This is a genomic window from Massilia psychrophila (assembly GCF_002760665.1).
In the GTDB taxonomy this organism is placed as follows: Bacteria; Pseudomonadota; Gammaproteobacteria; order Burkholderiales; family Burkholderiaceae_D; genus JAFCUW01.
Map to the genome: position 1 here is coordinate 1 of NZ_PDOB01000006.1, position 57,330 is coordinate 57,330.

Below are 57,330 nucleotides of genomic sequence, written 5' to 3' on the forward strand. Positions count from 1 at the left end.
CGCAGCCGGCGCAAGTGGCGGCGGCGGGCCAGCCCGCCCCGAAGCTGGCCGCGGCCGCGCCGGCGCTGGCCAGCCAGCCAGCGCCGGCAGCGCAGTTGCCGCAGCCGCAAGCGGCGCAGCCTGCCCGTCCCAAACCCGAGCGCCAGGATACCGCGGCGGCGGTCCCGGCGGCGGCATCGCAATACAAGGTCAAGTCGGGCGACACGCTTGGCCGCATCGCCGCCCAGCTCAAGCCGGTTGACGTCTCGCTCGACATGATGCTGGTGGCTTTGTTCCGCACCAATCCGGATTCCTTCGTCGCCAACAACATGAATCGCCTAAAGTCGGGCCAGATCCTGTCGGTGCCGGACTCCGACGCCATCAAGGGCGGCAGCGACAGCGAAGCGCGCGGTGTCGTCGTCGCCCACGCCGCCGATTTCAACGATTACCGCAACAAGCTGGCCGGCCAGGTCGCCAACGCGGCGCCCGCCAAGGCCCAGGACACGGGCCAAAGCGCGGCCGGCAAGATCACGGCGAAGGTCGAGGAACGCGCGACCGCGGCAAACGAATCGAAGGACCAGCTCAAACTGTCGAAGGCTGGCGCCGCCGGCAAGAACGCCGCCCCTGTGGCGGAAGACACGATCGCCAAGGACCGCGCGCTGGCCGACGCCACCGAGCGCGTCAAGGAACTCGAACGCAACGTCAACGACCTCGAAAAGCTGATGCTCGTCAAGAGCCGTGCCGGCACCACGGCCAGTGCCGGCAAGCTCGCCGCCGTCGCCGATGTGACGACCGAAGTCAAGCCAGCCGCGCCGGCGGGTGAAACGCTGCCAGCGCCGTCGCCGCAGAAGGTCGCGCAGAAGCCGGCCCCGGCGCCAGTGGCACCGGTGGCACCAGTGGCGCCGACCCTGGTCGATACGCTGATGGACAACATCACCCTGATCGGCGCCGGCGCCGCCGTACTGCTGCTGGCGCTGTTCGGCCTGTCGCGCCGCAAGAAGCGGGGCGCCGCCGGGTCGACCGAGCCGTCGATCCTCGGCGCGCCGACCAACCAGGCCCATTCGCTGTTCGCCGAAACCGGCGGCCAGAGCGTCGACACCAGCAACAGCGTCTTCAATTCCAGTTTTGCGCCTTCGGCCAGCCAGCTCGACACCAACGAAGTCGACCCGGTCGCCGAGGCCGACGTGTATATCGCCTACGGCCGCGATGCACAGGCCGAGGAAATCCTCAAGGAAGCGCTGCGCTCCCATCCGGAACGCTATCCGGTGCGCCTGAAGCTGCTCGAAATCTACGCCGCCCGCAAGGACCAGCGCGCGTTTGAAACCCAGGCCGGCGAAATGTACGGCATGACCCGCGGCCAGGGCGCCGACTGGGCGCAGGCAGCGGCACTCGGCCTTGTCATCGATCCGCTCAATCCCCTGTATGCCAGCACCGCCGATGCACCGCCTTTGGCGCCGGCCGCCAGCACCGAAACGATCGCCGAGCAGGCCATCCTGAACCAGATGCATGACGAAGGCCTGGCGGCCGACGACCATCTGCTGATGGACCTGGACGGCAACCAGCTCGACGCGCTGGCGGAGGAGACGATCGTCGCCGCGCCCGCCATCGACCACGCGCAGGACGACCATACGCTCGACTTCGACCTCGGCGGCCTCGATTTCGAGCCGCTCGCCAGCACGCAGCCATCAGCAGCAGCGGCTGCGGCGGCAGCAGCCGATCCGCACGACCTGGCGTTCAACGTCGAGCCGATCGCCGCCGCCGCACCGGACGCACCCGCCGCCCAGGAACAGTCGTTCGACCTCGCCTTCGACCTGGCCTTCGATGCGCCGGCCACGCCGAATCCGGCCCCTGCGACCGCGCCGAAGTCGCTTGATGACATGCCCTTTGACTTGAATAGCAACGACCTGTCGTCCGATTTTCAGATGGCCGACCTGGTCCGCGAATTCGACCTGCCGAAGCTGCCCGAGCCCGCGGCTGCCCCGTTCGCCGCCCCGCTGGCCGACCTCGACGCCATGGACTTCGCTGCGCCGGCGCTGGCGACTGCCGCGCCGAGCAACGCCCAGGGGCCGCAATTCGACATGTCCGGCATCGACCTTGATTTGCCGGCCGAGTTTGCGGCAGGTTCGCCGCCAGCGATCGCCGGCGGCGCCCCAGCCGACCTTTCTTTCTCCCACATGGAGATGGAGACCAAGCTCGATTTGGCCATCGCCTACCAGGAGATCGGTGACAGGGAAGGCGCGCGCGAGCTGCTGGACGAAGTCATCAAGGGCGGCAGCATTGACCAGGTCGGCAAGGCGAACGACATGCGTTCGAAGCTGGTCTAAGGAAACACTACGCACTATCCCGCACTATCCCGCACTATCACGCAATCGGAATCACGCAATTGGAATTGACTTGAAACGGATCGCACTCGGCATCCAGTACGACGGCACGCCTTGGAACGGCTACCAGAAACAGCCTGATCGCAACACCGTGCAGGATCGCCTCGAAATCGCCTTGCAGCAGTTCGCGCGGGTCGACCTGGCCACCACCTGCGCCGGCCGCACCGACACCGGCGTGCACGCGCTCGAGCAGGTGGTCCACTTCGACACCGACCTCGAGCGCGGCATGCAGTCGTGGCTCCGCGGCGTCAACGCCTTCCTGCCCGAGTCGATCGCGGTACGCTGGGCTACCGAAACGCCGCTTGACCCCGAACACGAATTTCATGCCCGCTTTTCGGCCAAGGCGCGCACCTACCACTACGTTTTGTATAACAACCCGGTGCGCTCGCCCTTGCTGGTTGGCCGCGCCGGCTTCAGCTTCCGCCCGCTCGACGCTGACCTGATGCGCGAGGCCGCCCGCCACCTGGTCGGCGTGCACGATTTCTCGGCGTTTCGCTCGTCGCAGTGCCAGGCCAAGTCGCCGGTCAAACAGATGCATGAAGTGAGCGTCGAGCGGCACGGCGAGGTGCTGGTGTTCACCTTGCGCGCCAATGCCTTTCTGCACCACATGGTGCGCAACCTGATCGGCTCGCTGATTTATGTCGGCAACGGCCGTCACCCGCCTTCCTGGCTGGCCGACGTGCTCGAAGGACGCAACCGCAACGACGCCGCGCCCACCTTCATGCCGGACGGCCTGTACCTGGCAAAAATAGATTACGATCCGAAGTGGGGATTGCCGCAAGAGGCGCGCAGCCCCTTGCCCTGGTTTATGCCGGGCCGTTGAGTTTGTAAACCCGCTTTTAAACCCGTCCATCCCGTTCCCGTTCAGACCATGCCACGTACCCGTATCAAAATTTGCGGGATCACCCGCGATGAAGACGTTTGCAGCGCGGTGCGCCTCGGTGCCGACGCGCTCGGCTTCGTGTTCTATGCCGCCAGTCCCCGTTACGTCAGCGCCGCGCGCGCCGGCGCGCTAATGGCCGCCATGCCGCCGTTCGTCACGCCGGTAGCGTTGTTCGTCAACGCCAGCGTTGAGGAGGTGATCGAAGTTGCCCGGCTGGCCCCGTTTGCCCTGCTGCAGTTCCACGGCGACGAGACGCCCGTGCAATGCGCCGCCATCGCCGCAGCGGTCAACCGGCCCTTCATGCGCGTGTTTCGCGTCAAGCCCGACACGAGCGCGGCCGATTTGCTAAAATACGAACTTGAATACCGCGCCGCCAGTCCCTTGTTCTCGAGCTTGTTGCTCGACACCTTTGTGGACGCCTACGGTGGGGCAGGAAAGGTTTTCGATTGGTCTCTCATTCCAAAAGAACTCGCGCCTCGGGTCGTTTTAAGTGGTGGCTTGAGCGCAAGCAACGCGACTGACGCGGTTGCACGTGTTCGTCCCTTTGCCGTCGACATCAGCAGTGGCGTCGAGCAGCACAAGGGCATCAAGGACGCCCGCAAGATCGCCGATTTCGTCGAGGCGGTGCGGGCGGCAGACGCCACCTCGTGAAGCCAAACCTTAAGCGAAAATTCCCATGAAATCAGCACCTAGCCGCGCTCCCGGCGCGCCAATATTCAAGACCACAGATTACCAACTGCCCGACGCGCGCGGCCACTTCGGCCCGTACGGCGGCGCGTTCGTCGCTGAGACGCTCACCCACGCGCTGGCCGAACTGAACGACGCGTATGCGCGCTACAGCACCGACCCGGAATTCCTCGACGAGTTTCGCTATGAGTTGAAGCACTTCGTCGGCCGTCCGTCGCCGGTCTACCACGCCAGTCGCTGGTCGCGGGAAAACGGCGGCGCGCAGATCTACTTCAAGCGCGAAGACCTGAACCATACCGGCGCCCACAAGATCAACAACGTGATCGGCCAGGCGCTGCTGGCCAGGCGCATGGGCAAACCGCGCATCATCGCCGAAACCGGCGCCGGTCAGCATGGCGTCGCCACCGCCACCATCTGCGCCCGCTTCGGCCTCGAATGCGTGATCTACATGGGCAGCGAGGACATCAAGCGCCAGGCCCAGAACGTCTACCGCATGAAGCTGCTGGGGGCCACCGTGGTGCCGGTCGAATCGGGTTCGAAGACGCTCAAGGACGCGCTCAACGAAGCGATGCGCGACTGGGTCACCAACATCGAAGACACCTTTTATATCATCGGCACCGTGGCCGGCCCGCACCCGTACCCGATGATGGTGCGTGACTTCCAGTCCGTGATCGGCGAGGAATGCCTGGTGCAGATGCCCGAGATGACCGGGCGCCAGCCGGACTACGTCATGGCCTGCATCGGCGGCGGCTCCAATGCGATGGGCATTTTTTATCCGTACCTCGACGAGAAGGACGTCAAACTGATCGGCGTCGAGGCGGCCGGCGAAGGCATCGAATCGGGGCGCCACTCCGCTTCGCTGAGCGTCGGCATTCCCGGCGTGCTGCATGGCAACCGCACCTACCTGCTGCAGGATGCCAACGGCCAGATCACCGAGACCCATTCGGTCTCGGCCGGCCTCGATTATCCCGGCGTCGGGCCCGAGCACTCGTGGCTGAAAGATCTGGGGCGCGCGCAGTACGTGTCGATCACCGACGACGAGGCGCTGCAGGCCTTCCACGACTGCTGCCGCATCGAGGGCATCATCCCGGCCCTCGAATCGGCGCACGCGATCGCCTACGCTACCAAGCTGGCCGCCACGCTGCCGAAGGACCAGATCATCCTGGTCAATCTGTCCGGCCGCGGCGACAAGGACATGCATACCGTGGCCGAGCGGATGGGGCTCGATTTCAGCTGATTTTTTGAGCTGATCGCCTGTTCCCACACACTCCCACGAAAGTAAATATATGTCCCGAATCGACGCTGTTTTTTCCGCACTCAAGGCGCACCACAAGACCGGCCTGGTCACCTTCATCACGGCCGGCGACCCCGGTCCCGAGATGACGGTGCCGCTGATGCACGCGATGGTCGCCGGCGGCGCCGACGTCCTCGAACTGGGCGTGCCGTTTTCCGACCCGATGGCCGAAGGGCCGGTGATCCAGCGTGCCTGCGAGCGTGCGCTCAAGTTCAACATCGGCCTGCGCGACGTGCTAGGTTTCGTCCGCGAGTTCCGCATCACGAACCGCGACACGCCGGTAGTGCTGATGGGGTACGCCAACCCGATCGAGCGCATCGGCCCTGACGCCTTCATCGCCGCCGCAAAGGAAGCGGGGGCCGACGGCGCCATCGTCGTCGACTATCCGCCGGAGGAGTGCGAGCAGTTTGCCGCGGCGATGCGCACGGCCGGCCTCGACCTGATCTTTTTGCTGGCCCCCACCTCCACGCCTGAGCGCATCGCGCAGGTGGCGCGGGCTGGCTCGGGTTTCAGTTACTACGTCTCGCTCAAGGGCGTGACCGGCGCCGGCACCATCGACACGGCCGATGTCGCGCTGCGGGTGGCCGCCATCCGCGAGCACGTCAAGCTGCCGATCGGCGTCGGTTTCGGTATTCGCGACGGCGCCACGGCCAAGGCAGTCGCGCAGGTTGCCGATGCGGTGGTGATCGGCAGTCGCATCATCCAGGAGATCGAGAACACGCCGAAAGAGGGCGCGGTGGCGGCGGTGCAGGCGTTCGTGGCCGGCATCCGCAGCGCGCTCGACAGCAAATAAGCAGCGTAAGGCGCGAAAAATCCGCGCGGCAATCGCCCGCCGCAACAGTGCGGTCGGTGCTAAGCTGACGCCTAGTTGAATTATTCATAACACTGCCATAAATGCAATTCCGGCGGGGAATGTTCGACAAGGCGAGCTCTAGCGGCTAAACTACCGCCAACTAAAGAATCACTGCCGAATTGCCGCAGAAGGAGAATGTATGAGTTGGTTGGAAAAACTGCTGCCACCCCGGATTCAGCGCTCGGACGCCGCTTCGCGCAAGACTGTGCCGGAGGGCCTGTGGGTCAAGTGTCCCTCGTGCGAGGCGGTGCTGTACCGCACCGACCTTGAAACGAACCTGCACGTCTGCCCGAAATGCAGCCACCACATGCGCATCCGCGCGCGCCGGCGGCTCGACAGCCTGCTCGACGAAGGCGGCCGTTATGAAATCGGCCAGGAAACCTTGCCGGTCGATACGCTCAAGTTCAAGGACAGCAAGAAATACCCTGACCGCCTCAAGGCGGCGATGGAAGCGACGGGCGAAACCGATGCGCTCATCGTACTCGGCGGCGCCATCATGAGCTTGCCTGTCGTGGTCGCCTGTTTCGAATTCGAATTCATGGGCGGCTCGATGGGCTCGGTCGTCGGCGAGCGCTTCGTGCGCGGCGCCCAAGCCGCGCTCGAGCAGCGCGTCCCGTTCATCTGCATCACCGCCACTGGCGGTGCGCGCATGCAGGAAGGCTTGTTGTCGTTGATGCAAATGGCCAAAACCACCGCGATGCTGACCAAGCTGTCGGAAAAGAAGCTGCCGTTTATCAGCGTGCTGACCGACCCGACCATGGGCGGCGTGTCCGCCTCGTTCGCCTTCATGGGCGACGTCGTCATCGCCGAGCCGAAAGCACTGATCGGTTTCGCCGGCCCGCGCGTGATCGAAAACACGGTACGCGAAAAGCTTCCTGAAGGCTTCCAGCGCGCCGAGTTCCTCGTCACCAAGGGCGCCGTCGACATGATCGTCGACCGCCGCAAGATGCGTGAAGAAATCGCCCGCTTGCTGGCCCTGCTGCAAGGCCAGGCTGCCGAAGTCATCGCGTAAGCGCCGGAGTTCTTTTCAAAACCGTGCGCAAGCAAGTGTGCGCACGGTTGTCTACTTCAAATCGATCAAGTCGATCCCATGCAAACACTCCCCACCACCTTGCCCGACTGGCTGGCCCTGCTCGAGTCGCGCCACGCCGAAGTCCACATCAACATGGGCCTCGATCGTGTCCGTGCCGTCAAACAGGCAATGGGCCTGCGGTTCGGCTGCCCGGTCATCATGGTGGCCGGCACCAACGGCAAAGGCTCGACCTGCGCCATGCTCGAGTCAATCCTGCTGCGCGCGGGCTACAAGGTCGGCCTCTACATCAAGCCGCATTTCCTCGACTTTAATGAACGCGCAAGGATCAATGGCGAACTGGCGTCGGACGCGGCGCTGATTGACGCCTTCAACGCGGTCGAGGCAAGCCGCACCGACATCGACCTGACGTATTTCGAATTCACCACGCTGGCCATCATGCACTTGCTGGCCGGCGCCAAGCCCGATGTCGCGATCCTCGAAGTAGGACTCGGCGGGCGCCTCGATGCGGTCAACGTGATCGACGCCGATGTTTCCATCGTCACCAGCGTCGACATCGACCATACCGATTTCCTCGGCACCACGCGCGAAGCGATCGGCTTCGAAAAAGCCGGCATTTTCCGCACCGGCAAGCCGGCCATCTGCAGCGACCCGGTACCGCCCGCCTCGCTGGTGGCGCACGCCGAAGCGATTGGCGCCGACCTGTGGCTGCTGGGCCGCGACTTCAATTATTCCGGCGACAAGCAACAGTGGAATTACGGCGGGCGCAATCAGCGCCGCAATTCGCTGGCCTACCCGAGCCTGCGCGGCGCCAACCAGTTGCTCAACGCCGCCGCCGCGCTGGCCGCGCTCGAAGTGCTGCGCCTGGAACTGCCGGTCGGCGCCCAGGAAGTGCGCAGCGGCCTGGTCATGGTCGAATTGCCGGGGCGCTTCCAGGTACTGCCGGGCCGCCCGAGCGTCATTTTCGACGTCGCCCACAATCCGCACGCCGCTTCGGCGCTGGCCCAAAATCTCGGCAATATGGGCTTCCACCCGTATACTTATGCCGTGTTCGGCTCAATGCAGGACAAGGACGTCGACGGCGTGATCGCCGCGATGGCCGGACACATCGATCATTGGTGCCTGGCCGCACTGCCGTCGCCGCGCTCGGCCCATACCGCCCAACTGGCGCTAGCGGTCGAGCAGCACCGGCCGGCCGACGCCAGGGAAGGGGAGTGGTCGAGCAGCCAGTTTGCCGATCCGGCAAAAGCTTTTGCGAATGCGATGAGCCGGGCTGGGGAGAATGATAGAATCGTGGTCTTTGGCTCGTTCTACACCGTTGCAGGCGTGATGGCAGCCCGCAAATCTTCTTTACACTGAAAATATACCGCATGGGCTTGTTCTCGTTCCTCAATAAAAACAAGCAAGAAACCACTGGCGAAGACAGTGGCTATTTTTCCCGCGATGACGACTCGGCCGCCACCCAGGCCCGCTCCAAGCGCGCTTCCAGCGCCAATCAACCGGCGGCGCCACGCGGCAAGAAGGCCGGTGCCTCCGACGATCCGGTGCTGCCGGAAAAAAAGCGCGCGCGGCGCCGCCTGGTCGGCGCGATCGCGCTGGCGCTGGCGGTCGCGGTCGGCCTGCCGATGCTGCTCGACGCGGAACCTAAACCGCTGGCCAGCGATCTCTCGATCCAGATCCCGTCGCGCGACAAGGCGCCGCCGCTGCCGTTGCCGGCAGCTCCCGGCGCCGCGCTCTCGCCCCCGGTATTGCCCGCCGATTCGCTCGACCGGCGCGAGGAAATCGTCGAAGCACCCAAGCCGCAGCCGGCCGAGGTCAAGCCGGTGTCGCTCGATACCAAGGCCCAGGCCCAGGCCCGCGCTGTTGAGCCCAAACCGCCGGCTGTGAAGGCTGAGCCGAAAAGTGAGCCGAAGAGCGAACCCAGGCTCGCCAGGATAGAACCCAAGCCGGTTGCCAAGGTCGACGACAAGCCAGCGGACAAGATTGCCAAGGCGCCGCTGGAAAGCAGCCGCGCGCAGGACATCCTCGAAGGAAAATCTGCGGAGCCGGCAAGCGAGAAATTCATCGTGCAGGTTGCGGCCCTCGGTAGCGCCGAAAAAGTCGCCGAGTTGCAAGACAAGCTGAAGGCGGCCGGGATCCGCTCCTTCACCCACAAGGTGTCGACGCCCTCGGGCGAGCGCATCCAGGTCAAGCTCGGCCCGTTCAGCCGGAGTGAAGCGGACAAGATGCACGCCAGGCTCGAGAAGGTCGGACTGCCGGGCAGCATGGTCCGTTCCGATGGCAAATAGCCGGACCCGGGCGACGCCGGCGTGACCATTTTCGATTATTTGGTCTTGTTCGTGCTCGTGGCGTCAGTGGTGATCAGCACCCTGCGCGGCCTGGTCAAGGAAATTCTTTCCCTGCTCGGCTGGGTGGTTGCTTTCGTCGTCGCCAACGCCTACGGCGCGCAATTGGCGCCGATGTTGCCGGCGATGATACCCGGCGAGGCGGTGCGCCTGATGGTGGCCTTCGTGGCCTTGTTCCTCGGCGTGCGCATCCTGATGGGGCTGTTGACCATGGCGGTCGATGCGTTAATCCAGGCCGCCGGCCTGAGCCTGGCCGACCGCGGCCTCGGCGGCTTGTTCGGTCTGGCGCGAGGTATTGTAATTGTGTTGTTCGGCGTCATATTGTGCGGCATGACGTCGATCCCGCAACAAGATTTCTGGAAGAGCGCGCTGCTCTCGCCGATGGCGGAAACCGGCGCGCGCACCGTCAAACCTTTCCTGCCGGCTGCCCTTGCGCAGCATGTGCAATTTTGAACAATTTTTCAATTTCAGGCTGTCCCAGCTTTAGGAGCACACCATGTGTGGCATCGTCGGCGTCGTTTCGCATAATCCCGTCAATCAAGTCCTGTACGATGCATTGCTGCTGTTGCAGCACCGCGGCCAGGATGCGGCGGGCATTGCAACCAATCACAGCAGTATGTTTTCGATGCACAAAGCCAACGGCCTCGTGCGCGACGTGTTCCGCACTCGCAACATGCGTTCATTGCAAGGCAACTCCGGCATCGGCCATTGCCGCTATCCGACCGCCGGTTCATCCAGCGAAGAAGAAGCGCAGCCGTTCTACGTCAACGCGCCGTTCGGCATTACCCTGGCGCACAACGGCAACCTGACCAACCAGGGCGAGCTGAAGCAGGATCTGTTCAATAACGACCGTCGTCACATCAACACCGATTCCGATTCCGAAGTGTTGCTCAACGTGCTGGCCCACGAAATCCAGGAAGCCACCACCGGCTATTCGCTCGACCCCGACGCCATCTTCAAATCGGTGGCGATGGTGCACCGCCGGGTGCGCGGCGCCTACGCGGTGGTGGCACAAATTGCCGGCCATGGTCTGTTGGCGTTCCGCGATCCGTTCGGCATCCGGCCGCTGTGCATCGGCGTCAATGAAACGGCGCAGGGCAACGAATACCTGGTGGCGAGCGAATCGGTGGCCCTGGAGGGCATCGGCTTTCGTTTCCTGCGCGACATTGCACCTGGCGAAGCCGTGTTCATCGACAACGATGGCATGTTGCACGCACGCCAGTGCGCCGACAATCCTTCGCTCAATCCGTGCGCCTTCGAATACGTTTACCTGGCGCGGCCGGACTCGATCCTCGACGGCGCCTCGGTCTACGCGACGCGCCTGAAAATGGGCGAATACCTGGCCGAGAAAATCCGCGCCGAGTTTTCAAGCGGCGAAATCGATGTCGTCATGCCGATTCCCGATTCGTCGCGCCCGGCTGCCATCCAGTTGGCGCTCAAGCTCGGCATCGAATACCGCGAAGGCTTCATCAAGAACCGCTACATCGGCCGCACCTTCCTGATGCCGGGCCAGGCGATCCGCAGCAAGTCGGTGCGCCAGAAGCTCAATGCCATCAGCTCCGAATTCAAGGGCAAGAACGTGCTGCTGGTAGATGACTCGATCGTGCGCGGCACCACCAGCCGCGAGATCGTCCAGATGGCACGTGAAGCGGGCGCGCGCAACGTGTATTTCGCTTCGGCAGCGCCGCCGGTGCTGTTTCCGAACGTCTACGGCATCGACATGCCGACCCGCGGCGAGCTGATCGCCTACGGCCGCAGCAACGAGGAAATCTGCCGCGAGATCACTGCCGACCGGCTGGTGTACCAGGACGTCGACGCGCTCAAGCGGTCGATCATGGACGTCAATCCGGAACTGCGTAATTTCGAGGCATCCTGCTTTGACGGCGTCTACGTCACCGGCGACATCACCCAGGCCTATCTCGACCGGCTCGAATTCGCCCGCCATAATCCAAAGGAAGCGCCGCCGGAAGACGCTGCCCGTACCCAGCTCAACCTGACACTGGTGAACGCAGAATAAAAGGCGCCAACGTGAACGATAACGTGAACGACAAAAGAAGTTTCGGCTTTACCACCACCATCCTGCACAGCGACCGTCGCAAAGCCATCGAGCACGGGTCGCTGCACAAGCCGGTGCATACGTCGGTGGCGTTTGGCTACAGCGATGCGCGCCAGCTGGCGTCGGTGTTCCAGGGCAAGGAGCCGGGCTTTCGGTACGGCCGCCAGGGCAATCCGACCGTGGCCGCGCTGGAAGAGAAGCTCACGCGCATGGAAGACGGCGTCTCGACGATCTGCTTCGGCACCGGCATGGGCGCGATCGGCGCGATTTTCCAGGCCTTGCTGCGCTCCGGCGACCATGTGGTGTCGTCGGCTTTCCTGTTTGGAAACACCAACAGCCTGTGGCAGACGGTGGCCAGCCAAGGGGTCGGCGTGGCGTTTGTCGACGCCACCGACGTTGCCAACGTCGAAGCAGCCTTGACGGCCGACACCCGGCTGGTATTTGTCGAGACCATCGCCAATCCGCGCACCCAGGTCGCCGACCTGGCCCGCATTGGCGCGCTGTGCCGTGAGCGCGGCATCTTGTTCGTCGTCGACAACACGATGACCACGCCTTACCTGTTCCGCCCGAAAAACGTCGGCGCCGGGCTGGTTGTCAACGCGCTGACCAAGTCGATCGCCGGCCATGGCGTCGCCCTCGGCGGCAGCCTGACCGACAGCGGCGAATACGACTGGCAGAACTATCCGCATATCGCCGCCAGCTACCAGCGTAATCCGCCGGCCCAGTGGGGCATGGCGCAGATCCGCGCCAAGGGCTTGCGCGACTTCGGCGCCTCGCTCGGGCCGGAAGCGGCGCATCACATCGCGCTCGGCGCCGAAACGCTGGCGCTGCGCATGGAGCGCAGCTGCGGCAATGCGCTGGCACTGGCGCGCATGCTCGAAGCCGACCCGCGCGTGGCGGCGGTGCACTATCCGGGGCTGGCCTCGCATCCCCAGCACGCGCTGGCAGGCGAATTGTTCCGCTCGTTCGGTCCGCTGTTCAGCTTCGTGCTCGAGGACGGCATCGATTGCTTCGACTACCTGAACCGGCTGCAAATCGGTATTTCGGCCAGCAACCTGGGCGACACCCGCACCCTGGTCATCCCGGTCGCCCACACCATCTTCTTCGAGATGGGCGCACAGCGCCGTGCCAGCATGGGCATTGCCGAATCGCTGATCCGGGTTTCGGTCGGCATCGAAGATACCGACGATTTGCTGGCCGACTTCAGCGGCGCGCTGCAAGCCTGACACTTTACCAATGGAGGCCGAACCGATGAAAAAAGTCGTAATGTGCCTGTGCCTGACGTTGGCCGTGGCGGGACTTGCCAGCGCCGATGAGCTCGCCGACGCCAACGCCTTGTTGAAGAAAAAGGCCTATCCTCAGGCAATCCAGCTGTACACCAAACTGGCCAACGCCGGCAACGCCGAAGCCCAGTTTCAATTGGGCGAGATGTACTGGTACGGCGAGGCCGGTGCGATCGATGAAGCGAAGGCCGATGCGTGGTTTCGCAAGGCCGCGGCAAAAGGCAACAAGGGCGCCGCCGCCGCGCTCGAACTCGTGAAGCAGCGCACGCTGCGGCGCGCCGACATCGACTACTGGATCTCGACATACGACGGCGCCGACCTGGCGGCGGGCACATTCCGCTGCATCGCGCCGCGTATCCCCGCGCTCTCGAAGACGAATGACGAAATCGCCAGTGTCGGCAACAGCGTCAGCACCTGGCAGGCCTGCTACAACGGTTTCGTGGCGAACCTGAACGCCAACACGCCAATGACCAAACTGATACCGCCCGACATCGCCAAGCTGTTCAATCAGAAGGAGCTCGACGCCGCGACGGCCTACCTCGACGACGTGCAGCAGCGTATCTCGGCCGACGCCACGATCAACGCCCAGCTGGTGCTGGCCGACTTCGCCGCCTGGCGCAACGCGACCGAAACGTACGTGGCGCAGCACAACCAGGTCGTCAAGAGTTCGACTGCCGCAAACCGCAGCGAAGACCTTGGGGCGCGCAAGAACAACTACGCCGCGCCCACCAGGTGAACGCGGCCCAAGGTCTTAATGCCAGCTGCGCATCAGGCCGACGGCCAGGCCTTCGAGGGTGAACTCGTCGACCGCGGGGTCGACCCGAATCACCTTGAAGTCCGGATTTTCCGGGTGCAGCTCGACCAGCGAACCGATTTTCTTGTAGCGCTTGACGGTGACGTCGTCGCCGATCCGCGCCACCACGATCTGGCCGTTCTTGGCGCTGTCGACTTTTTTCACCGCCAGCAGGTCGCCGTCCATGATGCCGGCGTCGCGCATCGACTCGCCGCGCACTTTCAGCAGGTAGTCAGGGCGGGCCGAAAACATTGCCGGGTCGACGTTGTAGGTCGCCTCGACATGCTGCTGCGCGAGGATGGGTGAGCCGGCGGCGACGCGCCCGACCAGCGGCAGCGCCATCATGAGCGCGGGCGGCGGCAGCAGGCTCGACGCGGCGACCGGGCCGAGCAGGCGGATGCCGCGCGACGTGCCCGGCGAAATTTCAATCGCGCCTTTGCGGGCCAGCGCCTGCAAGTGTTCCTCGGCGGCGTTGGCCGATTTAAAGCCGAGTTCGTTGGCGATTTCGGCCCGGGTCGGCGGAAAGCCGGTGTTGTCGATGGCATCGCGGATCAGGTTGAGGATCTGTTCTTGCCGTGCGGTGAGCTTGATCATGGAGTTAGGCAAAGGCTGGTTGTATAAACAGACTGTATTTTTGTACAGTATTTCACCCAGCGCAAGTGAAATTCACGAAAAATCACCGGCTTGCCGAATTTATCGCCATTTATTTCATCAAGTTGGCCAATTACCGGGTTCGCGCGGCGCAAAGTGGCCCGATGCGCTGATCCAGGCCGCGCTGGCCGAACAGTCGGGGCTTGCCCAAGCTGCCCATTAGGCGTTATACTTGCCGGCTTTCCCTTCCCACACTCGTCTTGACGCCGAGGTGGGCTTTTGTTTTAAACGTCCCTAAGGAGTTATGCATGCGTCATTATGAAATCGTTTTTATCGTCCACCCGGACCAAAGCGAGCAAGTCCCGGCGATGATCGAACGTTACAAGGCCAGCGTTTCTGCGCGCGGCGGTAACATTCATCGCGTCGAAGACTGGGGCCGTCGTCAGATGGCTTACTCGATCCAGAAGCTGCCAAAAGCACACTACATCTGCATGAACATCGAATGCGACAACGATACCCTCGTGGAACTCGAAACCGCATTCAAATTCAATGATGCCGTGCTGCGTCACCTCACCGTTCGTATGAAGAAGGCTGAAATCACGCCGTCGCCGATGATGAAGTCGGTACAACGTGAAGACGCAGCAAAGAGCCACCGCTCGGAAGCGCACGCAGCAGCAGCACCGGCCGCAGCTCCGGCTGCCGCAGCTGCCTGATTGTTGGCAGGGAAGCGTAAGCTGGCGAAGTGACTCACAAAGGTGAATCAACTTCAGTTTGTAGCCCAAATTTCGGAGCGCGACGTATTGCGCTACACCCCGGCTGGCGTGCCGATCGTGTCCGCCACCCTGACGCATAGTTCGCATCAGGTGGAAGCCGGGGTCGACAGGTTGACCGAGTTTGAAATCACCGCGTTCGCCGCGGGCGAGATTTCAGGCCGGTTTTCCCGGGCCGAGTTGGGATCTGCGCACCAGTTCACAGGCTTTCTTGCCAAGAAGAGTCGCAACAGCAAAGCGCTGGTGTTTCACATCATTGATTTTAGTGCCGCCGCCTAAGCGGAGCACATTTTTAGATACAGGAGCCTCAAATGGCATTCGGTAAAAAGTTCGACAAGAACAAGCTCAAGCTCAAAGAAAAACGCAAACAACAGAACCCACTGTTCAAGCGCAAGAAATTCTGCCGCTTCACCGCGGCCCACGTTGAGCAGGTCGACTACAAAGACGTCGACACCCTGAAAGACTTCGTCCAGGAAAACGGCAAGATCATGCCGGCACGCCTGACCGGTACCAAGGCGCACTACCAGCGCCAGGTCGACACCGCCATCAAGCGCGCCCGCTACCTCGCGCTGCTGCCTTACACCGACCTGCACCACGCTTAAGCTGCAGAGACACTGGAGAAAAATATGCAAATCATCCTGTTAGAAAAAGTTGTTAACGTGGGCAACCTCGGCGACGTCGTCAAAGTCAAAGACGGTTACGCACGTAACTTCCTGATCCCGCAACGCATGGCTCGCCGCGCGACCACGTCGGCCATCGCCGAATTCGAAGTCAAGCGCGCCGAACTCGAAAAAGCAGCAGCGGCCAAGCTGTCCGCTTCGCAGACCCAGGGCGAAAAGCTGAGCGGCATGACCATTACGATCGCTCAAAAAGCCGGCGTCGATGGCCGTCTGTTCGGTTCCGTCACCAACTTCGACATCGCTGAAGCGTTGACGAAGCAAGGTTTCGCAGTCGAAAAATCGCAAGTGCGCATGCCTGTCGGCCCGCTCAAGACCACGGGCGACCACGCTGTTGCCGTTGCCTTGCACACCGACGTGGTGGCCGAGATCACCATCTCCGTCGTTGGCGAAACTGCCTAAGGTTCAAGCTTGTCGCGCGGGCCATGTGCCCGCGCGATGACGCGATCAAGCCGGGTTATAGTCGTCAGATACCTGGGCAAAAAGCCGGACATTGTCCGGCTTTTTTTACGTCCCTGCGACGCGGTTTTCTCTCTTATTGTTGGGGGTTGGTCAACCGAAACGGGTATAATTCGCGCCATGAACGCCCCCTCCGATCCGCAACTCGATGCCCTCCGTATTCCGCCCCATTCGATCGAAGCGGAACAGTCCGTCATTGGCGGCTTGCTGCGCGATAACGCCGCGTGGGACCGCATCGCCGACTTCATGCACGCCGACGATTTCTACCGCTACGACCACCGCATCATCTTCGAGCAGCTCGTCAAGCTGATCAACGCTGCCCGGCCCGCCGACGTCATCACCGTGTTCGAGGCGCTGACCAACATGGGCAAGGCCGAGGAAGTGGGCGGCCTGCAATACCTGAACGCGATGGCGCAGAACACGCCATCAGCGGCCAACATCCGCCGCTACGCCGAGATCGTGCGCGACCGCGGCATCCTGCGCAAACTGATCACCGTCGCCGACGAGATTTCCGGCAATGCGTTCAATCCGCAGGGCAAGGAAGTCAAGCAGATGCTCGACGAGGCCGAGTCGAAGATTTTCGCCATCGCCGAAGAAGGCTCGCGCGGCGCCCAGGGCTGGGTGCCGATCCAGCCGCTGCTGACCCAGGTGGTCGAGCGCATCGACGAGCTCTACAGCCGCGACAACCAGAGCGAGATTACCGGCGTGCCGACCGGCTTCATCGATCTCGACCGCATGACCTCGGGCCTGCAGCCGGGCGACCTGGTGATCGTCGCCGGCCGCCCGTCGATGGGAAAGACGGCGTTTTCGATCAACATCGGCGAGACCGTCGCCATCGAGTCCGGCCTGCCGGTTGCCGTGTTCTCGATGGAGATGGGCGGCACCCAGCTGGCGATGCGTATGCTCGGCTCGGTCGGCCAGCTCGACCAGCACCGCCTGCGCACCGGCAAACTCAACGACGAAGACTGGCCGCGCCTGACCCACGCGATCCAGAAGATGAACGACGCCCAGTTGTACATCGACGAAACGCCGGCGCTCAACTCGATCGAGCTGCGGGCCCGCTCGCGCCGCCTGTCGCGCCAATGCGGCAAGCTTGGCCTGATCATCGTCGACTACCTGCAACTGATGACCGCCAACCAGCCAGGCGACAACCGCGCCTCCGAGATTTCCGAAATCTCGCGCGGCCTGAAGGGCCTGGCCAAGGAGCTGCACTGCCCGGTCATCGCGCTGTCGCAGCTGAACCGCTCGCTCGAGCAGCGTCCCAACAAGCGCCCCATCATGTCCGACCTGCGCGAATCGGGCGCAATCGAGCAGGACGCCGACGTCATCATTTTCCTGTACCGCGACGAAGTGTACAACCCCGATTCGCCCGACAAGGGCACCGCCGAGATCATCATCGGCAAGCAGCGTAACGGCCCGATCGGCTCGGTCCGGCTCACCTGGATCGGCCAGTACACCAAGTTCGGCAATTACAGCGGCGGCCTTGCGCTCTACCAGGGCGATTGACAACCCGCGAGTTGACAATCCGAGAGCGCCGACTCCACGCGGCCGCTTTCAGCACTTCCAGTACGATCTAACGGAGAATATGAATGTTTGGACGCTTGATGCCCACCGAGGGCAAATTTTTTGATCTGTTCAACCAGCACGCCGCCTTGTGCGTGAAGGGCGCGCACGAAATGGTCGGCCTGATGACCAATTTCGACGACCTCGAAAAACGCGTCCATGCGATCGAAACCATCGAAAAGCAGGCCGACAAGATCACCTATGCCACGGTCGACATGCTGCACAAGACCTTCATCACGCCGATCGACCGCGACGACATCCACAAGCTGATCACCCGCATGGACGACATCCTCGACCTGATGGAAGACGCGGCCCAGACCGTGTCGCTGTACGACCTGAAGGCGGTCACGCCGGAAGCGAAGCGCCTGGCCGAACTGTGCCTGGCGTGCTGCGAAAAAGTCCAGCAGGCGGTGGCCATGCTGCACAACATGGACAATTCGCACAAGATCGTCGCGATCTGCGAAGAGATCGACCGCCTCGAGTCGGATGCCGACCATGTGATGCGCGCGGCGATGTCAAAATTGTTCCGCGACGAGCCGGACGTGCGCAACCTGATCAAACTGAAAGCCATTTACGAGATCCTCGAAACCGTCACCGACCGTTGCGAAGATGTTGCCAACATCATCGAAGGCATCATCGTCGAAAACGCGTAATCGGATCTCCCACATGCAAACTCTTCAAATGAGCATTTACGTGCTCGTGTTCCTGGTTGCGCTTGCGCTGATCTTCGACTTCATGAACGGCTTTCACGACGCCGCCAATGCGATTGCCACGGTCGTGTCGACGGGCGTGCTGAAACCGCAGACGGCGGTGGCGATGGCCGCCGTTTTCAACTTCATCGCCATCTTCGTCGTCGGCCTGAAAGTGGCCGCCACCGTCGGCAAGGGCACCATCGACCCCGCCGTGGTGGACCAGTACGTCATTTTCGGCGCGCTCGTCGGCGCCATTATCTGGAACCTGATTACCTGGTACTACGGTATCCCGTCGTCGTCGTCGCACGCGCTGATCGGCGGCCTGGTTGGCGCCGCCGTGGCCAAGTCCGGTACCGGCGCGCTGGTTGGCAGCGGCCTGCTCAAGACCGTGCTGTTCATCGTGGTGTCGCCGCTGGTCGGCTTCCTGCTCGGCTCGTTGATAATGATCCTCGTATCCTGGGTATTCGTGCGCTCGACCCCGCGCAAGGTCGACACCTGGTTTCGCCGCGCGCAGATGGCATCGGCTGCAGCGTACAGCCTCGGGCACGGCGGCAACGACGCCCAGAAAACCATCGGCATCATCTGGATGCTGCTGATTGTCGCCGGCGTATCGACCAAGGCCGACGCCGCGCCGCCGATGTGGGTCATCATTTCCTGTTACGCCGCGATCAGCTTCGGTACGTTGTTCGGCGGCTGGCGCATCGTCAAGACCATGGGCCAGAAGATCACCAAGCTCAAACCGGTGGGCGGCTTCTGCGCCGAAACCGGCGGCGCGATCACGCTGTTTGCCGCCACCGCGATGGGCATCCCGGTATCGACCACCCACACCATCACCGGCGCCATCGTCGGTGTCGGATCGGCCCAGAAGATGTCGGCGGTACGCTGGGGCGTGGCCGCCAACATCGTGTGGGCCTGGATCTTCACGATCCCGGCGTCGGCCCTCATGGCGGCGATCGCCTGGTGGATCGGCACCCACGTCTTATAGCCGTTCAGCGGCGGCCGGTGCGCTCGACCAGTTCGATCTCGAACAGCTTCGGCCAGTGTTTGCCGGTGACGAACAGGCGGCGGTGGACGGCGTCCCAGGCGATGCCGTTGAGGACGTCGTCCGGCCCCATGCCTTTCCAGGCCGGGTCGGCAAGTCCCGTCAAGTCGATCCAGCCAAGGACGTTGCCGTTGGCCGGGTCGATGCGGGCGATGACGTTCGAGCCCCAGACGTTGGCGTAGATCTGGCCATCGACCCATTCGAGCTCGTTCAGGCCGGCAATCGGCTTGCCGTCGGCGCTGACCCGGATGCGGCGGACCTCGGCCAGGGTTTTCGGATCGAGCACGCGGATGGCCGGGCTGCCGTCGCTCATGAAGACCTGCTTGCCGTTGCTGGTCAGGCCCCAGCCTTCGCCTTCGTACGAGAACTTGCGCTTGACGTCGAACGTTTTGGCGTCATAGACGAAGCCGACCTTGCTGGTCCAGGTCAGGCCGACGATGTCGTCGCCGACCGCGGCGATGCCTTCGCCGAAAAACTCCGCCGGCACCTCCTTTTTCTGCAGCACGCGGCCGGTTTCCAGCTGCACCCGGCGGATCGATGACTGTCCCTTCAGGCCGGTGCTTTCGTACAACACGCCATCCTTGATGAACAAGCCCTGGGTGAACGCCCCCGTATCGTGCGGATAGGCGTGCTTGACCATGAAGGCGTAGACGGGAATGGCCGCTTCGGCCGCGCCGAAGCCGCCGACCGACCAGGCCAGGGCGCCCAGCAGCAGACGCCTGCGGACAGAGAGAGTCGATTTTTTCAATGCGTACCTTTGTTTGACGATGTGCGCTGCTGCGAGATGCTACCGCAAATCGCGCCAAACCGCCGAACGGTCGCGGCCCGTTCCTGCTACCCCAGCTCGACTTCCAGCCCTTCGTAAGCGAGCACCACCTTGAGCGCGGCCGGCGGCGGCTGGCGCGCCAGCAGGTCGGCGAACGCCGCCTCCAGTTCGTCATCGCCGCGGGTCGGCTCATGGTGGGTCAGGTACAGCGCCTTGGCGCCGACCCGGATCGCCAGCGCCAGCGCCGAGTCGAGCGTGCCGTGGCCCCAGCCCTGCTTGGCCGGATATTCGTCGCGCGTGTACGAGCTGTCGACGATGAGCGCGTCGACGCCTTGCATGGCACGCTCGATGGCTTGCTCGCGCTCGTTGATGGCGCACCGGGCCGCGGCGTGGCGCGCGTCGCTTTCTGGGTAGGGGTTGCTGAACGGCTCATGGTCGCCGGTGAAGAACAGCGACTTGCCGTTGCAGTCGATGCGGTAGCCGAGATTGATCACCGGATGGTTCATCACGACGTTGCCGACGGTGGCGTTGCCGACCGCCACCGGCTGCCCAAGCGCCAGCGTGCGGTAATCGATGGTGGCCGCCATCTGCGCTTCGCCGACCGGGAAATAACTGTTTTGCAGTTGCACGCCGAGCACGTGTTCGATGCCCCTGCCGCTGACCAGGTCGCGCGCACCGTGCAGGCGCACGTGGCTGCCGGCATGGAACAAAGGCGTAAAGAACGGCAAGCCGTGGATATGGTCCCAGTGGCTGTGGGTAATGAAGATGTTGGCGCGCACCGGCAGGCGCGCCAGCAGGCTCTGCGCCAGCGCGAAGATGCCGGTGCCGGCATCGAGGATGATCAGGGTGCCGTCGTCGGTGCCAACCTCGATGCAGGTGGTGTTGCCGCCGTAACGGGCGGTACGCGGGCCGGGCGACGGAATCGAGCCGCGCACGCCCCAGAAGCGCAATTTCATGGTTTTCTATCCCGGCTGTCGACGCAGTCGCGTATTTAGTTGCAATCAGGATTGATGATAGCGGTTTTATATCAAAATGGCTTGCACATATATTTCGGCATCATGAAACGTGCGCGCGGCTTCGGCGACCGCTTCCCGGTACCGCTTGAAAGCGGCCGCCCGGTCCGTTATCAGTCCAACGGCAACAAGGTGGTGGCACCGTTCCATCTCGATCCCACACTGTTCAACGCCTTGCTTGCGCCAAGCACGCCGCACAGCTTTTCCGACTCCCAGGCAGCCTGGAATCAGGGGGAATCCGGCTTCTGGGCCAAGTAGAAAAACGATAACTCGATGGGGTCCAGCGACCCGGCGAGCGGGACTGTCCAGTAAGCCCAACGCCGCTCAGCGCAGCACGTTTAAAAATAAAAAAACCCTGTGCACTCGTTCAGCGCACAGGGTTTCTGGTTGATGCCGCAGCCGCAGTTACCTGCTAGTTACAGCACCTCGCTGGCGTGATCCGCCAGGCGCGAACGCTCGCCGCGCGCCAACGTCACGTGGCCGCTGTGGGACCAGCCCTTGAAGCGGTCGACGACGTACGTCAGGCCGCTCGAGCCTTCCGTCAGGTACGGCGTGTCGATCTGCGCGATGTTGCCCAGGCACAGGATCTTGGTGCCGGGTCCGGCGCGCGTGACCAGCGTCTTGAGCTGCTTCGGCGTCAGGTTCTGCGCCTCGTCGATGATCAAAAACTTGTTGACGAAAGTACGTCCGCGCATGAAGTTGAGCGACTTGATCTTGATGCGCGAACGGATCAGGTCCTGGGTTGCGGCGCGGCCCCACTCGCCGCCATCCGAATCGGACTTGTTGAGCACCTCGAGGTTGTCGTCGAAGGCGCCCATCCACGGCGACATTTTTTCTTCTTCCGTGCCCGGCAGGAAACCGATGTCTTCACCCACCGGCACCGTCACGCGGGTGACGATGATCTCGTTGTAGAGCTTGGTCTCGAGCACCTGCGCCAGGCCCGCGGCGAGCGCCAGCAAGGTCTTGCCGGTGCCGGCCTGGCCGAGCAGGGTGACGAAATCGCATTCCGGATCCATCAACAGGTTCAACGCGAAGTTCTGCTCGCGGTTGCGGGCGGTGACGCCCCACACGTTGTTCTTGCTGTGGCTGAAGTCGCGCAAGGTGCGCAGCACCGCCGTCTTGCCGGTGAGCTGTTTTACCTGTCCGTAGAACGGCGTCTCGCCGTTTTTTGGTTCGAGGAAGACGAACTGGTTCACCAGCAAGGTCGGAATGGTCGGCCCGGTAACCCGATAGAAGGTCGACGAGGAGCCGTTCTTGTTCTCCTGCCACGACTCCATGTCCTTGCCGTTCTTGTTCCAGAAATCGTCGGGCAATTGCACGATGCCTGAATAGAGCAGGTCGGTGTCTTCCAGCACATGGTCGTTGAAGTAGTCTTCAGCCGGCAGGCCCAGCGCGCGCGCCTTGATGCGCATGTTGATGTCTTTCGACACCAGCACGATGGCGCGGCCCGGCAATTCGGTTTCCAGGTTACGCACCACGCCGAGGATCTGGTTGTCGGCCTTGCCAACCGGCAGGCCTTCCGGCAGGGTCGGGCCGTTTTGCAGCCGGGTCTGGAAGAACAGCCGGCCCTTGGCGTCCTTGTTGCCCAGCTTTGCCAGCGGGATGCCCGCTTCGATCGCATGGTCGTCGATGTTGGCAATCAGCGCGTCGAGCGTACGCGACACCTGGCGGGCGTTGCGCGCCACTTCCGACATGCCTTTCTTGTGATCGTCGAGCTCTTCCAGCGTCATCATCGGCAGGTAGACGTCGTGTTCCTCGAAGCGGAACAGCGACGACGGGTCGTGCATCAGCACGTTGGTGTCGAGCACGAACATCTTGCTCGTGCCGCTCTTGTCGGCCTGCCGGCTGGTGGACGACTTGATGATCGCCTCGACCGGCTTGTGCTTGGCCGGGTGCGGTGTGTCGAGCTCGTTGTCGGACTGCTTGGCGCGCGCGGCAGGACGCTCTGCGTCGGCATGCGTCGGCAGTGCTACCAGGACAGGCGCCGGCGGCGGTGCTGCGGTAGCCGCTTTCGGCTTGGCGCTGCGCGCCGCTTTCAACGCCGGCACGGCCTTGCCGCTGATCAGGTCCTCGACCGGGTCGAGGGGGTGAACCTGGGCGGCAGCGGGTGCCGCCCGTACCGCGCTCTTGCGCGGCTCCGCTTTGGGGTAATCTTTTGCCAGCAACAGGGCGGCCGGCTTGGTAGGAAGTTTTGGCAGTGGCATCAGGGTCTCAATCTAAAAAATTCCGAAGGGCAGCGGCGCGAGCGAAGGCTATGCGGTGGGGCCGGCCTGGTCGAACTACATGGATGAGGCGCTGGTCAGTCACGGCAAACAGGCCGGACCGGCAGGCCGCCAGATTGGGATGATGCGGGGAAAAAACGCTTTGACTCAAAATAGGCGATTGCAATCGATTTTTACGGCAGGTTAATTAACGGTGAGCGTCAGCGGTGAGGGTCAGCGGTGAGCGGCTTTGCTTTTGCTATTGCTGGGGCTGGCTCTTGACGAATTCCAGCACTTCATCGGCGTGGTCAGGCACCTTCACGCCTCGCCATTCTTTCACCAATCGGCCCTCAGCGTCAATTACAAACGTACTGCGCTCGACGCCGCGAACCTGTTTGCCGTACATATTTTTCATCTTCATGACGCCGAATTGCAGGCACACCAATTCTTGCGGGTCCGAGATCAGTTCAAACGGCAAGCCCAGCTTCGACTTGAAGCCTTCGTGCGAACGCAGCGAATCGCGGCTGATGCCGTAGATTTCGGTGCCGGCGTCGAGGAACTGGTCGTGCAGTTCGCGAAACGCGATGCTTTCGGTGGTGCAGCCGGGAGTGTTGTCCTTCGGGTAGAAGTACAGCACCGTGTAGCGGGCCGCGCGGCCAGCGAGCTGGAACGCCTTGTCGCCGGTCATGACGGCGGAAAAATCGGGTACGGATGCTGGGGTTTGGCTGTCAGCCACGGCTCTCTCCTGGGCGCACTGCAATAGGCCCGGGCACGATCAGTTCACCTGAACGTCCGGGCAATTCTCCCCAGGCGACCGACCGGTCGGGCAAGGGCGAGTCTTTTATTTTCTCGTAATAGTCGGCCATCGACGCCAGCTGGTAGCCTTGCTCTTTCCAGCCGGTCAATAACTGTTCGAAGATGGGGCCGAGCTTCTGGCCTTCAAGCTCGGCGTGCAAGGTATACACGTGGTCGCGCCCGGCGCCCGCGGTCAGCCCCAGCAGGTGTGCGGCGATGTTGGCGGTCGTAATCGTTACACCGCCGATGCTGCGCCCGAGCAGTTCGTCGAGCGTCGGCAAGGTCGTCGGCAGCTGCACGCAGCGCGAGCCGGGCAGCCGGTACGGGCCGGCCTGCGCATCGCGCAGCGCGCCGTCCTCGCCCAGCATGGCGCGGCCGTCCGACGCGTAGGCGTAGCCGGCCGCATCGTGCTCGGCAAAGGCGTGCTCGTTCATCTGCCAGCCGGCCGCGCCGTGGGTGTTGGCCGGACGGCCGAACACCTGGCGAAAGCGGTCTTCGGCGCAGCGCATGATGTGCGAGGTCCAGGACAGGCTGCTGCTTCGTACGTTGTCTTGCCAGCGCACGTGGTCCCAGGTGTGGATGCCGCATTCGAAGCCGGCCGCTTCGACGCTGCGCATCTCGTCAGCGCAGCGGCGGCCGATGTCCGGTCCCGGCAGAAAGACGCCGTACATCAGCGTCTTGACGCCGTAATGCTCCAGCACCGAGGTGCGCGAGACCTTCTTGAAAAACCCCGGGTTGAACGCGCGCCGCAAGGCCCAGCCGGTATGATCCGGCCCGAGCGAAAACAGGAACGTCGCGCAAGCGCCATGGCGGCTGAGCATGCGCACCAGGTTTGGTACGCCCTCGCGGGTGCCGCGGTAGGTGTCGACGTCGATCTTGAGCGTCAGCAGCGGGCCTTGAGGTGGGATGGGGGAAGCTTGGGTCAAATCATCAATCCATCAGCGCTTTGGCTGCGCCGACCTGGCCGCGGTAGGCGTCGAAGATGTGGCGCAGCGCGTCGGCCATCGACACTGTCGGCGTCCAGCCCAGTTCGGACTCGGTGGCGTCGATCTTCGGCACCCGGTTCTGCACGTCCTGGTAGCCCTTGCCGTAGTAGGCGCCGGAGCTGGTCTCGACCAGTTTCACCTGCTGTGCCGAGTCGGCGTACTCGGGGTATTCGGCCGCCAGCGCCAGCATCATGTGCGCCAGTTCGCGGATCGAAAAATTGTTGACCGGGTTGCCGATGTTGTAGATTTTGCCGGTGGCGACACCGCCTTGGTTGGCGATGATCCGCACCAGCGCATCGATGCCGTCGTCGACGTAGGTGAACGAGCGCTTCTGCTCGCCGCCATCGACCAGCTGGATGTTCTCGCCGCGCACGATATGGCCGAGGAACTGGGTCAGCACGCGCGACGAGCCTTCTTTGGGCGTGTGGATCGAATCGAGGCCGGCGCCGATCCAGTTAAACGGACGGAACAAGGTGAAATTGAGCCCTTCCATGCCGTAGCCCCAGATCACGCGGTCCATCAGCTGCTTCGAGCAGGCATAGATCCAGCGCGGCTTGTTGATCGGGCCGTACACCAGGTTTGACGCTTCCGGATCGAATTCGGCGTCCGGGCTCATGCCGTACACCTCGGACGTCGACGGGAACACCAGGTGCTTGCCGTACTTGGCGGCCGAACGCACGATCGGCAGGTTCGCCTCGAAGTCGAGCTCGAACACGCGCAGTGGTTCCTTGACGTAGGTCGATGGCGTGGCGATCGCCACCAGCGGCAGGATCACGTCGCACTTCTTGACGTGGTACTCGACCCACTCCTTGTTGATGGTGATGTCGCCCTCGAAAAAGTGCATGCGCGACTTGTAGGATGCGTTGTCGAGCAGCTCGGTGATGCGGTCGGACTGCATGTCCATGCCATACACGTGCCAGTCGGTCGTTTCCAGGATGCGCTTGGACAGGTGGTGGCCGATGAAGCCGTTGACGCCGAGGATGAGGACTTTTTTCATGGGGTTTGCTCGTTTCTTGTTTCTTGTTTCTTATGAATGCGGTCAGGTGTTGGCCGCGTCGGTGTTGGCCAGGCGCGCTTGCAGTTGCGCCGGCGTCACCGGAACGGCATCGAACAGCAGGCTGGAAATGGCCAGCATGCGGCCGTCGCCGCATACGCCAACGATGCAATTATCCACCACAGCCAAGCCCGGTGGCAACTTGCTGCTCTGCTTGCCATCGTCGTTGCGCGACAATCTCGCCCGCTCGATGACGTAGCGCTGGCCGCCGACATCGGTGAAGGCGCCAGGGTAGGGCGGCGCCACCGCGCGGTGCAGGTTGTAGACCTCACTGGCAGGTTGCGACCAGTCGATGCGGCCGTCTTCGGGCTTGCGCCCGCTGAAATAGCGGCCCTGTTGCACGTCGTTGGGGGTGCGCGGCGCGTTGCCATTCAACAGCGCCGGCAGTACCCGCCACAAGGTCTGCTCGGCTGCCACGGTGACCTTGCCAAACACCTCGTACGCCGTGTCGTCGGGCAGGATCGGCACCGCGGTCTGCGCGACGATGGCGCCGGCGTCGGGTTTCACCGTCATTTCGTGCAGCGAGGCGCCGGTTTCCAGCGCGCCGTGCAGCACCGCCCAGTTGACCGGCGCGCGCCCGCGAAACTGCGGCAGCAGCGAGCCGTGCATGTTGAAGGCCGGCGCCACCGCCAGCAGCGCTTGCGGCAGCATGTTGCGGTAGTAAAAGCTGAACATCAGGTCCGGCTGCGCCGCTTGCACTTGCGCCAGCAGTTCGGGCGAACTGGCGTCCTGCGGCGTGATGCAGGCGATGCCCTCAAGGGCGCACAGCGACATGACCGACTCGAACCAGATGTTTTCGCCCGCACTGTCCTGGTGGGTGACCACGAGCACGACGTCGACGCCGCCGGCCAGCAGCACCTTCAGGCAGCGCACGCCGACGTTGTGGTAGGCGAAGACGACGGCGCGCTTGGCTGGTGCAGCCATCAGCGCGCCACCTGGCGTTTTTCGACCGCGCGGTCGAGCACCTCGTCCTTGCCAGGCACGTGCTGCAAGATGGTCTGCACCACGTAGCGCGGGCGCGCCCGCACCTGCTGGAAGATGCGCCCGACGTATTCGCCCAACAGGCCGATGCCGAACAGGATCACGCCCATGAAGAAGAAGGCGATGGCGAACAGCGTGAACACGCCTTCGGCCTCGGCGCCAAGGACGAAGCGGCGCACCAGCAGCATCAGCACCAGTAGCGCCGAGGCGAGCGACATCGTCATGCCGAGCATCGAGAACATCTGCAGCGGCACCAGCGAAAAGCCGGTGACGAGGTCGAAATTGAGGCGGATCAGGCTGTAGAGCGAATACTTCGATTCGCCAGCCGCGCGCTCTTCGTGCTCGACGAGGATCTCGGTGGGCTTACGCGCGAACTTGTAGGCCAGCGCCGGCACGAAGGTGTTCACTTCGCCGCACTGGTTGACTAGGTCGATGACGTTGCGCCCATACGCGCGCAGCATGTTGCCCTGGTCGGTGATGCGGATGTTGGTGATGCGGTAGCGCAGCCGGTTCATCGCCTTCGAGGCGATGGTGCGCCACGCCGAATCCTGGCGCTTGCGGCGGATCGAGCCGACGTAGTCGAAGCCCTGGCGGATTTTCTCGACCAGCTTGTGGATCTCTTCGGGCGGGTTCTGCAGGTCGGCGTCGAGGGTGACGATGATGTCGCCGCGAGTGACGTCGAAGCCGGCCAGGATCGCCATGTGCTGGCCATAGTTGCCGTTAAATATCATCACGCGCGTGACGTCAGGCCGCTGGCGGAATTGCTCGGCCAGGATCGCCACCGAGTTGTCGTGGCTGCCGTCGTTGACGAACACGATTTCGTACGGGATGCCGATCTTGTCGAGCGCCGGATACAGGCGCGCGAACAGCACCTGCAAGCCGGCTTCCTCATTGTAGATCGGGATGACGACCGACAGTTCCGGTTTCAGCATGCTGGTTGTGTTGGTTGTGCTCGTTGTGCTCGTTGTGCCCATAGTATCCATTGCGCTCATTGTACCCACGGCGCTCATTTTGCCAGCACCGCTTTGACGGCGGCCACCACGCGCTCGACGTCCGCTTCGGTCATCGCATAAAACATCGGCAAGGTGACGGTCAGTCGGCCGATCCGTTCCGATTCGGGGAACATGCCCTCATGAAAGCCTAGCTCGCGGTACAAGCTGAACAGGTGGATCGCGGCGTAGTGAAAGCCGGTGCCGACCTGGTGTTGTTGTTTCAGGCGGGTCATGAAATCGGCGCGCGTGGTGGGACCGCTGTCGGGCAGGATGATCTGGAACAGGTGCCAATTGGACGTGTCGAACGCGGCCAGCGGCAGTTGGGCGCCGGTCTGCGCCTCGAATTGATTGCCGAAGCACTCGAAATAATGTTCGGCCAGGCGGCGCCGGTGGGCGTTGACGGCGTCGATCGTCTTCATCTGGCCCAGGCCAATGGCGGCGGCGATGTCGGTCATGTTGTATTTGCCGCCCAGCACGTCGACGTCGATGCCGTCGACGCCGCTGCGGGTCACCCCTTGCAGGCGGAATTTTTCAGCCAGAACAGCTTCGTCAGGCGTGTTCATCACCAGGCAGCCGCCTTCACCGGTGGTTAAATTCTTGTTGACCTGGAAGCTGAACGAGGCAAAGTCGCCGAACGAGCCGATGCGCCGGCCCTTCCAGGTCGAGCCGAACGCCTGGGCGGCGTCTTCCACCACGCGCAGCTTGTTCTTGCCCGCGATCGCGTACAGGCGGTCCATGTCGACCGGCAGGCCGGCCAGGTAGACCGGGATGATGGCGCGGGTGCGCGGCGTGATCGCCGCTTCCAGTTTGTCCAGGTCGATGTTGCGGGTGACCGGGTCGATGTCGGCGAACACCGGCGTGGCGCCCACTTCCAGGATCACGTTGGCCGTGGCGACCCACGAAATCGGCGTGGTGATGACTTCATCGCCCGGGCCAATGCCTGCAATGCGCAGTGCGATCTCCATCGTGCAGGTGCCGGAATTGAAGACGCGCACGGGACGGCCGCCGAAGTAGCTCGACAGCTCGGCTTCGAACGCTGCCGCTTTCGGGCCGCCGTTGGTCAGCCATCCGGAGCGCAGCACGTCGCCCACGGCGGCGATGGTGGCTTCGTCGATGGTCGGGCGGGAGAAAGGCAGGAAGGGCAGGGGGGCGGTCATTGATTTCTCTGGTTAAAAAGTTTTGCTGACACCTTGTCTTGCTGAAATGAGCAGCACGCGAAAGGCGCATTTTATCAGCGTTGCCGGGGGAAATCCGGCTCACGTCGTCGCCGGCGGCGTCGACTCAGCTTCGTGCCAGCAGGGCGACGCCGGCCACGATGATGGCCAGTGCGATCATGCGCTGGAGCGACACTGTTTCGCCGAGGAACATCCAGGCGCCGGCGGCGCTGACGACGTAGCCGAGCGAGAGCATCGGGTAAGCGATCGTCACGTCGGTGCGCGACAGGCCGATGATCCACACCACCAGCGAAATGACGTAGCAGGCAAGGCCGGCCAGGATCGGCAGTTGGGTAAAAACCTTCACGCCGGTGCTGAACCAGTTCTGCGCGTTGACATGGATGGCGCCGCCCAGGCCATTGGTGCCGGCTTTGAGCAGCAGCTGGGCGGCGGCGTTGAGCAGCACGCCGGTGATGATGAAGGCGAAAGTGGATAAATTCATTGGTTGACGTCGTTGGCGATCACGATGCGGCGCTGGTCTTGCGCCACGACGCGCATCGGCACGCCTTTCTGTTTGAGGTCGTTGTAAATGTCGGCGCGGATGATGGCGACGTCGCGCACACCGGCGCTGGCGTCCCGCGTCCATTGCTCGACAAACGCGGCCACGGTCGGTATCGCCAGCTCCGGTTGCTGCTTGAGGCCGAAGGAAAATTCGTCGCGATAGTCGACCAGGGTCATCGTACGGCCCAGGTAGAAGGTCAGCGACTGTTCGTAGGTGCCCACCGCATAGATCCTGGTGTCGGGTTTCAATTCGGCGCGGATCGCCGGCAGCAGGTTGGCGCCGGCGCGCATATGGCCGATCGGTTCGAAACCGGCCAGGATCAGCTCGGTGGTGGCGAAACCGGCGATCGCCAGCACCAGCACGAACAGGTCACGCGTGTTGGCGGCGCTGGCGCCGCGGCGGCGCGCAAGCAGCCAGGCCAGCACGCCGCCGGCCAGCGCCGTCAAGCCAGCCGCCACCACCCACGGCTGATAGGCCTGGTACAGCACTACTTCGCCGAGGCGCCCGGCAAGCTTTGGCATGAACGGCACCGTCGCCAGCAGCGCCACGCCTACCAGCGACATCAAGGCGGCGTTCAGCATGCGGCTGCGGCGCGAGCCGGCTTCGAGGTAACTGGCCACCAGCAGCGCCAGCGCCGGGAAGATCGGCAGGATGTAGCCGGGCAGCTTGGAGTTCGACTTGGTGAAGAACAGCAGGATGAACACGGCCCACACCAGCAGCATCAGGCGCGGGCGGAACAGGCCGTCCTCGCGTTTGACCCCGAGCGCCAGGCTCTGGCCCAGCACGCCAAGCCACGGCACCATGCCGACCGCGGTCAGCACGAAAAAAACATACCAGACCTGTTCGCGGTGGTGTTCCTTCAGGAAGAAGCGGTCCCAGTGTTCGTGGATGAAGAAGAAGGCCGGCTGCTCCGGGTTTCTCAAGGCCACCAGCACGAACCAGGGCGTGGCGATAGCGAAGAACAGCAGCAGTCCCTTGACCAGGTGCAGCCGGGTCCACAGCTTCCAGTCGCGCGTAATGACGGTGTACACCACCAGCACGCCGCCCGGCAGTAGCAGCCCGATCAAGCCTTTCGACAGCACCGCCAGCGCCATGCCGGCCCAGCAGGCCAGCATCCAGTTGCGCCGCTCGGCTGCCGAGGCGCCGTCGCGCTGGGCGACGAGCAAGGCGCACAGCGAGATCGTCATCATGCCCGACAAACCCATGTCGAGCGAGTTGATCTGGGTGCAGGCGAGCCAGTAGAAGCACGAGCCGAGCACCAGCGCGGCGTAGAAGCCGACGCGCTGGCCGAACACCTTGCTGCCGGTGTAGCCGGTCAGCAGCACGCCGCCGATGCCGCACAGTCCCGTCCACAGCCGCGCCTGCCAATCGCCGAGGCCGAACAAAGTGAACGAGAGCGCGTTCATCCACGCCTGCAGCGGCGGTTTTTCGAAATACTTGATACCGTTCAAGCGGGTGGTGACCCAGTCGCCGCTGGCGAACATCTCGCGCGCCATTTCGGCGTAGCGGCCCTCGTCGGGCGGCACCAGCGTGCGAATGCCCAGCACATACAGGCTGAACAGGATGAAAACGGCGGACAGGGTCCAGGTGAAGGTTTTATTCTTGTGCAGTTCGTTCATCAAGCGGCCGGCGCCTTCATGATCAGCGCCAGCGTCACCTTGCGGCCTTCGGCCATCAGGATGTTATAAGTACGGCAGGCGGCCTGGTTGTCCATGCATTCGACGCCGATGCGCCGGCCCGACAGGCTGGCGATCAGGCGCGGGTGCACAAAACGCTGGCGCTCGCCCGTGCCGAGGATGATGACGTCGGGCGAGTCTGCCCCGAGTTCGTCGAAATGCGCCTCGGTAAGGTCCTCGAAACGCCCGACCGGCCATGGCCGCGGAGCAGTTTCGGGCATCACCGTCAGGCTGTAATCGAAGCGCGCGGCATTGATTTCGACACCGGCTTCAAAATAACCGGTGACGGTCTGGTATTGTTGGGTAGAACTGGAATGGAGCTTCATAGTCGGGCGTGGTTAGTGCGGCGTGCAAGCCGCGTGCGGGCATTGTGCGGGCGTTAGCATGCCACAAACTCATTAAAAGCGCGAATTTCAGCGATCCTGCCGTCATTTCGAAGGCTTCGACCCTGGTTTATAGCACGATGCAGGTTGATTAAATCAGGCGCATTCGGCAGAATGGGTATTTTTCGCACTGCAACAATAGCGCGTTACTGAACAGGGAAACATTTTGCGACCGATCCTGAAATCGAACAAACTCGACGACGTGTGCTACGAAATCCGCGGCCCGGCCATGGAAAAAGCCCGGCAGATGGAGGAAGACGGCCACAAGATCATCAAGCTCAACATCGGCAACCTGGCCGTGTTCGGCTTCGACCCACCCGACGAGATCGTGCACGACATGATCATGAACATGCACAGCGCGGCCGGCTATACCGACTCGAAAGGCATGTTCGCGCCGCGCAAGGCGGTGATGCACTACACCCAGGGCAAGCACATCGCGGGCGTCAATATCGACGACATCTACCTGGGCAACGGCGCCTCCGAGCTGATCGTGATGGCGATGAACGGCCTGCTCAACAACGGCGACGAAGTGCTGGTGCCGGCGCCGGACTATCCGCTGTGGACCGCCGCTGTCAGCCTGTCGGGCGGCAATCCCGTCCATTACGTCTGCGACGAACAGGCCAACTGGTACCCCGACATCGACGACATGCGGCGCAAAATCACGCCCAACACCAAGGCGATCGTCGTCATCAACCCGAACAACCCGACCGGCGCGCTGTACCCGCGCGAAATTTTGCTGGAAATCGTCGAGCTGGCGCGCCAGCACCAGCTGATCATCTACGCCGACGAAATCTACGACAAGACGCTGTACGACGGCGAGCAGCACGAGTCGATCGCCGCGCTGGCCGACGACGTCCTGTTCGTCACCCTCAACGGCCTGTCGAAGAACTACCGCGCGTGCGGCTACCGCGCCGGCTGGATGGTGGTGTCGGGCGAAAAACGCCACGCCAGGGATTACATCGACGGCCTCAACATGCTCGCCTCGATGCGGCTGTGCGCCAACGCGCCGGGCCAGTTCGCGGTCCAGACCGCGCTCGGCGGCTACCAGAGCATCGCCGACCTGGTCGGGCCGGGCGGGCGCCTGCTGAAACAGCGCGACCTGGCGCACAAATTATTGACCGACATACCGGGCGTTACCTGCGTCAAGCCAAAAGCTGCGCTGTACATGTTCCCGCGCCTCGACCCCGCGATGTATCCGATCGCGGACGACCAGCAGTTCGCCTGCGACCTGCTGTCCGAGGAAAAAGTCCTGATCGTGCAAGGCACGGGTTTCAACTGGATCGCCCCGGATCACTTCCGGCTGGTGTTTCTGCCGAATTCCGACGACCTTACCGATGCATGCGGCCGCATCGCCCGTTATCTCGACGGCTACCGCCGGCGCCACGGGCGCGGCTGAAATCCTCAACCATAAAGAATATGAATTCCATCAAAGTAGGCCTGCTAGGCATCGGCACCGTCGGTGAAGGGACGTTCAACGTCCTCAAACGTAATCAGCAGGAAATTCGCCGCCGCGCCGGCCGCGGCATCGAGATCACCATGGTGGCCGCGCGCAACACCGACCGCGCGGCCAGCCTGGTCGGCGCCGGCATCGAGGTGGTCGGCGACCCGTTCGCCGTCGTCGACCATCCCGACATCGATATCGTCGTCGAGCTGATCGGCGGCTACGAGTTGCCGTTCAAGCTCGTCATGCGCGCCATCGCCAACGGCAAGCACGTCGTCACCGCCAACAAGGCGCTGCTGGCGCTGCACGGCAACGAGATCTTCGCCGCCGCCCAGGAAAAAGGCGTGATGGTCGCGTTCGAGGCGGCAGTGGCCGGCGGCATCCCGATCATCAAGGCGCTGCGCGAAGGCTTGACCGCCAACCGCATCGAATCGGTGGCCGGCATTATCAACGGCACCACCAATTTCATTCTCTCCGAGATGCGCGACAAAGGCCTCGATTTCTCGACCGCGCTGGCGCAGGCGCAAGGCCTCGGTTACGCCGAAGCCGATCCGACCTTCGACATCGAAGGCGTCGACGCCGCCCACAAGCTGACCATCATGTCGGCGATTGCCTTCGGCATCCCGGTGCAGTTCGACAAAGCCCACGTCGAGGGCATCAGCCAGCTGCAGGCGGTCGACATCCGTTACGCCGAGGACCTGGGCTACCGCATCAAGCTGCTGGGGATCACCCGCCGCACCGTGATCGACGGCGTCGAAGGCATCGAATTGCGCGTCCACCCGACCCTGATCCCGGCCAAGCGCCTGATCGCCAACGTCGAAGGCGCAATGAACGCGGTGCTGGTGCAGGCCGACGCGGTCGGCGCCACGCTTTATTACGGCAAGGGCGCCGGCGCCGAGCCGACTGCCTCGTCGGTGATCGCCGACCTGGTCGACATCACCCGCCTGGCCACGGCCGATCCGGAATACCGCGTGCCGCACCTGGCGTTCCAGCCGAACCAGATGACGGATGTGGCGATCTGGCCGATGTCGGAAATTCACACCAGCTACTACCTGCGGGTGTACGTGAAAAACCGGCTCGGCGTGATGGCCGACCTGACGCGCATCCTGGCCGACGCCCGCATTTCGATCGATGCCGTGCTGCAAAAAGAGCCGGCCGAAGGCGCGACCCGGCTCGACATCATCATGCTGACGCACCAGACGCGCGAAAAAAACATCGACGCCGCGATCGCAAAAATTGAGGCGCTCGAGACGGTGGTGGGCAATGTGACGCGGATCAGGATGGAGAGCCTGAGCTAAAAATCAGGCTTTGTCCCTGGGTGGCTGGATCAGGAACTCGGTCGAGAACTCGTCCACGGCTTGGTAGCGCGGGGTGTCGTCGTCGTCGAGTTCGACCATGGTGACGGCGCGAAGATCGTCGTCGTCGTCCTCGTCCGGCCCCGTCATGTCAGGCAAGATAGGATATGTGTTTGGCGTTTTCATGGGCCGATTTTACACGCGCGGGGGCGTGGCACGACAAGCGGGACCACGCCGTTTTTGAGGCGTGTCAATCGCTCCCTGACTTGCCCGCGCTTTTATGGCGCAGCTGCATGTTGTTGCTGCCGCAGATGAGCGAACGCTTGATGCGATCATGATCCTTCCTGTCGAATTACGATTGACGGTACCGATGAACAAGCTCCTCCACGAAATGATGTTTTGCCAATGCATGCTGGTATGCGAATCGTACGATTGCCGCGAATTTTTCGAGTTCGACGAGCTCGCATGCGAACCGATGGAACAGTGGGCTGCAAGGGCCACGGCGGGAGCGGAGCGTTGTGGCTGGAAGATCGGCCATACCGGACTTGTAAAATGTCCGACATGCGCAGCGGCGTTGCTTTAGCGATACTGTCGTCGCGGCGGAAACGCCACGTTCACCTTCAGGCCGCGCCCGCCGACAGCACGATGCAAGGTGGCGAATTGGTTGCCGGTTGTCGAAATTATTTACACATTGAACAACTGTAAAGCTTGAATTCTGTCAAGTTATTGAAGTAGTAGGATAAATTTTCCTTGGCAAGATAATTGCTTATCAATACGAGTTTTCGTATTGATAATGCAACTAGGGAAAATATGAAACTATTAAAAAAATTGGCTGCCACGGCGTTGTTCCTTGTATCCGGACTCGGCTTCGCAAGCTCGGCCTCGGCCGAGTTGATCACGAACGGCGATTTTGAAACGGGAAACACAAATGGCTGGATTAATTCAGATAATTTCGTCAGTGGAAATTTGAGTGGATTCCAAGCCTTTGGCGCCAATGCGCTGTACTTCGGTTGTAAGACCCAGTTATGCAGTACGTTCCAGACTATCGCGACGACGGCCGACGCGCGTTACATTTTTTCGTTCGACTATGGCAACGGTGGCGGCACGAACGCATTTTTCGCCAGATTTAATGGGCTTGACGTTTTCCACACTTTGAACGACGGCAGTACGCGGTTTGGATTCACCCATCAAAGCTTGACCGTGTTCGCTACCGGCGCTTTCACCGAGGTAGAGTTTGTTGGCTTCAACAATCCGTCCTACCAGGCGCTGGATAATGTTTCCGTGATTGAAAATACCGGCACGGTGCCGGAACCTGGCTCGATCGTCCTGCTGCTGGCTGGCCTGGCCGGACTGGGCTTCATGAAGCGCAGGAGCGTCTAGTCGACCCTCGGGTTGCCAATCCCGCGCGGCAAAGGTGTTTTCGCGCTTTGCACCATACACAGCGCCAGCAGGATCCGCCGTTCTCCATGGTAATCTTGTGGTATACAACCACCACAGAGAAAAACGTCGATGCTCAACTCCACCCTGGCGACACGCGGCATGGCCGTTGCTCCCCACTCACTCGCGTCGCAGTCGGCGCTGGCGGTGCTGCGCGAAGGCGGCAACGCCATCGAGGCAATGATTGCCGCGGCGGCCACCATCGCCGCCGTGTATCCCCACATGAACGGTATCGGCGGCGACGGCTTCTGGACGATCGCCATTCCCGGCCAGCAGCCGGTCGGGATCGAAGCGGCCGGTCCCGCCGCGCATTCGGTGTCGCGCAAGTTTTACCGCGACCTGGGCCTTTGCGCCATTCCAACACGCGGCCCGCTGTCGGCCAATACCGTCGCGGCAACGGTATCGGGTTGGGCGGCGGCGCACGCGTATTCGCGCAGAATCGGCGGCAGGTTGCCCGTATCGCGCCTGCTCGAAGACGCCATTCACTACGCGCGCCATGGCATCGCCGTGACGGCGTCGCAGGCCGCCAACACCGGCAACAAGCTCGAAGAGTTGCTTGGCCACAGCGGCTTCAAAAGCACGTTCACCATCGACGGCCGTGCCCCGCGCGAAGGCGAAATTTTCCGCCAGCCGCAACTGGCCGTTACCTTGGAACGGCTGGCGCGCGAAGGGCTCGACAGTTTTTACCGCGGCGACCTGGCGCATGACATCGCGGCCGACCTGGCTTCGCTCGGCAGCCCGGTCGATTTGACCGACCTGCAAGCTTACCGGGCCCGCGAAGTGACCCCCTTGCACCTGGCGCATGGCGCGGGCGACCTCTACAACATGCCGCCGCCAACCCAGGGCCTGGTCTCCTTGATCATCCTGGCGCTGCTCGACCGGCTTGACCTCGGCCGCCATTGCGCCGACAGCGCCATGCATATCCACCTCGTTGTCGAGGCGACCAAGCAAGCCTTTCGCATCCGCGACCAGTACATCGCCGACCCCGACTACATGCGCGTCGATCCGCAGTCCTGCCTGACGGACGATTTTCTCGCGCCGTACGCCGCCGCGATCCGGCTTGACAAGGCGCTGCCGTGGGGCGAAGGGAAGGGGCCGGCCGACACGGTGTGGATGGGCGTCATCGATGGCGAAGGGCGGGCCGTCAGTTTTATCCAGAGCATTTACCATGAATTCGGCAGCGGCCTGGTATTGCCGAACACCGGCATCAACTGGCAAAACCGCGGCTGCTCGTTTTCGCTGGACCCCGCCCACATCAACACCCTCGAGCCCGGCAAAAAGCCCTTCCATACGCTCAATCCGGCGCTGGCGCGGTTGCGCGACGGCCGCGTGATGGTGTACGGCAGCATGGGCGGCGACGGCCAGCCGCAGACCCAGGCGGCGCTGTTCACCCGCATCGGCGTTTTTGGCCAGCACCCGCAGCAGGCAATCACCGCCCCGCGCTGGCTGCTCGGCCGCACCTGGGGCCAGGCGTCCGATAGCCTGAAGCTCGAAGCCAGGTTCGGCCCCGACATCGTGGCAGGCCTGCGCGCGCTCGGCCACGACGTCGACATGCTGCCGGACTTCGATGAAACGGTCGGCCACGCCGGTGCCATCATCCGCCACCCGGATGGCCGTTTCGAAGGCGGCTTCGATCCTCGCAGCAACGGCGGCGCCGCCGGGTTTTGAATCACCCCGGGGTCAGTTCCGACATTCTCACCCCGGGGTCAGTTCCGACATTCGGACACGAGCTGAGCACTGGGGCAGCATTCTCACCCCGGGGTCAGTTCCGACATTCGGACACGAGCTGAGCACTGGAGCAGTGAATCACCCCGGGGTCAGTTCCGACATTCAGACACGAGCTGAGCACTGGAGCAGCATTTTCTCCGAAGTCCGGCCGGTGCAACCGTAAACCTCGGCCGGCAAGGTCTGCGCCTCGTCATCGCGCATCACACCGCCAATGCTAGAGTCGCTGGATGACCAGACCCCTCAGAATCGAATTTCCCGGTGCGCTTTACCACGTCACCGCGCGCGGCGATCAATTAAACGCCATTTACCGCGACGATACCGACCGCTACAGTTGGCTCGACGTGCTCGGCCTCGTTTGCGCGCGATTCCATCTTGTCGTCCACGCTTACTGCCTGATGACGAATCACTATCACCTGATGCTGGAAACCGCCGAGGGCAACCTCAGCCAGGGCATGCGCCAATTGAACGGCATTTACTCGCAGCGCGTCAATCGCCGGCACCATCTTGTCGGGCACGTCTTTCAGGGGCGCTACAAAGCCGTACTGGTTCAGAAGGAAACCCACTTGCTTGAACTGGCCCGCTACATTGTTTTGAATCCGCTGCGTGCGGGGATGGTTGCCTCAGATGCCGAATGGCACTGGAGCAGCCACCATTTCATGCTCGATCCCGCCGGCAAGCCCGATTGGCTGGAAACGCAATGGCTGCTTGGGCAGTTCGGTCTCAGCCTTGACCGCGCAGTAGAGAGGTACCGCCAGTTTGTCGCGGCGGGCGCGGGGATGCAAAGCCCGTTGCGGCAGATGCAGTATCAACTGATATTGGGTGACGAGCAATTCGCCTCTCAGCACCGAGGCCGCCAGCACGGCGCCGTCCTCGATGACGTTGTCAGGAGCCAGCGCCGGATTGCGGCGATGACGCTGGCCGAATACGAAGCCGGGTTCGCCGAGCGGGACGAGGCGATGGCCCGCGCGTATTATTCCACCGCCTTTACGATGGCTGAGATAGGTAAGCATTTCGGCGTGACGTACAAAACGGTCAGCCGCGCCGTCATCCGGTACGAAGGCGATTTCGCCCGCGTTCAAGGCTGAGGCCGTGTCTGAATGTCGGGACTGACCCCAGCATCCTGAATGTCGGGACTGACCCCAGCATCCTTCAAGGCTGAGGCCGTGTCTGAATGTCGGGACTGACCCCAGCATCCCGAATGTCGGAACTGACCCCGGTGTGCACGACTCCGGTGCGCAGACCCGGTATGCATACTACCCATCAGCGCAAATGACGCACTGCTGTAGCTGCCGGAAACATTGTTTGTCTATACCGGGATTGTGCTGTATTTTACGGCTCTTACCTTCCGAAACTGCCTCCCGACATGAGCCAATCGAGCCAATTCACCCTGTTGAGCGAGCGTCGGTTCGCGCCGTTCTTCTGGACCCAGTTTTTAGGCGCGTTCAACGACAACCTGTTCAAGACGGCGCTGCTGGTGATGCTGACCTTCGACGCGCTGAGCTGGACCACGATCAGTCCGGCCACGCTCAACATCGTGATCCCGGCGCTGTTCATCCTGCCGTACGTGGTGTTTTCCGCCACCGCCGGCCAGATCGCCGACAAGGTCGAAAAGTCGCGCTTGGCGCGCTTCGTCAAGATGCTTGAAATCGCCATCATGCTAGTCGCCGGCATCGGCTGGATGAGCCACACCTTGTGGCTGCTGGTGGCCGCGGTGGTCGGCATGGGCGTGCACTCGACCCTGTTCGGCCCGGTCAAGTACGCGTATCTGCCGCAAAACCTCAAGCCCGAGGAGCTGGTGGGCGGCAACGGCGTCATCGAAATGGGCACGTTTGTGGGCATCTTGCTTGGAGAGATTGCCGGTGCGCTGCTGGTCGCGCACAAGCCTTACGGCGTGCCGATGGTGGCCGCCGCCACGCTGATCGTCGCCGTTATCGGCCTGGTCGCCAGCTACCGCATTCCGCTCTCGCCGGCGCCCGAGCCGACCCTCAAAATCAGCGCCAACCCGCTGGCCGAGTCGATACGCAACCTGGCATTCTCGCGCCAGAACCGCACCGTGTTCCTGTCGATGCTAGGCAATTCGTGGTTCTGGTTTTATGGCGCGCTGATGCTGTCGCAGTTCCCGGTGTACGCCAAGGACTACCTGCACGGCGACCATGGCGTGTTCGTGCTGCTGCTGACCGTTTTTTCGCTCGGGATCGGCACCGGCTCGCTGCTGTGCGAACGCCTGTCGGGCCGCAAGGTGGAGATCGGGCTGGTGCCATTCGGCTCGATCGGCCTGTCGGCCTTCGGCATCGACCTGTATTTTGCCAGCCTGGCCTACACCAACACCGCCGCGGTCGACCTGGCGGGCCTGCTGCTGCAACCGGGCGTGATGCGCATCCTCGCCGACATCGTACTGATCGGCGTGTTCGGCGGCCTGTTCATCGTGCCGCTGTTCGCCCTGATCCAGACCCGCTGCGACCCGCGCCACGTCTCGCGCACCATCGCCGGCATGAACATCATGAACGCGCTGTTCATGGTGGCGTCGGCGCTGATGGCGATGCTGCTGCTTCACTTTGGCGCGACGATCCCGCAGATGTTCCTGGCCACCGCGATCCTCAACGCGGTGGTGGCGCTGTACATCTTCTCGCTGGTGCCGGAGTTCCTGATGCGCTTCCTGGCTTGGCTGCTGATCCACACCATCCACCGGGTCGAAGTGATCGGCGTCGACCGCATTCCCGATACCGGCCCGGCCGTCCTGGTGTGCAACCACGTCAGCTATGTCGACGCGATCGTGATCGGCGCGGCCAGCCCGCGGCCGATCCGCTTTGTCATGGACCATAAGATCTTTGCCACGCCGGTGCTGGGCTGGATTTTCCGCACCGCGAAAGCGATCCCGATCGCCTCCGCCAAGGAAGACCCGTGGCTAATGGAGAAGGCCTATGTCGACATCGCCCAGGCGCTGCACGAGGGCGACCTGGTGTGCATTTTCCCGGAAGGGAAGCTGACCGCCACCGGCGAGATGAACGAATTTCGCGGCGGCGTCGCCAAGATCGTCGCCCGCAGCAAGGTGCCGGTGATCCCGATGGCGCTGCGCGGGTTGTGGGGCAGCCTGCTGACGCGCGATCCGGGCAATCTGTTCGAGCGCTCGTATGCGCGCGGCCCGCGCTCGCGCCTGGCGCTGGCCGTCGGCGCGCCGGTGGCGCCGCAGGAAGCGACGCCGGAATACCTGTTCCAGCGAGTCAAGCAGTTGCGTGGCGAGTGGAAGTAGCGGAGGGGCGGCAGTGTCATGCGTCGGCAGCGCGGCAAATGTTGGTAAAAAAGGCAGACGGTCTGATATAATTTGAAGCTCGTCGGGGCGTAGCGCAGCCTGGTAGCGTACTTGCATGGGGTGCAAGGGGTCGAGTGTTCGAATCACTCCGTCCCGACCAATAAATATCATCAAAGACTTACGCGGTTGTGCTGCGTAGGTCTTTTTTCTTTTGTGGTCCCGTTCTCTAACAGTGCCCTAGTTTTTATTGCTGCCCTACATTCGCCGGTTGGATCGTCTGGCAGGTCCGGGCATGTAAAAAACCGCAGTCAGTTCTGATTACGGCTTCTAAATTAGTGCTGGGTTGTGGCCTTTAATTCGATGTACGCGTTTAGTTCGGATAATTTTCATCGTGCAACTTTCGCCGAAACTTTGAACGGCTTCGGGTAGTCTGCTGCAGCCTTAGAGTTCGCAAGCACAGGCAAGCTGCCGGACATTCGCTGGAAAACCAGGGAAAGTCGGGCCGAAACGCAAAAAAGCCGCGGCATGTACAGCCGCGACTTCTTTTTTAACTACCCCGGCTTAACTTCCGATACGGCCGCCGTCGTTCTTGGTGATCACGATCGTGGCCGAGCGCGGGCGCTTGCCGGCGCCGTAGCCTGTATTGCTTGGCCACTGGCTGGTGTACTTGGCCGGATCGGCCAGGTTTGCCTGGTCGGTGTTTTCACCGGGGTGCTGGATGTTGATGAACATCGACTTGCCGTCGGGTGTTTCGCACAAGCCGGTAATTTCGCAGCCGACCGGGCCGACCAGGAAGCGCTTGAGCGTGTTCGCGGTCGGCGCCTTGCCGACAAACGTGTCGACGTCGAGCGTGCCGCCGGCGGCCTTGGGATAGCTCAAGGTCGTCTTGGCGCCGTCGCCCACCTTGCCGGGCAGTGCGGCGAGCATCATGCAGTTGGTCACGTCGGTGTAGGCGCCGTCATCGGTCTGGACCCAGCAGATGCCGGTGTACGGGCTGAACACCAGGCCGTCCGGGCTGGAGAAGTCCTGGTCGTTGGTCAGCTTCGACAGGTTGACCAGGGCCGTGCCGGCTGCCGCTTCGGCGCCGAACAGGTACACGTCCCAGGTGAAGGTGGTGGCGGTGTTGCCGGCGGCGCCTTCCTTCATGCGGATGATGTGGCCGTTCGGATTGCCGGCCTGGATGCTCGTTCCCTTCAGGTCCGTGTAGGCGCGCGGATTCGGGCCATCGGGTGCGAGCTGCGGCGAAGCGCCAGGCTCCGCGCGGCGGTTGCTGTTGTTTGTCAGCGCAAAATACACTTCGCCATTGGCGGGATTGACCGAGCACCACTCCGGCCGGTCCATCTTCGTGGCGCCCACCGCGTCGGCGGCGAGGCGCGCATTGACGCAGATATCGGCCAGGTCGGCAAATTTATACGGCGCATACGCGGCAATCGCCGCGTTGCTCATCGCCAGTTCGATCCACTGGCCGGTGCCATCGGCTGCGTATTTGGCAACGAACAGCTTGCCGCTGTCGAGATACTTGTCGCCGGTTGCCAGCCGATCGGCAGCGGTGGCGTCGGCCGCGCTCCAGGCGGCGCTGGAAACGAATTTGTAGATGTATTCGTTGCGCGAGTCGTCGCCCATGTAGACCACCAGCGGTTGCCCGGCCGTTGCCGGGCCGAAGGCGGCGCTCTCGTGCGCGTAGCGGCCCAGCGCGCTGCGTTTTTTGGCCAGCCTGGTCTTCTCGTACGGGTCCATCTCGACGACGAAGCCCATGCTGTTCATTTCGTTGCGGTAGTCGTCGCTGCCGTCGGTCGACGCGCCAAGTTTGCTGTTGTTCCAGCGTGCGTACTTGTCGTCGGCGCCGCCGGTTTCCCAACCATGGCGCGAGGCAGCGCCCTGGTTGCGGCCGTAACGCTTGAGCGACACCACGCTCTTGTCGCTGCCGCGTGCGCTGTCGTCCGTGGCCGAGCGCGTAAAGTAGCCGTTCCAGTTCTCTTCGCCCGTCAGGAAGGTGCCCCAAGGTGTCTTGCCGGCGCCGCAGTTGTTGAGCGTGCCGCGGGTGCGGGTGGCCGCCGTGGAGAATTTCGTCACCAGCAGCGCATTGCCGCGCGCCGGGCCGCTGATCTCGACTTCAGTCAATGGGGTAATGCGGCGGTTGAACGCCGAATCCTTTACGTACGTCCATGTCGTGCCGCTCTTGCGCACTTCGACGACGGCAACGCCGTGGATGGCCGTTTCCTTGTCGACTTCAGCGGCCGGCCGCGGCAAGGTCTTGGTGCCGCCGTTGGCGTGCAGGAAGAACGAGGACAGGGTCTGGTCGGTAGTCGCTTCGTGGTTGATCGCCAGCAAGACGCGGTCGGTTGCGGAGACAGACGGCGTTCCCGTCGCCGACAGGCCAAACAGTTCCATGCCGTCGTGGTGATCGCCGGCGCGGGTTTCGAAGTCAACGTCGGTGCCATCGTTCTTGTAGGCAGCAGTACTGGCGCTCAACGGATCGCCCAGCGCGTACACCACGCTTGCCGTGTAGCCGGCCGGCACGATGACCGCATCTGCAAGGCTCTTCGAGACGGCCGTAAATCCCAGCAGGATTTCTGCCGGTACCGGTGGCACCGGCACCGGCGCAGGCACCACCGGCGGGATCGCGACGTCGCTTGGACCGCCGCACGCGGAAAGGCTCAGGGAGCCGAACAGCGCAGTGGCGGCCGATGCCATGCCGCCGCGCAACACCGAGCGACGGCTCAGGCGGGCATTGAGGACGGTACTGAAATTTTCATTTCCTGATACGTTGCTGTCGGCATCATCCTGTTCGGACTGCGATCGGGAATTGTCGTTCAGTTTATTCATGTGCGTAGGCTCCGGTCGTGTTGATTGAATACGTTGGGCGGAGCTTACGCATTCAATGTGACACCACAATGACGCGGTTGGCGGTTTTTCCGGTGCGGCGCCTGCAGCAAGCTCACGCTTGCTGTGTGATTGATGGCGCCGCGACAGGAAACGCACGAGACCGATTTCGTCGAATGCTGGAGGCGCATCGCCGCGCCGGTGCGCGACCGCGGGCTGGGCCTAGGCGCTCACCGCTACCTGGTCGCCGCAGGAAAGTATGGTCGAAACGCGTCCTGCAATTCCGGCGAAAGGGTGTCTAAGTCGATACGCTGTGTAATGATCGCCGCGCGTAGTTGATCAGGGCCGCCGAACGCCCGCACGGTTTGGGTTGCAAGATCGCGCGCCAACTCCCGCAGGATTGGAATCGGCACATTGCCGTTATTTTCTGCGTTCGGGTCGCGCGCATTAAAAGTCTCCGACGCGTGTGGGTCGCCGCCGCACTTTGCGCCGAGTATGGTGAACACGGCCCCATCATCCCAGATCTGGTAAAGCCGCCGTTCCGGGTGAGGACTACGACGCTTGAAATACCCGGTCAGAACGAAATACGTCGATGCGGCATCCTTTACTCGTCCGAAAATCCACATGCGTCCAGTATGCTGCTCATCGTCAGCGATTTGATCGCACGTCGCCCGTAGGTCTTCGGGAAACGGCTCGAGGTTGAGCAGGTCGAACGGCAAGCGCAGGCCCAATGCCGGGACGGACAGAAAGCGCGGCGGCTGGTTGCTGCTTGCGGCAGCTGCCGCAGCGCTGATTGCGAACAGCGCGGCCAGGACCAAGGTTTTAGTAACGGTAGACGACATAATGTGGTTTCTCCCTGCGATAGTCTGGACCAGCCCAAAAATCATTCTGAACGAAATCAGATACCCACTGCGATCCATCATATCTGGCAACGTGTCCGGCTCTGCTGCCGCTCTTGTGAGCTTGCATAACCATCACATCGGCGGGCATAAAATTGAACGTAGCCGGACACGCGAGCGCGAGCGCATTGGAGCAGGGCTAGCTCGTCTTACCTGGTCGCCGCAGAAAAGTATGGTCGAAACGCGTCCTGCAATTCCGGCGAAAGGGTGTCGAAGTCGATACGTTGATTTCTTATTTCAATGCGCAGCTTGTCAGGGCCGCCTACCGCGCGAACAAGTCGAGCCGCCAAGTCCCGGGAAAGCTGCTGAAGGATTGGAAGCGGCACTTCTTCCGTTGGCCCCTCAAAATAAGCATCGGCCGGATCGCCTACGCACTTGTCGCCCGTTACCAAAATCAGCCCACCGCGAACGGTCGGCACGTACAGCGGCCGACCAGGTTCGGGATAGCGCATCTTTGAATAGCCGCCCACCACGTAGTAAACTGTGGCAGTGTCGAACGTACTTGCGAAAATCCACCATCGGGCCGTCGATTTCTCGTTGTCGGCAATCTGTTCACACTTTGCGCGCACTTCCTCGGGCAATAGGTCAAGTTTCACATCAGCATCAAGCCGTAGGCCAAGCAAAGGTTCATTGACATATTTTGGCGGTTGGCGATTGTCACCTGCCGATGCCGCCGTGCAAAGTGCAAACAGCGCCGTACAGACCAAGCTAGTAACGGTAGACGACATAATGCGGCCTTTCATTTCTGTAATTTCCCCCAGCCCAAAAATCACGCTGGACGAAATCGGAAATCCATTTTTGCCCGTCATATCCGGCAACGTGACCAGCTTTGCTGCCGCGCATAGGTGCTTGCATTACCATCACATCGCCGGGCATAAAATGGAACGTGGCCGGATCATCTACTGTGATTTCGTGGAATCCGAGCCGTAGGAGCGTTGGGCCGTACTGACCGCCAGTGCCCGGAAAAGCGCCTTTCGCTCCTGCAGCTTGCAAGGCTTGCCGCACGTAGACGCCGCATTGCCCTTTTCCGTATCCCTCCAACGCGTTGGCGCGCAAGTGCTTTGCGAATTTATCGGTATCGACTGGCATGGCCTACCTCACGCAATTTTGTTGGATGCCGCATCCCAGCCGCCGACTGTCGAGCCGCCAGTGCCGCCGCCCATCTTCTGTTGCGTATATTTCCACTTGATTTTGGAGTATTTCAGGTTGACGTTTTCGGACAGGTAGGAATCGGTGCCGCCCAAGTGCGGCTTCACCATGCCGATAAGTACGTTTTCCAATTCGACGGAAAAGTACATTACCCGCGTGCCGTTGCCATCGGCGCGAAACAGCTCGATCTTCGCCCTCGGAAGTGTCTTTCCCATCGCGCATGTCTGCAAGAGGATCGGCGTTGACAGGTCGGTCAGCTTGGAGAACGCTATGTCCGACAGTTCGGCGCGCTCGGCAGTGTGCCCGCCGGCGGTCGAGGCCGTGGCGCTCTTGGGTTGATGGATGCCCCAGCTGATGCCGGTGACTTCGATCCAGCCAGGATGAGCGGAATCGGCTGATTCGCCCTTGATGCCTTCGATTTGCAGGTATGCGTCAATTGCCATTTTTAAATCCTGTTCAGCTTGTGCGGAATAAAAATTGTTGTTCGCCGGAACGGGAAGCGCGTTGACTGGCGACAAGAGAACGGATGGTGTTGGCTCCTGGCGCTAGTCACGTAGCCTGAATCGTTCATAAAACCGGCAGAGTGGCGTAAGTAATCGATAAAGTAATCGATAAAGTAATCGATAAAATTCTTGGCATCGCGATGTTCAGCGCGCAGAAACGCGCCGAACCGGCGCGCGACACTGCCGCGACGGCATGTGAAGTAGAAAAACTTGCGCGGGCCTTGCCAGCGCAGGCTTATTTGCGTCACGACCCTGGCGCCGGCTCGACCTTGCAGCCGCCTGTGACGCGTGTCAAGCGCGATTGCCCCGGCCGCATTCATGCTGACGATCTCCCTAAAAAAATGTATATACTGACCACTTTTCTTACAGGAATTCAGCCACCCCATCATGAAAATCCAGCGCCTCTACTCCTTACTTATCGCCATTGTTGTCCTGGTCCTGGCCGCTTGTGGAGGCGGCGGCGGCGGCGTCAAGCTCGGCGCTTTTCCGGCCATCACCAAGACCGAGGGCGACGCCCCCTTTAAACTGACGGCGCCGTCGTCGGCCAGCCCGGCGGCCTTCGCGTTCACCAGCGGCGATTCCTCGGTGGCGAGCGTGTCGGGCGACATGGTCACCGTTTTGCTTGCGGGCACCAGCACGATCACTGCTGGCCAGCCGCAGATGGGCAGCTACAACCCGACCTCCACCAGCGCGGTGCTGACCGTGCTGGCGCGGGTGTGCGCGGCGCCGACTGTGCGCGACAACGGCAAGTGCGTTCAGCCTTGCGCCGCGCCGGCGAAGAGAGAAAATGGTGTGTGCGTGGCGCCAGCGGTTGCCGCCAGCGTTGTGGTGAAGAGCCCGCTGACGTGGATGCCAGTGACCTTTCCGGCAAGTTATGCCGATGCAAATGCTTTTTGCACGACGTCAGTCATCAACGGTCAGACCGGCTGGCGGCTTCCGACCGAATTCGACCTTTCTAATTTATATACTTCCGGGTCGATGAACGGGCAGGGATGGAAACTGGACCGTACCTGGACATCCACCAGCGGTTCCGGCGGTGTCGCCTCGCACGTGGTTGTCAGTCTTGCCAACGGATCATTGAATGATCAGGCGAACGACAATAGCGCCTACGTGGCCTGCGTTCGCTAAGGAAGGTTGCAAGTGGGTGCGCCTTGGCCGGCGCACCCCTGGCTTGTTACTCCGGGTGGACCACTTCCAGCACGATTTTGCCGACGTGCGAGCTCGATTCCATCAGCGTGTGCGCCTGCGCCGCCTGATCGAGCGGGAACGTCTTGTAGATCACCGGCTTGATGACGCCGGACTCGAGCAGCGGCCAGACGTGCTGGCGCAGGTTGGCGGCAATCTTCGCCTTGAACGACAGCGGGCGCGGGCGTAAGGTCGAGCCGGTCACGGTCAGCCTGCGGATCAGGATCTGTCCCAGCGGCACGGTGGCCTTGCCGCCGCCGAGCAGGGCGATGAACACCAGCCGGCCGTCATCGGCCAGGCAGCTGATTTCGCGCGGCACATAATCGCCGCCGACCATGTCGAGGATCACGTCGACGCCCTTGCCGCCGGTTTCAAGCTTGACGATCTCGACAAAATCCTCTGTCTTGTAGTTGATCGCACGGTCCGCCCCCAGCGCCTCGCAAGCGCGGCATTTTTCGTCCGAGCCGGCAGTGGCGAACACCTTGTGGCCGAGCGCCTTGGCTAGCTGGATCGCGGTCACGCCAATGCCCGACGAGCCTCCCTGCACCAGCAGGGTTTCGCCGTCGGCGAGGGCGGCGCGGTCGAACACGTTGCTCCAGACCGTGAAAAACGTTTCCGGCAACGACGCCGCCTCGAGCATGCTCATGCCCTTGGGCACCGGCAGACACAGCGCCAGCGCCGCGCTGCAGTACTCGGCGTAACCGCCGCCCTGCACCAGCGCGCAGACCCGGTCGCCGATCTTGAACTCGCTGCCGGCCAGCTCGCCGCCGACGATTTCGCCCGCCACTTCGAGGCCCGGCAGGTCGGACGCGCCCTTCGGAACCGGATAGTTGCCGGTGCGTTGCAGCACATCGGGACGGTTGATGCCGGCCGCGTGCACCTTGATCAGCACGTGGCCGGGGTCAGGCACCGGCATCGGCCGCTCGCATGACTGCAGCACGTCCGGCGGACCTGGCTGGGTGATCTCAATTGCACGCATCGGGTTTCTCCTGTTTTTCAATTTTTCGATTTTTCAATCAAGCGAAGCATACAAGCCATTGCCGAACTTGCCCAATCGGCCGATAATGCTTGCCCGTTGCCAAGGTAAATTCGCCGATCCGGCGCGGCGCCATGTGGCATCTTGCTAAACTTGACCGTGGTCAATGAGCCCAAAGGGACCGCCTCGATATGATCGATCGAGCATCCAAATACTACCCGCGCGCTGCATCGGCATGGCAATTGGGGGCGTTGCGCAAACAAGAACGCCATTGTCGGGCATAATTATAACAAAGCGATACTTCGGAGAGATATGTTATGAGCAAAGCGTTAGACGGTGTCCGCATCCTCGACTTCACGCACGTGCAGTCGGGCCCTACCTGTACCCAGCTGCTGGCCTGGTTCGGCGCGGACGTGATCAAGGTAGAGCGGGCAGGCGAGGGTGATGCGACGCGCGCGCAATTGCGCGACATTCCCGGCGTCGACAGCCTATATTTCACCATGTTGAACCACAACAAGCGCTCGATCACGCTCGACACCAAGAAGGCGGCCGGCAAGGAAGTGCTGGAAACCTTGATCCGTGATTGCGACGTGCTGGTCGAGAACTTCGCGCCCGGCGCGCTCGACCGCATGGGTTTCAGTTGGGAACGCATCCAGGAACTCAATCCGAAGATGATCGTCGCCTCGATCAAGGGCTTCGGTCCGGGTCCTTACGAACACTGCAAGGTGTACGAAAACGTTGCCCAGTGCGCCGGCGGTTCGGCCGCCACCACGGGATTTGACGACGGCCCGCCGATGGTCACCGGCGCCCAGATCGGTGACAGCGGCAGCGGCCTGCACCTGGCGCTAGGCATCGTCACCGCGCTGTTCCAGCGTACCATGACGGGCCGCGGCCAGTTGGTCCAGACGTCGATGCAGGACGCCGTGCTCAATCTTTGCCGCGTCAAGCTGCGCGACCAGCAGCGTCTCGAACGCCACGGCGTGATGGAAGAATATCCGCAGTACCCGAACGGCGAATTCGGCGACTCCGTGCCGCGCGCGGGCAACGCCTCGGGCGGCGGCCAGCCGGGCTGGATCCTCAAGTGCAAGGGCTGGGAAACCGACCCCAATGCCTACATTTATTTTGTCTGCCAGGCCCCCGTGTGGAGCGCCATTTGCAAGCTGATCGGGCGCGAAGAATGGATTTCGGACGCCGACTACGCTACCCCGCGCGCGCGCCTGCCACGCCTGATGGACATCTTTGCCGAGGTCGAGACGTGGACCAAGACGATGACGAAATTCGAGGCGATGGACGCGATGAACAAGTACGACATCCCGTGCGGCCCGATCTTGTCGATGAAGGAAATCGCCGAAGAGCCGTCGCTGCGCGCCAGCGGCACCGTCGTCGAGGTCGACCATCCCGAGCGCGGCAAGTATCTCACCGTCGGCAATCCGATCAAGCTGTCCGACAGCCCGACCAACGTCGAACGCTCGCCGCTGCTGGGTGAGCATACCGATCAGGTGCTCGAGCAGCTCGGCTACAACGCCGAACAGATTGCCCTGTTGCGGGCCGAGCATGTAATCTGATACGGAGCGCCATTGCAGTGCATTTAATTTTCAACCAACAAGAGGCGGCGCCGATGAAGTGCCGCTTTCCGGCTTATTCATCCAGCCGAGACAGGACCACCCAATGAACCAGATGATCATCCCCATTAAATTCGAAGGCGCCACGCGCCAGCGCAAGCGCGAAGCGCCGAAGGGCCGCCGCGTCGACCCCGCTGCCCTCGTGCAGGTGCAGCAGTTACTGGGCGACCAATCGCGCCAGGCCGACATGCTGATCGAGCACCTGCACAAAATCCAGGACCGCTTCGGCTGCCTGTCGACGCCCCACCTCGCAGCGCTCGCTGCCGAGATGAAAATGGCCCAGACCGAAGTGTATGAAGTGGCGACCTTTTACCACCACTTCGACGTCGTCAGGGAAGGCGGCGAAGCGCCTGCCGCGCTGACGGTGCGCGTGTGCAATGGCCTGTCGTGCGAAATGGCCGGCGCCAATGACTTGCTGGCAAAGCTCCCGGGCATCCTCGGCGTCGACGTGCGCGTCCTTGCCGCGCCTTGCATCGGCCGCTGCGAGCAGGCGCCCGCTGCCGTGGTCGGCCAGAACCCGGTGCCGTTTGCCACGGTCGAGCAGATCGCCGCCGTGGTCGACGCCAAAGACACCGCCCATGTGCCGAGCGGCTTCATCGACCTGGCCGGCTACCGCGCGCAAGGCGGCTACCGGCTGCTGGGCGAATGCATCGGCGGCGGCCGCGACGTCGAATCGGTGATCAAGACGATGGAAAACTCGGGCCTGCGCGGTCTGGGCGGCGCCGGCTTTCCGTCCGGGCGCAAGTGGCGCATCGTGCGCGGCGAAGCCGGCCCGCGCCTGATGGCGATCAACATCGACGAAGGCGAACCCGGCACCTTCAAGGACCGCACCTACCTCGAGCGCGATCCACACCGCTTCCTCGAGGGCGCCCTGATCGCCGCGTGGGTGGTCGGCATCGAAACGATCTACGTCTACCTGCGCGACGAATACCACGGCTGCCGCAACATGCTCGAAGCCGAACTAGCTGCGCTGCGCGCTGATCCGCCGGTGCCCGGCATGCCCGAAATTATCCTGCGCCGCGGCGCCGGCGCCTACATCTGCGGCGAAGAGTCGGCGATGATCGAATCGATCGAAGGCAAGCGCGGCATGCCGCGGCTGCGCCCGCCTTACGTGGCCCAGGTCGGCCTGTTCGGCCGGCCGACGCTCGAGCACAACTTCGAGACGCTGCACTGGGTACGCGACATCCTCGAAAAAGGCAGCGAATGGTTCGCCGGTTTTGGACGCAACGGCCGCAAAGGCCTGCGTTCGTTCTCGGTATCGGGCCGCGTCAAGGAGCCTGGCGTCAAGCTGGCTCCGGCCGGTATCACGATCCAGGAACTGATCGACGAACACTGCGGCGGCATGCTCGAAGGGCAGTCGCTGTACGCCTACCTGCCGGGCGGCGCCTCGGGCGGCATCCTGCCGGCCTCGATGAACAACATCCCGCTCGACTTCGACACCTTGCAGCCGTACGGCTGCTTCATCGGTTCGGCGGCGGTGATCGTACTGTCGGACCGCGACACCGCCGTTAATGCGGCGCGCAACATGATGAGCTTTTTCGCAGACGAATCCTGCGGCCAGTGTACGCCGTGTCGCGTCGGCACCGCCAAGACGCTGACACTGATCGACAAGCCGAAGTGGGATGTCGCCCTCCTGGCCGACCTGTCGCAAGTGATGCGCGATGCGTCGATCTGCGGCCTGGGCCAAGCAGCACCGAATCCGGTCGACTGCGTCGTTAAATATTTTCCGCACGAGTTGGGATAACACATCATGAACGCGATTACCCGCAATGAACTGGCACATATCGATGTGCCCACCGTTACTTTCGAACTGAACGGCCGCGAAGTCAGCGGCCGCGCTTCCGAGACCATCATCGAGATCGCCGACCGCGAAGGCGTCGAAATCCCGCGCCTGTGCTACAAGGACGGCCTCGACGCCGTCGGCAACTGCCGTTCGTGCATGGTCGAGATCGGCGGCGAGCGCGTGCTGGCGCCGTCGTGCTGCCGCTTTCCGACCGCTGGCATGAAAGTCACCACCGACAGCGAGCGCGTTGTCAGCGCGCAAAAAATGGTACTCGAACTGCTGCTGTCGGATATGCCGGAAACCGCCTACACCCGCGACAATGAAGTCGACCAGTGGGCCGCCAAACTGAACGTCGGCCTGCCGCGTTTCGAGGCGCGCGCGCGCGTGCAGTCGGACTATTCGCATCCGGCGATCAGCGTCAACCTCGACGCCTGCATCCAGTGCACGCGTTGCGTGCGCGCCTGCCGCGACGAGCAGATGAACGACGTGATCGGCCTGTCGCTGCGCGGTAACGACATGAAGATCGTGTTCGACATGGACGATCCGATGGGCAATTCGACGTGCGTCACCTGTGGCGAGTGCGTCCAGGCTTGCCCCACCGGCGCCCTGATGCCGGCGCGCGAAGTGGCGTTGAGCGTGCCCGACAAGAAGGTCGAGTCGCTGTGCCCATACTGCGGCGTCGGCTGCCAGCTGACCTACAACGTCAAGGACAACAAGATTCTTTACGTGGAAGGCCGCGACGGCCCCGCCAACCATGGCCGCCTGTGCGTCAAGGGCCGCTACGGTTTCGACTACGCCCACCACCCGCAGCGCCTGACCGTGCCGCTGATCCGCCGTGCCGATGCGCCCAAGTCTGGCGACATGGCAATGGACCCGACGCGCGTGATGGAATTTTTCCGCGAAGCGAGCTGGGAAGAGGCGCTCGACCTGGCCGGTAGCAAATTCGCCCACATCCGCGACACTTACGGCAAGCGCATGCTGGCCGGCTTCGGCTCGGCCAAAGGCAGCAACGAGGAAGCGTATTTGTTCCAGAAACTGGTTCGCACCGGTTTTGGTAACAACAACGTCGACCACTGCACCCGGCTGTGCCACGCCTCGTCGGTCGTCGCCCTGTTGGAGGGAATCGGCTCGGGCGCCGTGTCGAACCCGGTGATGGACGTGACCAAGGCCGAGGTGATCGTCATCATCGGCGCCAACCCGACCGTCAATCACCCGGTGGCCGCCACCTGGATCAAGAACGCGGTCGCCAACGGCAGCAAGCTGGTGGTGATGGATCCGCGCCGCTCGGAACTGGCGCGCATCTCGCACCGCTTCCTGCAGTTCAAGCCCGACACCGACGTCGCCATGCTCAACGCGATGATGCACGTGATCGTCCACGAGAACCTGGTCGACAAAGAGTTTATCGAAAGCCGTACCATCGGCTACGAAGACCTCAAGAAGAACGTCGAAGGCTACAGCCCTGAGCTGATGGCGCCGATCTGCGGCATCGACGCCGAAACGCTGCGCTACACGGCGCGCCTGTACGCCACGTCGAAAGCGTCGATTATTTTGTGGGGCATGGGCGTATCGCAGCACGTGCACGGCACCGACAACGCGCGCTGCCTGATCGCGCTGGCGTTGATGACGGGCCAGATTGGCCGCGACGGCACCGGCCTGCATCCGCTGCGTGGCCAAAACAACGTCCAGGGCGCCTCCGACGCCGGCCTGATCCCGATGATGTTTCCGGACTACCAGCACGTCACCGACCCGAAGGTCCAGGCCAAATTCGAAAAAGCCTGGAATGTGCCGGCCGATTCGCTCGACAAGAGCCCGGGCCTGACCGTCGTCGAAGTCATGCACGCGATCAAAAAAGGAGAGGTGCGCGGCATGTACGTGATGGGCGAGAACCCGGCAATGTCCGACCCTGACGCCAACCACGCGCGCGATGCGCTCGCTTCGCTCGACATCCTGGTGGTGCAGGATATTTTCCTGACCGAGACCGCCTACCTGGCCGATGTCATCCTGCCGGCCACCGCCTTCCCTGAAAAAGACGGCACCTTTACCAACACCGACCGGCTGGTGCAGATGGGCCGCAAGGCGCTCGACGCGCCGGGCCAGGCCAAGCCCGACCTGTGGATCATCCAGCAGCTCGGCCAGCGCCTGGGCCTGGACTGGCAGTACACGCATGTGTCGCAAGTGTTCGACGAGATGCGCCGTACGATGAACTCCATCGGCGGCATCACGTGGGAGCGCCTCGAGCGCGAACACGCGGTGACCTATCCGTGCACCAAGGAAGGCGATCCTGGCCAGCCGGTGGTGTTCACCGAGACGTTCCCGCGCGAGTCGGGCAGGGCGAAGTTCGTCCCGGCCGACATCATCCCGGCGGCCGAGCGTCCCGATCTCGACTACCCGATGGTCTTGATCACCGGCCGCCAGCTCGAACACTGGCACACCGGCAGTATGACGCGCCGCGCGCTGGTGCTCGATGCGCTCGAACCCGATCCGGTGGCGCTGGTCCATCCGCTCGACCTGGCGGCAATGGGAGGCCAGCCTGGCGACATCATCACGATCGAATCGCGCCGCGGCAAAGTAGGGCTGTACGCGCGGGCCGACGAGAGTTCGCCGCGCGGGGCCGTGTTCGTCCCGTTCTGCTACTACGAAGCGGCGATTAACCGGCTGACCAACGCCGCGCTCGACCCGTTCGCCAAGATCCCCGAGTTCAAGTACTGCGCGATCAAGGTCACCCTCGGCGGTGACGCGCCGGTGCAGGGCAGCTACGGTGGCGGCCAGGTGCTGGCCGCGTCCGACAAGGCGCGCGCCGCGCTGATGTAAATCAGGCGCTGCAAAACAGCGCATAAAAAACGCCTGCCAAAAAGTCGCTCCCGTTCGCGGGGCGGCTTTTTTTTCGCCTGTGGTGTTGCGTTGTATGCAGCCTGGCTTGTTTCAGCAGTTGGATTTGGACCACTTACGGTGCGCCAAGAATGAATCCGAGTGCGTTGGAACCGGACGCTGTCAACATCCAGCCAAGTGCGCCGCAGTTGACGACGACGGTCAACCAGAACGCCCTGCGAAAAGATCGCTTCTTCGATTTATGGCGCACTATTTGTTGGCTACCAGCGCACCCGGCCAGCCGCCAATCAGCGCAAGCACATGCAAGGTGCTTTCTTTCGTCCGCCACTGATTTTTCCGCGATGCAGATTGATCGACCGCGTAGGCGATGAACGTCGTTACGCTGGCGCCGAGGTAGACGCCAAAGACCAGCAGCGGTAATGCGCCAGTAAACACGAGAAGAGCAATCAAGCCGGAAAACCCGGCTGCCGCGGCCAGCGAACGCGCTACTGCAGGACGGGCTTGACGTGGCGCTCGATCACGAACAAACGCCACATTGTCGGCGCGTGGTTGCCCTTTTTGATTGATGGTCAAGTCATAGGTAACGATGTCGTTGCCTGCAGGGCGAATTTCCTGAACGGCAAACGACTTTATATACACAAAGACTGCCGGCCCGCCACCGTTTGGGGCGATGAAGCCGAATCCTTGATCGTCCTTCCAGGAAGTTATTTTTCCCTGGTGTCGGGGCATTTTTTGGATTCTCATCTTGCTTTTTAGCTTTCAAAAACGGTAGTCCATCGAAATTTTCTCACCATAACTACTTGTTCGATGGGTTGTAGCTTTACGCCTTACCCCGCGGCTACGTTTCTGCCATCGAAATGGAACTCGATCGCAAGGTCTGTAAATCGTTAAAAGTTACCCGCACGATACATTTTTGCGCGGTATTTTTATGTCTAATATAATTAGAGGAAGATGTTTTAAAGAAATTATTTTGCGCATTGCCACGTCTTTTGCATCACCGATCCGGTTTTGCCGCTTTCCGATATTTGACATGGCGCGCAACGTGCGCTTTTTTTCTCACCTTCACGAATATGAATATGAATATTAAACAATACTTTTCCTATGATTTACCGGCCTCGGTCGTGGTTTTCCTGGTCGCCCTTCCACTGTGTCTCGGTATTGCGCTGGCCAGCGGAGCGCCGATGTTTTCTGGGGTCATTGCCGGCATTATCGGCGGCATTGTCGCCGGATTCTTGAGCGGCTCGAACGTGAGTGTAAGCGGGCCTGCTGCAGGCTTGACGACAATTATCCTGGCTTCCATCACGGAATTGGGATCGTATCCAGCTTTTTTATTATGCGTCGTACTGGCAGGGGTGATTCAAATCATTCTCGGCTATGCCAGGGCAGGTGTCATCGGTCATTTCGTTCCCGTCTCGGTCATCAAGGGCATGTTGGGTTCCATCGGTATTATCTTAATTTTAAAACAAATTCCTCATGCCCTCGGTCACGACGCGAATTTCGAGGGCGATCAAAGTTTCATGCAACTCGACGGCACAAATACCTTTTCCGCGCTGGTGCAAGCCTTCAGTTTCGTCACGCCGGGCGCCGTCGTGCTTGCTCTTGTTTCCATCGGCGTCTTGCTGGTATGGGAAAGCGATGGCTTGCGCGACAAGAAACTGACGAAATATGTGCCAGGACCGCTGCTGGTGGTTTTGCTCGGCATCGCACTTAATTATATTTTCCTGCAATATATTCCTTACTTTGCCATCAGTGAAAGCGAACACCTGGTGTCAATGCCAGTTCTCGCCAGCCTGGCGGACTTCCCCACCCTGTTTACGCTGCCCGATTTCAGTCAATGGGCAGATCAGCGCATTCTGATGGTAGCGGCAACGCTGGCCGTCGTCGCCAGCCTGGAAACATTGCTCAGCATTGAAGCGTCCGACAAGCTCGACCAAGCACGCAGAATCACGCCGCTCAACCGCGAATTGAAGGCGCAAGGCATGGCCAATATCGTTTCCGGCATGATCGGCGGCCTGCCTGTCACTTCCGTCATCGTCCGGAGTTCGGCCAATATCAATGCCGGTGCCAGGACCAAAGCATCATCGATCACGCATGGCGTCATCCTGCTGCTGGCCGTATTGGCAATCCCGACAATCCTCAAATTGATTCCCTTGTCGAGCCTGGCGGCGATTTTACTTATGGTCGGCTTCAAGCTGACGAAACCGGCACTGTACCAATCGATGTGGAAAAAGGGCCCGAGCCAGTTTCTGCCTTTTATCGCCACCATTGCCGCAGTGCTGTTGACCGACTTGCTCGAAGGTGTCTTGATCGGCCTGGTCGTGTCGGTTTTCTTCATTTTGAAAAGTAATTTCAGGGAAGCGATTTTGTTGGTGAGCGAAGGCAAGAACTATCTGATCCAGATGACCAAAGATGTCTCTTTTCTCAACAAAGCCGCCTTGCGCGAAACGCTCATCAAGATTCCTGCCAATG

At 62.2% G+C, this 57,330-nt stretch carries 55 protein-coding genes and 1 tRNA gene (1 of these 56 only partly in view); 34 read left to right on the forward strand and 22 right to left on the reverse strand.

The genetic code is table 11. The annotated features are described in order from the left end of the window. The 12 genes from CR103_RS05580 to CR103_RS05635 all read left to right on the forward strand — a co-directional run. Positions 1-2,303: FimV/HubP family polar landmark protein (locus tag CR103_RS05580; protein ID WP_099915025.1), on the forward strand; the 2,303-nt coding region annotated here is incomplete at its 5' end. Positions 2,304-2,373: 70 nt separating this feature from the next. After that, complete coding sequence (truA, locus tag CR103_RS05585) at positions 2,374-3,183, forward strand: tRNA pseudouridine(38-40) synthase TruA (RefSeq protein WP_099915026.1); 810 nt, start codon at positions 2,374-2,376, stop codon at positions 3,181-3,183. A gap of 48 nt (positions 3,184-3,231) precedes the next feature. After that, positions 3,232-3,894: a phosphoribosylanthranilate isomerase gene (locus tag CR103_RS05590; protein ID WP_099915027.1), complete on the forward strand. Its 663-nt coding sequence runs from the start codon at positions 3,232-3,234 to the stop codon at positions 3,892-3,894. Between the two features lie 25 nt (positions 3,895-3,919). After that, positions 3,920-5,167 (forward strand): tryptophan synthase subunit beta, encoded by a 1,248-nt coding sequence (gene trpB, locus CR103_RS05595; RefSeq protein ID WP_099915028.1) that lies wholly within the window; start codon positions 3,920-3,922, stop codon positions 5,165-5,167. Between the two features lie 49 nt (positions 5,168-5,216). Further along, positions 5,217-6,017 carry a tryptophan synthase subunit alpha gene (gene trpA / locus CR103_RS05600; protein WP_099915029.1) on the forward strand — a complete coding sequence of 267 codons (801 nt, stop codon included), beginning with the start codon at positions 5,217-5,219 and terminating at the stop codon, positions 6,015-6,017. Positions 6,018-6,216: 199 nt separating this feature from the next. Next, the gene (gene accD / locus CR103_RS05605; protein ID WP_099915030.1) at positions 6,217-7,089 is read left to right on the forward strand and encodes an acetyl-CoA carboxylase, carboxyltransferase subunit beta; all 873 of its coding nucleotides are present in this window, start codon (positions 6,217-6,219) and stop codon (positions 7,087-7,089) included. 78 nt (positions 7,090-7,167) lie between these two features. After that, on the forward strand, positions 7,168-8,466 hold the full coding sequence (gene folC / locus CR103_RS05610) for a bifunctional tetrahydrofolate synthase/dihydrofolate synthase (protein ID WP_099915031.1): 1,299 nt from the start codon (positions 7,168-7,170) through the stop codon (positions 8,464-8,466). 11 nt (positions 8,467-8,477) lie between these two features. After that, entirely contained in the window at positions 8,478-9,395 is a 918-nt protein-coding gene (locus CR103_RS05615; protein WP_099915032.1) for an SPOR domain-containing protein, read from the forward strand. Positions 9,396-9,416: 21 nt separating this feature from the next. Beyond that, the gene (locus tag CR103_RS05620) at positions 9,417-9,905 is read left to right on the forward strand and encodes a CvpA family protein (RefSeq protein WP_099915033.1); all 489 of its coding nucleotides are present in this window, start codon (positions 9,417-9,419) and stop codon (positions 9,903-9,905) included. Between the two features lie 43 nt (positions 9,906-9,948). After that, the gene (gene purF / locus CR103_RS05625) at positions 9,949-11,469 is read left to right on the forward strand and encodes an amidophosphoribosyltransferase (protein WP_099915034.1); all 1,521 of its coding nucleotides are present in this window, start codon (positions 9,949-9,951) and stop codon (positions 11,467-11,469) included. Between the two features lie 23 nt (positions 11,470-11,492). Continuing rightward, positions 11,493-12,734: a cystathionine gamma-synthase family protein gene (locus tag CR103_RS05630; protein WP_099915154.1), complete on the forward strand. Its 1,242-nt coding sequence runs from the start codon at positions 11,493-11,495 to the stop codon at positions 12,732-12,734. Positions 12,735-12,759: 25 nt separating this feature from the next. Then, complete coding sequence (locus tag CR103_RS05635) at positions 12,760-13,527, forward strand: sel1 repeat family protein (protein ID WP_099915155.1); 768 nt, start codon at positions 12,760-12,762, stop codon at positions 13,525-13,527. A gap of 15 nt (positions 13,528-13,542) precedes the next feature. On the opposite strand, the gene lexA is transcribed toward CR103_RS05635, so the two are convergent. Continuing rightward, a complete protein-coding gene (lexA, locus tag CR103_RS05640; protein ID WP_099915035.1) occupies positions 13,543-14,178 on the reverse strand; it encodes a transcriptional repressor LexA in 636 nt (211 codons plus the stop codon). On the opposite strand from lexA, the gene CR103_RS21975 reads away from it, so the two are divergent. The 8 genes from CR103_RS21975 to CR103_RS05675 all read left to right on the forward strand — a co-directional run bounded on the left by CR103_RS21975 (position 14,177) and on the right by CR103_RS05675 (position 19,321). After that, positions 14,177-14,398, forward strand: a complete 222-nt coding sequence (locus tag CR103_RS21975) for a hypothetical protein (RefSeq protein WP_143752530.1) — start codon at positions 14,177-14,179, stop codon at positions 14,396-14,398. The two genes, lexA and CR103_RS21975, sit on opposite strands and share 2 nt — an antisense overlap. 85 nt (positions 14,399-14,483) lie before the next feature. Then, a complete protein-coding gene (gene rpsF, locus CR103_RS05645) occupies positions 14,484-14,888 on the forward strand; it encodes a 30S ribosomal protein S6 (protein WP_099915036.1) in 405 nt (134 codons plus the stop codon). Positions 14,889-14,930: 42 nt separating this feature from the next. Continuing rightward, positions 14,931-15,224 (forward strand): primosomal replication protein N, encoded by a 294-nt coding sequence (gene priB / locus CR103_RS05650; RefSeq protein ID WP_099915037.1) that lies wholly within the window; start codon positions 14,931-14,933, stop codon positions 15,222-15,224. Between the two features lie 32 nt (positions 15,225-15,256). Then, entirely contained in the window at positions 15,257-15,547 is a 291-nt protein-coding gene (gene rpsR / locus CR103_RS05655; RefSeq protein WP_028104935.1) for a 30S ribosomal protein S18, read from the forward strand. Positions 15,548-15,571: 24 nt separating this feature from the next. Beyond that, positions 15,572-16,024 carry a 50S ribosomal protein L9 gene (rplI, locus tag CR103_RS05660; protein ID WP_099915038.1) on the forward strand — a complete coding sequence of 151 codons (453 nt, stop codon included), beginning with the start codon at positions 15,572-15,574 and terminating at the stop codon, positions 16,022-16,024. A 177-nt stretch (positions 16,025-16,201) separates the two neighbouring features. Further along, complete coding sequence (locus CR103_RS05665) at positions 16,202-17,587, forward strand: replicative DNA helicase (protein ID WP_099915039.1); 1,386 nt, start codon at positions 16,202-16,204, stop codon at positions 17,585-17,587. An 83-nt stretch (positions 17,588-17,670) separates the two neighbouring features. Next, positions 17,671-18,297, forward strand: coding sequence for a DUF47 domain-containing protein (locus CR103_RS05670; RefSeq protein ID WP_099915040.1), 627 nt, complete (start codon positions 17,671-17,673; stop codon positions 18,295-18,297). A gap of 13 nt (positions 18,298-18,310) precedes the next feature. Continuing rightward, positions 18,311-19,321, forward strand: a complete 1,011-nt coding sequence (locus CR103_RS05675; RefSeq protein WP_099915041.1) for an inorganic phosphate transporter — start codon at positions 18,311-18,313, stop codon at positions 19,319-19,321. A gap of 4 nt (positions 19,322-19,325) precedes the next feature. Here the strand turns inward: CR103_RS05675 and CR103_RS05680 are convergent, their stop codons facing one another. Next, a complete protein-coding gene (locus CR103_RS05680) occupies positions 19,326-20,126 on the reverse strand; it encodes a glutaminyl-peptide cyclotransferase (protein ID WP_229442818.1) in 801 nt (266 codons plus the stop codon). Between the two features lie 86 nt (positions 20,127-20,212). Continuing rightward, positions 20,213-21,100: an MBL fold metallo-hydrolase gene (locus CR103_RS05685; RefSeq protein WP_099915043.1), complete on the reverse strand. Its 888-nt coding sequence runs from the start codon at positions 21,098-21,100 to the stop codon at positions 20,213-20,215. Positions 21,101-21,202: 102 nt separating this feature from the next. On the opposite strand from CR103_RS05685, the gene CR103_RS05690 reads away from it, so the two are divergent. After that, complete coding sequence (locus CR103_RS05690; protein WP_229442819.1) at positions 21,203-21,415, forward strand: alkaline phosphatase family protein; 213 nt, start codon at positions 21,203-21,205, stop codon at positions 21,413-21,415. A 158-nt stretch (positions 21,416-21,573) separates the two neighbouring features. Here CR103_RS05690 and CR103_RS05695 read toward each other — a convergent pair whose 3' ends face one another. The 10 genes from CR103_RS05695 to CR103_RS05740 all read right to left on the reverse strand — a co-directional run bounded on the left by CR103_RS05695 (position 21,574) and on the right by CR103_RS05740 (position 31,884). Then, the gene (locus CR103_RS05695) at positions 21,574-23,361 is read right to left on the reverse strand and encodes a PhoH family protein (RefSeq protein ID WP_099915044.1); all 1,788 of its coding nucleotides are present in this window, start codon (positions 23,359-23,361) and stop codon (positions 21,574-21,576) included. A 256-nt stretch (positions 23,362-23,617) separates the two neighbouring features. Next, positions 23,618-24,094, reverse strand: a complete 477-nt coding sequence (locus tag CR103_RS05700; RefSeq protein ID WP_099915045.1) for a peroxiredoxin — start codon at positions 24,092-24,094, stop codon at positions 23,618-23,620. Next, positions 24,087-25,079, reverse strand: a complete 993-nt coding sequence (locus CR103_RS05705; RefSeq protein WP_229442820.1) for a polysaccharide deacetylase family protein — start codon at positions 25,077-25,079, stop codon at positions 24,087-24,089. Before CR103_RS05705 ends, CR103_RS05700 begins: the two co-directional genes overlap by 8 nt. A 4-nt stretch (positions 25,080-25,083) precedes the next feature. Then, positions 25,084-26,136 carry a bifunctional UDP-4-keto-pentose/UDP-xylose synthase gene (locus CR103_RS05710; RefSeq protein WP_099915046.1) on the reverse strand — a complete coding sequence of 351 codons (1,053 nt, stop codon included), beginning with the start codon at positions 26,134-26,136 and terminating at the stop codon, positions 25,084-25,086. Positions 26,137-26,178: 42 nt separating this feature from the next. Beyond that, positions 26,179-27,117: a formyltransferase gene (locus CR103_RS05715; RefSeq protein ID WP_099915047.1), complete on the reverse strand. Its 939-nt coding sequence runs from the start codon at positions 27,115-27,117 to the stop codon at positions 26,179-26,181. Then, positions 27,117-28,106 (reverse strand): glycosyltransferase, encoded by a 990-nt coding sequence (locus CR103_RS05720; protein ID WP_180279289.1) that lies wholly within the window; start codon positions 28,104-28,106, stop codon positions 27,117-27,119. Before CR103_RS05720 ends, CR103_RS05715 begins: the two co-directional genes overlap by 1 nt. Positions 28,107-28,180: 74 nt before the next feature. After that, entirely contained in the window at positions 28,181-29,323 is a 1,143-nt protein-coding gene (locus CR103_RS05725) for a DegT/DnrJ/EryC1/StrS family aminotransferase (RefSeq protein ID WP_099915048.1), read from the reverse strand. Between the two features lie 124 nt (positions 29,324-29,447). Beyond that, on the reverse strand, positions 29,448-29,822 hold the full coding sequence (locus CR103_RS05730) for an EamA family transporter (RefSeq protein ID WP_099915049.1): 375 nt from the start codon (positions 29,820-29,822) through the stop codon (positions 29,448-29,450). Continuing rightward, a complete protein-coding gene (locus CR103_RS05735; RefSeq protein WP_099915050.1) occupies positions 29,819-31,501 on the reverse strand; it encodes a glycosyltransferase family 39 protein in 1,683 nt (560 codons plus the stop codon). Before CR103_RS05735 ends, CR103_RS05730 begins: the two co-directional genes overlap by 4 nt. Further along, positions 31,501-31,884, reverse strand: coding sequence for an Mth938-like domain-containing protein (locus tag CR103_RS05740; protein ID WP_099915051.1), 384 nt, complete (start codon positions 31,882-31,884; stop codon positions 31,501-31,503). Before CR103_RS05740 ends, CR103_RS05735 begins: the two co-directional genes overlap by 1 nt. A gap of 223 nt (positions 31,885-32,107) precedes the next feature. Here CR103_RS05740 and CR103_RS05745 point away from each other — a divergent pair, with 223 nt between their 5' ends. Then, a complete protein-coding gene (locus CR103_RS05745) occupies positions 32,108-33,337 on the forward strand; it encodes a pyridoxal phosphate-dependent aminotransferase (protein ID WP_099915052.1) in 1,230 nt (409 codons plus the stop codon). A 20-nt stretch (positions 33,338-33,357) separates the two neighbouring features. Next, positions 33,358-34,680 (forward strand): homoserine dehydrogenase, encoded by a 1,323-nt coding sequence (locus tag CR103_RS05750; RefSeq protein ID WP_099915053.1) that lies wholly within the window; start codon positions 33,358-33,360, stop codon positions 34,678-34,680. 3 nt (positions 34,681-34,683) lie between these two features. On the opposite strand, the gene CR103_RS05755 is transcribed toward CR103_RS05750, so the two are convergent. Next, positions 34,684-34,863 (reverse strand): hypothetical protein, encoded by a 180-nt coding sequence (locus CR103_RS05755; protein ID WP_099915054.1) that lies wholly within the window; start codon positions 34,861-34,863, stop codon positions 34,684-34,686. Between the two features lie 94 nt (positions 34,864-34,957). On the opposite strand from CR103_RS05755, the gene CR103_RS05760 reads away from it, so the two are divergent. The 6 genes from CR103_RS05760 (at position 34,958) to CR103_RS05785 (ending at position 41,252) form a co-directional block, all read left to right on the forward strand. Continuing rightward, positions 34,958-35,260, forward strand: coding sequence for a hypothetical protein (locus CR103_RS05760; protein WP_099915055.1), 303 nt, complete (start codon positions 34,958-34,960; stop codon positions 35,258-35,260). 227 nt (positions 35,261-35,487) lie between these two features. Further along, positions 35,488-36,057: a PEP-CTERM sorting domain-containing protein gene (locus CR103_RS05765; RefSeq protein ID WP_099915056.1), complete on the forward strand. Its 570-nt coding sequence runs from the start codon at positions 35,488-35,490 to the stop codon at positions 36,055-36,057. Between the two features lie 129 nt (positions 36,058-36,186). Further along, a complete protein-coding gene (locus tag CR103_RS05770) occupies positions 36,187-37,782 on the forward strand; it encodes a gamma-glutamyltransferase family protein (RefSeq protein ID WP_099915057.1) in 1,596 nt (531 codons plus the stop codon). Positions 37,783-38,069: 287 nt separating this feature from the next. After that, on the forward strand, positions 38,070-38,927 hold the full coding sequence (locus tag CR103_RS05775; RefSeq protein ID WP_099915058.1) for a transposase: 858 nt from the start codon (positions 38,070-38,072) through the stop codon (positions 38,925-38,927). A 278-nt stretch (positions 38,928-39,205) separates the two neighbouring features. Then, entirely contained in the window at positions 39,206-41,092 is a 1,887-nt protein-coding gene (locus CR103_RS05780) for an MFS transporter (RefSeq protein WP_099915059.1), read from the forward strand. Positions 41,093-41,175: 83 nt separating this feature from the next. Next, positions 41,176-41,252: transfer RNA gene (locus tag CR103_RS05785), tRNA-Pro, on the forward strand. Between the two features lie 401 nt (positions 41,253-41,653). On the opposite strand, the gene CR103_RS05790 is transcribed toward CR103_RS05785, so the two are convergent. The 6 genes from CR103_RS05790 to CR103_RS05815 all read right to left on the reverse strand — a co-directional run bounded on the left by CR103_RS05790 (position 41,654) and on the right by CR103_RS05815 (position 46,786). Then, positions 41,654-43,918: a PhoX family protein gene (locus CR103_RS05790; RefSeq protein ID WP_099915060.1), complete on the reverse strand. Its 2,265-nt coding sequence runs from the start codon at positions 43,916-43,918 to the stop codon at positions 41,654-41,656. A gap of 233 nt (positions 43,919-44,151) precedes the next feature. Continuing rightward, complete coding sequence (locus CR103_RS05795) at positions 44,152-44,757, reverse strand: hypothetical protein (RefSeq protein WP_143752531.1); 606 nt, start codon at positions 44,755-44,757, stop codon at positions 44,152-44,154. Between the two features lie 206 nt (positions 44,758-44,963). Then, positions 44,964-45,557 carry a hypothetical protein gene (locus tag CR103_RS05800; protein ID WP_188827291.1) on the reverse strand — a complete coding sequence of 198 codons (594 nt, stop codon included), beginning with the start codon at positions 45,555-45,557 and terminating at the stop codon, positions 44,964-44,966. Beyond that, complete coding sequence (locus CR103_RS05805) at positions 45,523-45,903, reverse strand: hypothetical protein (protein WP_099915063.1); 381 nt, start codon at positions 45,901-45,903, stop codon at positions 45,523-45,525. The genes CR103_RS05800 and CR103_RS05805 overlap by 35 nt, the downstream gene beginning before the upstream one ends. An 8-nt stretch (positions 45,904-45,911) precedes the next feature. Then, positions 45,912-46,406 carry an Hcp family type VI secretion system effector gene (locus CR103_RS05810; RefSeq protein ID WP_099915064.1) on the reverse strand — a complete coding sequence of 165 codons (495 nt, stop codon included), beginning with the start codon at positions 46,404-46,406 and terminating at the stop codon, positions 45,912-45,914. Positions 46,407-46,408: 2 nt separating this feature from the next. Then, positions 46,409-46,786 carry a hypothetical protein gene (locus CR103_RS05815; RefSeq protein ID WP_143752533.1) on the reverse strand — a complete coding sequence of 126 codons (378 nt, stop codon included), beginning with the start codon at positions 46,784-46,786 and terminating at the stop codon, positions 46,409-46,411. A 67-nt stretch (positions 46,787-46,853) separates the two neighbouring features. Between CR103_RS05815 and CR103_RS05820 the strand changes: the two genes are divergently transcribed. Further along, on the forward strand, positions 46,854-47,594 hold the full coding sequence (locus tag CR103_RS05820) for a DUF1566 domain-containing protein (protein ID WP_099915066.1): 741 nt from the start codon (positions 46,854-46,856) through the stop codon (positions 47,592-47,594). 46 nt (positions 47,595-47,640) lie between these two features. Here CR103_RS05820 and CR103_RS05825 read toward each other — a convergent pair whose 3' ends face one another. Next, positions 47,641-48,630, reverse strand: a complete 990-nt coding sequence (locus tag CR103_RS05825) for an NAD(P)H-quinone oxidoreductase (protein ID WP_099915067.1) — start codon at positions 48,628-48,630, stop codon at positions 47,641-47,643. 314 nt (positions 48,631-48,944) lie between these two features. Between CR103_RS05825 and frc the strand changes: the two genes are divergently transcribed. From frc to fdhF, 3 genes are all read left to right on the forward strand, one after another. Then, positions 48,945-50,192: a formyl-CoA transferase gene (gene frc, locus CR103_RS05830; protein WP_099915068.1), complete on the forward strand. Its 1,248-nt coding sequence runs from the start codon at positions 48,945-48,947 to the stop codon at positions 50,190-50,192. Positions 50,193-50,295: 103 nt separating this feature from the next. Continuing rightward, a complete protein-coding gene (locus tag CR103_RS05835; RefSeq protein WP_099915069.1) occupies positions 50,296-51,993 on the forward strand; it encodes an NAD(P)H-dependent oxidoreductase subunit E in 1,698 nt (565 codons plus the stop codon). A 6-nt stretch (positions 51,994-51,999) separates the two neighbouring features. After that, the gene (fdhF, locus tag CR103_RS05840) at positions 52,000-54,843 is read left to right on the forward strand and encodes a formate dehydrogenase subunit alpha (RefSeq protein ID WP_099915070.1); all 2,844 of its coding nucleotides are present in this window, start codon (positions 52,000-52,002) and stop codon (positions 54,841-54,843) included. 267 nt (positions 54,844-55,110) lie between these two features. On the opposite strand, the gene CR103_RS05845 is transcribed toward fdhF, so the two are convergent. Next, positions 55,111-55,605, reverse strand: coding sequence for a DUF1294 domain-containing protein (locus CR103_RS05845; RefSeq protein WP_229442821.1), 495 nt, complete (start codon positions 55,603-55,605; stop codon positions 55,111-55,113). 332 nt (positions 55,606-55,937) lie between these two features. Between CR103_RS05845 and CR103_RS05850 the strand changes: the two genes are divergently transcribed. Next, positions 55,938-57,330, forward strand: partial view of a SulP family inorganic anion transporter gene (locus tag CR103_RS05850; protein WP_099915158.1) — the 5' portion only. Its footprint extends 122 nt past the window's final position; 1,393 of the gene's 1,515 nt are visible here — the first part of the coding sequence; the start codon lies at positions 55,938-55,940; the stop codon falls past the right edge of the window.

Coding starts and splice junctions, on each gene's coding strand:
- rpsF (WP_099915036.1), top strand. CDS start 14,484: ATGCGTCATTATGAAATCGTTTTTATCGTCCACCCGGACCAAAGCGAG.
- CR103_RS05780 (WP_099915059.1), top strand. CDS start 39,206: ATGAGCCAATCGAGCCAATTCACCCTGTTGAGCGAGCGTCGGTTCGCG.
- CR103_RS05770 (WP_099915057.1), top strand. CDS start 36,187: ATGCTCAACTCCACCCTGGCGACACGCGGCATGGCCGTTGCTCCCCAC.
- fdhF (WP_099915070.1), top strand. CDS start 52,000: ATGAACGCGATTACCCGCAATGAACTGGCACATATCGATGTGCCCACC.
- CR103_RS05695 (WP_099915044.1), bottom strand. CDS start 23,361: ATGCCACTGCCAAAACTTCCTACCAAGCCGGCCGCCCTGTTGCTGGCA.
- CR103_RS05725 (WP_099915048.1), bottom strand. CDS start 29,323: ATGACCGCCCCCCTGCCCTTCCTGCCTTTCTCCCGCCCGACCATCGAC.
- CR103_RS05820 (WP_099915066.1), top strand. CDS start 46,854: ATGAAAATCCAGCGCCTCTACTCCTTACTTATCGCCATTGTTGTCCTG.
- CR103_RS05765 (WP_099915056.1), top strand. CDS start 35,488: ATGAAACTATTAAAAAAATTGGCTGCCACGGCGTTGTTCCTTGTATCC.
- CR103_RS05730 (WP_099915049.1), bottom strand. CDS start 29,822: ATGAATTTATCCACTTTCGCCTTCATCATCACCGGCGTGCTGCTCAAC.
- CR103_RS05715 (WP_099915047.1), bottom strand. CDS start 27,117: ATGGCTGCACCAGCCAAGCGCGCCGTCGTCTTCGCCTACCACAACGTC.
- CR103_RS05740 (WP_099915051.1), bottom strand. CDS start 31,884: ATGAAGCTCCATTCCAGTTCTACCCAACAATACCAGACCGTCACCGGT.
- rpsR (WP_028104935.1), top strand. CDS start 15,257: ATGGCATTCGGTAAAAAGTTCGACAAGAACAAGCTCAAGCTCAAAGAA.
- CR103_RS05775 (WP_099915058.1), top strand. CDS start 38,070: ATGACCAGACCCCTCAGAATCGAATTTCCCGGTGCGCTTTACCACGTC.
- CR103_RS05845 (WP_229442821.1), bottom strand. CDS start 55,605: ATGAGAATCCAAAAAATGCCCCGACACCAGGGAAAAATAACTTCCTGG.
- CR103_RS05825 (WP_099915067.1), bottom strand. CDS start 48,630: ATGCGTGCAATTGAGATCACCCAGCCAGGTCCGCCGGACGTGCTGCAG.
- CR103_RS05750 (WP_099915053.1), top strand. CDS start 33,358: ATGAATTCCATCAAAGTAGGCCTGCTAGGCATCGGCACCGTCGGTGAA.
- CR103_RS05590 (WP_099915027.1), top strand. CDS start 3,232: ATGCCACGTACCCGTATCAAAATTTGCGGGATCACCCGCGATGAAGAC.
- purF (WP_099915034.1), top strand. CDS start 9,949: ATGTGTGGCATCGTCGGCGTCGTTTCGCATAATCCCGTCAATCAAGTC.
- folC (WP_099915031.1), top strand. CDS start 7,168: ATGCAAACACTCCCCACCACCTTGCCCGACTGGCTGGCCCTGCTCGAG.
- CR103_RS05755 (WP_099915054.1), bottom strand. CDS start 34,863: ATGAAAACGCCAAACACATATCCTATCTTGCCTGACATGACGGGGCCG.
- CR103_RS05710 (WP_099915046.1), bottom strand. CDS start 26,136: ATGAAAAAAGTCCTCATCCTCGGCGTCAACGGCTTCATCGGCCACCAC.
- CR103_RS05615 (WP_099915032.1), top strand. CDS start 8,478: ATGGGCTTGTTCTCGTTCCTCAATAAAAACAAGCAAGAAACCACTGGC.
- CR103_RS05675 (WP_099915041.1), top strand. CDS start 18,311: ATGCAAACTCTTCAAATGAGCATTTACGTGCTCGTGTTCCTGGTTGCG.
- CR103_RS05685 (WP_099915043.1), bottom strand. CDS start 21,100: ATGAAATTGCGCTTCTGGGGCGTGCGCGGCTCGATTCCGTCGCCCGGC.
- accD (WP_099915030.1), top strand. CDS start 6,217: ATGAGTTGGTTGGAAAAACTGCTGCCACCCCGGATTCAGCGCTCGGAC.
- CR103_RS05790 (WP_099915060.1), bottom strand. CDS start 43,918: ATGAATAAACTGAACGACAATTCCCGATCGCAGTCCGAACAGGATGAT.
- CR103_RS21975 (WP_143752530.1), top strand. CDS start 14,177: ATGGAGTTAGGCAAAGGCTGGTTGTATAAACAGACTGTATTTTTGTAC.
- CR103_RS05635 (WP_099915155.1), top strand. CDS start 12,760: ATGAAAAAAGTCGTAATGTGCCTGTGCCTGACGTTGGCCGTGGCGGGA.
- CR103_RS05815 (WP_143752533.1), bottom strand. CDS start 46,786: ATGAATGCGGCCGGGGCAATCGCGCTTGACACGCGTCACAGGCGGCTG.
- CR103_RS05805 (WP_099915063.1), bottom strand. CDS start 45,903: ATGCCAGTCGATACCGATAAATTCGCAAAGCACTTGCGCGCCAACGCG.
- CR103_RS05800 (WP_188827291.1), bottom strand. CDS start 45,557: ATGAAAGGCCGCATTATGTCGTCTACCGTTACTAGCTTGGTCTGTACG.
- CR103_RS05835 (WP_099915069.1), top strand. CDS start 50,296: ATGAACCAGATGATCATCCCCATTAAATTCGAAGGCGCCACGCGCCAG.
- CR103_RS05735 (WP_099915050.1), bottom strand. CDS start 31,501: ATGAACGAACTGCACAAGAATAAAACCTTCACCTGGACCCTGTCCGCC.
- CR103_RS05760 (WP_099915055.1), top strand. CDS start 34,958: ATGGCGCAGCTGCATGTTGTTGCTGCCGCAGATGAGCGAACGCTTGAT.
- CR103_RS05665 (WP_099915039.1), top strand. CDS start 16,202: ATGAACGCCCCCTCCGATCCGCAACTCGATGCCCTCCGTATTCCGCCC.
- CR103_RS05720 (WP_180279289.1), bottom strand. CDS start 28,106: ATGCTGAAACCGGAACTGTCGGTCGTCATCCCGATCTACAATGAGGAA.
- CR103_RS05690 (WP_229442819.1), top strand. CDS start 21,203: ATGAAACGTGCGCGCGGCTTCGGCGACCGCTTCCCGGTACCGCTTGAA.
- CR103_RS05795 (WP_143752531.1), bottom strand. CDS start 44,757: ATGTCGTCTACCGTTACTAAAACCTTGGTCCTGGCCGCGCTGTTCGCA.
- frc (WP_099915068.1), top strand. CDS start 48,945: ATGAGCAAAGCGTTAGACGGTGTCCGCATCCTCGACTTCACGCACGTG.
- CR103_RS05670 (WP_099915040.1), top strand. CDS start 17,671: ATGTTTGGACGCTTGATGCCCACCGAGGGCAAATTTTTTGATCTGTTC.
- trpA (WP_099915029.1), top strand. CDS start 5,217: ATGTCCCGAATCGACGCTGTTTTTTCCGCACTCAAGGCGCACCACAAG.
- lexA (WP_099915035.1), bottom strand. CDS start 14,178: ATGATCAAGCTCACCGCACGGCAAGAACAGATCCTCAACCTGATCCGC.
- CR103_RS05810 (WP_099915064.1), bottom strand. CDS start 46,406: ATGGCAATTGACGCATACCTGCAAATCGAAGGCATCAAGGGCGAATCA.
- rplI (WP_099915038.1), top strand. CDS start 15,572: ATGCAAATCATCCTGTTAGAAAAAGTTGTTAACGTGGGCAACCTCGGC.
- trpB (WP_099915028.1), top strand. CDS start 3,920: ATGAAATCAGCACCTAGCCGCGCTCCCGGCGCGCCAATATTCAAGACC.